At 70.2% G+C, this 53,459-nt stretch carries 59 protein-coding genes, 1 tRNA gene and 1 riboswitch (2 of these 61 running past the window's edge); of the genes, 27 read left to right on the plus strand and 33 right to left on the minus strand.

The genetic code is table 11. The features are described from left to right. A protein-coding gene (locus ACIBU0_RS38660) for a helix-turn-helix domain-containing protein (protein ID WP_398828114.1) crosses the window boundary here: on the minus strand, positions 1-2,113 show its 5' portion. It extends 311 nt beyond the left edge of the window; only the first 2,113 of its 2,424 coding nucleotides appear in the window; the start codon lies at positions 2,111-2,113; the stop codon falls past the left edge of the window. Positions 2,114-2,333: 220 nt separating this feature from the next. Here ACIBU0_RS38660 and ACIBU0_RS38665 point away from each other — a divergent pair, with 220 nt between their 5' ends. The 6 genes from ACIBU0_RS38665 (at position 2,334) to ACIBU0_RS38690 (ending at position 7,099) form a co-directional block, all read left to right on the plus strand. Continuing rightward, entirely contained in the window at positions 2,334-3,416 is a 1,083-nt protein-coding gene (locus ACIBU0_RS38665; protein ID WP_398828116.1) for a BTAD domain-containing putative transcriptional regulator, read from the plus strand. 476 nt (positions 3,417-3,892) lie between these two features. Continuing rightward, on the plus strand, positions 3,893-4,201 hold the full coding sequence (locus tag ACIBU0_RS38670; RefSeq protein WP_398828118.1) for a hypothetical protein: 309 nt from the start codon (positions 3,893-3,895) through the stop codon (positions 4,199-4,201). Then, positions 4,198-4,905, plus strand: a complete 708-nt coding sequence (locus ACIBU0_RS38675; protein WP_398828120.1) for a DUF6585 family protein — start codon at positions 4,198-4,200, stop codon at positions 4,903-4,905. Before ACIBU0_RS38670 ends, ACIBU0_RS38675 begins: the two co-directional genes overlap by 4 nt. A 134-nt stretch (positions 4,906-5,039) precedes the next feature. Then, the gene (locus ACIBU0_RS38680; protein ID WP_398828123.1) at positions 5,040-5,267 is read left to right on the plus strand and encodes a hypothetical protein; all 228 of its coding nucleotides are present in this window, start codon (positions 5,040-5,042) and stop codon (positions 5,265-5,267) included. Between the two features lie 229 nt (positions 5,268-5,496). Continuing rightward, positions 5,497-6,354: an LLM class flavin-dependent oxidoreductase gene (locus ACIBU0_RS38685; protein ID WP_398828125.1), complete on the plus strand. Its 858-nt coding sequence runs from the start codon at positions 5,497-5,499 to the stop codon at positions 6,352-6,354. A 232-nt stretch (positions 6,355-6,586) separates the two neighbouring features. Further along, positions 6,587-7,099, plus strand: coding sequence for a hypothetical protein (locus ACIBU0_RS38690; RefSeq protein ID WP_398828127.1), 513 nt, complete (start codon positions 6,587-6,589; stop codon positions 7,097-7,099). Positions 7,100-7,105: 6 nt separating this feature from the next. Here ACIBU0_RS38690 and ACIBU0_RS38695 read toward each other — a convergent pair whose 3' ends face one another. Together ACIBU0_RS38695 and ACIBU0_RS38700 are read right to left on the minus strand one after the other, a co-directional pair. Further along, positions 7,106-7,591 carry a DUF2267 domain-containing protein gene (locus ACIBU0_RS38695; protein ID WP_398828129.1) on the minus strand — a complete coding sequence of 162 codons (486 nt, stop codon included), beginning with the start codon at positions 7,589-7,591 and terminating at the stop codon, positions 7,106-7,108. Positions 7,592-7,709: 118 nt separating this feature from the next. Further along, the gene (locus ACIBU0_RS38700; RefSeq protein ID WP_398828131.1) at positions 7,710-8,126 is read right to left on the minus strand and encodes an Hsp20/alpha crystallin family protein; all 417 of its coding nucleotides are present in this window, start codon (positions 8,124-8,126) and stop codon (positions 7,710-7,712) included. Between the two features lie 117 nt (positions 8,127-8,243). Between ACIBU0_RS38700 and ACIBU0_RS38705 the strand changes: the two genes are divergently transcribed. Next, on the plus strand, positions 8,244-8,546 hold the full coding sequence (locus ACIBU0_RS38705) for a hypothetical protein (protein ID WP_398828133.1): 303 nt from the start codon (positions 8,244-8,246) through the stop codon (positions 8,544-8,546). A 28-nt stretch (positions 8,547-8,574) separates the two neighbouring features. Here ACIBU0_RS38705 and ACIBU0_RS38710 read toward each other — a convergent pair whose 3' ends face one another. The 3 genes from ACIBU0_RS38710 to ACIBU0_RS38720 all read right to left on the minus strand — a co-directional run bounded on the left by ACIBU0_RS38710 (position 8,575) and on the right by ACIBU0_RS38720 (position 12,074). Further along, the gene (locus tag ACIBU0_RS38710) at positions 8,575-8,934 is read right to left on the minus strand and encodes a VOC family protein (protein ID WP_398828135.1); all 360 of its coding nucleotides are present in this window, start codon (positions 8,932-8,934) and stop codon (positions 8,575-8,577) included. 218 nt (positions 8,935-9,152) lie between these two features. Beyond that, positions 9,153-10,652, minus strand: coding sequence for an MFS transporter (locus tag ACIBU0_RS38715; RefSeq protein ID WP_398828138.1), 1,500 nt, complete (start codon positions 10,650-10,652; stop codon positions 9,153-9,155). 54 nt (positions 10,653-10,706) lie between these two features. Further along, complete coding sequence (locus tag ACIBU0_RS38720) at positions 10,707-12,074, minus strand: DUF445 domain-containing protein (RefSeq protein WP_398828140.1); 1,368 nt, start codon at positions 12,072-12,074, stop codon at positions 10,707-10,709. A 230-nt stretch (positions 12,075-12,304) separates the two neighbouring features. On the opposite strand from ACIBU0_RS38720, the gene ACIBU0_RS38725 reads away from it, so the two are divergent. Beyond that, positions 12,305-13,642 (plus strand): SGNH/GDSL hydrolase family protein, encoded by a 1,338-nt coding sequence (locus tag ACIBU0_RS38725; protein ID WP_398828142.1) that lies wholly within the window; start codon positions 12,305-12,307, stop codon positions 13,640-13,642. A 60-nt stretch (positions 13,643-13,702) separates the two neighbouring features. Here ACIBU0_RS38725 and ACIBU0_RS38730 read toward each other — a convergent pair whose 3' ends face one another. The 4 genes from ACIBU0_RS38730 to ACIBU0_RS38745 form a co-directional block, all read right to left on the minus strand. Further along, positions 13,703-14,395: a DUF1707 domain-containing protein gene (locus tag ACIBU0_RS38730; protein ID WP_398828144.1), complete on the minus strand. Its 693-nt coding sequence runs from the start codon at positions 14,393-14,395 to the stop codon at positions 13,703-13,705. Positions 14,396-14,428: 33 nt separating this feature from the next. Further along, entirely contained in the window at positions 14,429-15,433 is a 1,005-nt protein-coding gene (locus ACIBU0_RS38735; protein WP_398828146.1) for an ATP-binding cassette domain-containing protein, read from the minus strand. Between the two features lie 9 nt (positions 15,434-15,442). Next, on the minus strand, positions 15,443-16,207 hold the full coding sequence (locus ACIBU0_RS38740) for an ABC transporter permease (protein WP_398828362.1): 765 nt from the start codon (positions 16,205-16,207) through the stop codon (positions 15,443-15,445). 67 nt (positions 16,208-16,274) lie between these two features. Then, the gene (locus ACIBU0_RS38745) at positions 16,275-17,075 is read right to left on the minus strand and encodes an ABC transporter permease (RefSeq protein ID WP_398828364.1); all 801 of its coding nucleotides are present in this window, start codon (positions 17,073-17,075) and stop codon (positions 16,275-16,277) included. Between the two features lie 246 nt (positions 17,076-17,321). Between ACIBU0_RS38745 and ACIBU0_RS38750 the strand changes: the two genes are divergently transcribed. Next, positions 17,322-19,724, plus strand: a complete 2,403-nt coding sequence (locus ACIBU0_RS38750; protein WP_398828149.1) for a transglycosylase domain-containing protein — start codon at positions 17,322-17,324, stop codon at positions 19,722-19,724. Positions 19,725-19,737: 13 nt separating this feature from the next. Here the strand turns inward: ACIBU0_RS38750 and ACIBU0_RS38755 are convergent, their stop codons facing one another. From ACIBU0_RS38755 to ACIBU0_RS38765, 3 genes are all read right to left on the minus strand, one after another. Continuing rightward, positions 19,738-20,058, minus strand: coding sequence for a DMT family transporter (locus ACIBU0_RS38755; RefSeq protein WP_398828151.1), 321 nt, complete (start codon positions 20,056-20,058; stop codon positions 19,738-19,740). Positions 20,059-20,091: 33 nt separating this feature from the next. Then, a riboswitch (guanidine-III (ykkC-III) riboswitch) is annotated at positions 20,092-20,167 on the minus strand. A gap of 46 nt (positions 20,168-20,213) precedes the next feature. Beyond that, positions 20,214-20,570, minus strand: coding sequence for a GroES family chaperonin (locus ACIBU0_RS38760; protein WP_383630918.1), 357 nt, complete (start codon positions 20,568-20,570; stop codon positions 20,214-20,216). A gap of 66 nt (positions 20,571-20,636) precedes the next feature. Continuing rightward, positions 20,637-20,966 carry a DUF3618 domain-containing protein gene (locus ACIBU0_RS38765; RefSeq protein ID WP_398828153.1) on the minus strand — a complete coding sequence of 110 codons (330 nt, stop codon included), beginning with the start codon at positions 20,964-20,966 and terminating at the stop codon, positions 20,637-20,639. Between the two features lie 95 nt (positions 20,967-21,061). On the opposite strand from ACIBU0_RS38765, the gene bcp reads away from it, so the two are divergent. Beyond that, positions 21,062-21,529 (plus strand): thioredoxin-dependent thiol peroxidase, encoded by a 468-nt coding sequence (gene bcp, locus ACIBU0_RS38770; protein ID WP_398828155.1) that lies wholly within the window; start codon positions 21,062-21,064, stop codon positions 21,527-21,529. 39 nt (positions 21,530-21,568) lie between these two features. Further along, positions 21,569-21,655, plus strand: a tRNA-Leu gene (locus ACIBU0_RS38775). Position 21,656: 1 nt separating this feature from the next. Here ACIBU0_RS38775 and rdgB read toward each other — a convergent pair. From rdgB to ACIBU0_RS38795, 4 genes are all read right to left on the minus strand, one after another. Further along, positions 21,657-22,259 (minus strand): RdgB/HAM1 family non-canonical purine NTP pyrophosphatase, encoded by a 603-nt coding sequence (gene rdgB / locus ACIBU0_RS38780; protein WP_398828157.1) that lies wholly within the window; start codon positions 22,257-22,259, stop codon positions 21,657-21,659. A gap of 180 nt (positions 22,260-22,439) precedes the next feature. Further along, positions 22,440-22,844, minus strand: a complete 405-nt coding sequence (locus tag ACIBU0_RS38785) for a hypothetical protein (RefSeq protein ID WP_398828160.1) — start codon at positions 22,842-22,844, stop codon at positions 22,440-22,442. Positions 22,845-22,992: 148 nt separating this feature from the next. Further along, positions 22,993-23,748 carry a ribonuclease PH gene (rph, locus tag ACIBU0_RS38790; protein WP_398828162.1) on the minus strand — a complete coding sequence of 252 codons (756 nt, stop codon included), beginning with the start codon at positions 23,746-23,748 and terminating at the stop codon, positions 22,993-22,995. 75 nt (positions 23,749-23,823) lie between these two features. Next, the gene (locus ACIBU0_RS38795; protein ID WP_030610403.1) at positions 23,824-24,057 is read right to left on the minus strand and encodes a glucose PTS transporter subunit EIIB; all 234 of its coding nucleotides are present in this window, start codon (positions 24,055-24,057) and stop codon (positions 23,824-23,826) included. 127 nt (positions 24,058-24,184) lie between these two features. Between ACIBU0_RS38795 and ACIBU0_RS38800 the strand changes: the two genes are divergently transcribed. Both ACIBU0_RS38800 and ACIBU0_RS38805 read left to right on the plus strand, forming a co-directional pair. Next, a complete protein-coding gene (locus ACIBU0_RS38800; RefSeq protein WP_398828164.1) occupies positions 24,185-25,474 on the plus strand; it encodes a PTS transporter subunit EIIC in 1,290 nt (429 codons plus the stop codon). Positions 25,475-25,643: 169 nt separating this feature from the next. Then, positions 25,644-26,909: a PTS transporter subunit EIIC gene (locus ACIBU0_RS38805; RefSeq protein WP_398828166.1), complete on the plus strand. Its 1,266-nt coding sequence runs from the start codon at positions 25,644-25,646 to the stop codon at positions 26,907-26,909. 115 nt (positions 26,910-27,024) lie between these two features. On the opposite strand, the gene ACIBU0_RS38810 is transcribed toward ACIBU0_RS38805, so the two are convergent. After that, complete coding sequence (locus tag ACIBU0_RS38810) at positions 27,025-27,777, minus strand: MBL fold metallo-hydrolase (protein WP_398828169.1); 753 nt, start codon at positions 27,775-27,777, stop codon at positions 27,025-27,027. A gap of 380 nt (positions 27,778-28,157) precedes the next feature. Between ACIBU0_RS38810 and ACIBU0_RS38815 the strand changes: the two genes are divergently transcribed. After that, positions 28,158-28,283 carry a hypothetical protein gene (locus ACIBU0_RS38815; protein ID WP_398828170.1) on the plus strand — a complete coding sequence of 42 codons (126 nt, stop codon included), beginning with the start codon at positions 28,158-28,160 and terminating at the stop codon, positions 28,281-28,283. 37 nt (positions 28,284-28,320) lie between these two features. Beyond that, the gene (locus ACIBU0_RS38820) at positions 28,321-28,785 is read left to right on the plus strand and encodes a type II toxin-antitoxin system PemK/MazF family toxin (RefSeq protein WP_398828173.1); all 465 of its coding nucleotides are present in this window, start codon (positions 28,321-28,323) and stop codon (positions 28,783-28,785) included. A 13-nt stretch (positions 28,786-28,798) separates the two neighbouring features. Here the strand turns inward: ACIBU0_RS38820 and ACIBU0_RS38825 are convergent, their stop codons facing one another. The 7 genes from ACIBU0_RS38825 to clpS form a co-directional block, all read right to left on the minus strand. Continuing rightward, positions 28,799-29,749 (minus strand): PLP-dependent cysteine synthase family protein, encoded by a 951-nt coding sequence (locus ACIBU0_RS38825; RefSeq protein ID WP_398828175.1) that lies wholly within the window; start codon positions 29,747-29,749, stop codon positions 28,799-28,801. A 16-nt stretch (positions 29,750-29,765) separates the two neighbouring features. Then, entirely contained in the window at positions 29,766-30,044 is a 279-nt protein-coding gene (locus tag ACIBU0_RS38830; RefSeq protein ID WP_398828177.1) for a MoaD/ThiS family protein, read from the minus strand. A gap of 115 nt (positions 30,045-30,159) precedes the next feature. Beyond that, complete coding sequence (locus ACIBU0_RS38835) at positions 30,160-30,255, minus strand: putative leader peptide (RefSeq protein WP_316959376.1); 96 nt, start codon at positions 30,253-30,255, stop codon at positions 30,160-30,162. Between the two features lie 122 nt (positions 30,256-30,377). Further along, positions 30,378-30,800, minus strand: coding sequence for a M67 family metallopeptidase (locus tag ACIBU0_RS38840; protein ID WP_328881364.1), 423 nt, complete (start codon positions 30,798-30,800; stop codon positions 30,378-30,380). 161 nt (positions 30,801-30,961) lie between these two features. Further along, entirely contained in the window at positions 30,962-32,383 is a 1,422-nt protein-coding gene (locus ACIBU0_RS38845) for an amino acid permease (protein ID WP_398828182.1), read from the minus strand. A 384-nt stretch (positions 32,384-32,767) separates the two neighbouring features. Then, positions 32,768-33,376: a DUF2017 domain-containing protein gene (locus tag ACIBU0_RS38850; protein ID WP_398828184.1), complete on the minus strand. Its 609-nt coding sequence runs from the start codon at positions 33,374-33,376 to the stop codon at positions 32,768-32,770. Positions 33,377-33,388: 12 nt separating this feature from the next. Then, the gene (clpS, locus tag ACIBU0_RS38855) at positions 33,389-33,706 is read right to left on the minus strand and encodes an ATP-dependent Clp protease adapter ClpS (RefSeq protein WP_053665365.1); all 318 of its coding nucleotides are present in this window, start codon (positions 33,704-33,706) and stop codon (positions 33,389-33,391) included. Between the two features lie 93 nt (positions 33,707-33,799). Between clpS and ACIBU0_RS38860 the strand changes: the two genes are divergently transcribed. Beyond that, entirely contained in the window at positions 33,800-35,158 is a 1,359-nt protein-coding gene (locus tag ACIBU0_RS38860; RefSeq protein WP_398828187.1) for a nicotinate phosphoribosyltransferase, read from the plus strand. A 136-nt stretch (positions 35,159-35,294) separates the two neighbouring features. Next, positions 35,295-35,885 carry an isochorismatase family protein gene (locus ACIBU0_RS38865; RefSeq protein ID WP_398828190.1) on the plus strand — a complete coding sequence of 197 codons (591 nt, stop codon included), beginning with the start codon at positions 35,295-35,297 and terminating at the stop codon, positions 35,883-35,885. 72 nt (positions 35,886-35,957) lie between these two features. On the opposite strand, the gene ACIBU0_RS38870 is transcribed toward ACIBU0_RS38865, so the two are convergent. After that, on the minus strand, positions 35,958-36,302 hold the full coding sequence (locus ACIBU0_RS38870) for a hypothetical protein (RefSeq protein ID WP_398828192.1): 345 nt from the start codon (positions 36,300-36,302) through the stop codon (positions 35,958-35,960). Positions 36,303-36,460: 158 nt separating this feature from the next. Then, positions 36,461-38,812, minus strand: a complete 2,352-nt coding sequence (locus ACIBU0_RS38875; protein WP_398828194.1) for an immune inhibitor A domain-containing protein — start codon at positions 38,810-38,812, stop codon at positions 36,461-36,463. 400 nt (positions 38,813-39,212) lie between these two features. Between ACIBU0_RS38875 and ACIBU0_RS38880 the strand changes: the two genes are divergently transcribed. Continuing rightward, positions 39,213-39,464, plus strand: a complete 252-nt coding sequence (locus ACIBU0_RS38880) for a hypothetical protein (RefSeq protein WP_398828196.1) — start codon at positions 39,213-39,215, stop codon at positions 39,462-39,464. A 57-nt stretch (positions 39,465-39,521) separates the two neighbouring features. Here ACIBU0_RS38880 and ACIBU0_RS38885 read toward each other — a convergent pair whose 3' ends face one another. Together ACIBU0_RS38885 and ACIBU0_RS38890 are read right to left on the minus strand one after the other, a co-directional pair. After that, positions 39,522-40,166 (minus strand): RDD family protein, encoded by a 645-nt coding sequence (locus ACIBU0_RS38885; protein WP_398828199.1) that lies wholly within the window; start codon positions 40,164-40,166, stop codon positions 39,522-39,524. A gap of 89 nt (positions 40,167-40,255) precedes the next feature. Beyond that, the gene (locus ACIBU0_RS38890) at positions 40,256-41,845 is read right to left on the minus strand and encodes an RDD family protein (protein WP_398828202.1); all 1,590 of its coding nucleotides are present in this window, start codon (positions 41,843-41,845) and stop codon (positions 40,256-40,258) included. A 263-nt stretch (positions 41,846-42,108) separates the two neighbouring features. Between ACIBU0_RS38890 and ACIBU0_RS38895 the strand changes: the two genes are divergently transcribed. Continuing rightward, positions 42,109-42,525, plus strand: a complete 417-nt coding sequence (locus tag ACIBU0_RS38895) for an SsgA family sporulation/cell division regulator (RefSeq protein ID WP_398828205.1) — start codon at positions 42,109-42,111, stop codon at positions 42,523-42,525. A gap of 23 nt (positions 42,526-42,548) precedes the next feature. On the opposite strand, the gene ACIBU0_RS38900 is transcribed toward ACIBU0_RS38895, so the two are convergent. Next, positions 42,549-43,955 carry an FAD-binding oxidoreductase gene (locus tag ACIBU0_RS38900; RefSeq protein WP_398828207.1) on the minus strand — a complete coding sequence of 469 codons (1,407 nt, stop codon included), beginning with the start codon at positions 43,953-43,955 and terminating at the stop codon, positions 42,549-42,551. Positions 43,956-44,059: 104 nt separating this feature from the next. Here ACIBU0_RS38900 and ACIBU0_RS38905 point away from each other — a divergent pair, with 104 nt between their 5' ends. After that, positions 44,060-45,499, plus strand: a complete 1,440-nt coding sequence (locus ACIBU0_RS38905) for a tetratricopeptide repeat protein (protein ID WP_398828209.1) — start codon at positions 44,060-44,062, stop codon at positions 45,497-45,499. Positions 45,500-45,514: 15 nt separating this feature from the next. Here the strand turns inward: ACIBU0_RS38905 and ACIBU0_RS38910 are convergent, their stop codons facing one another. Continuing rightward, the gene (locus ACIBU0_RS38910; protein ID WP_398828211.1) at positions 45,515-46,411 is read right to left on the minus strand and encodes a Teichoic acid biosynthesis protein C (Precursor); all 897 of its coding nucleotides are present in this window, start codon (positions 46,409-46,411) and stop codon (positions 45,515-45,517) included. A 109-nt stretch (positions 46,412-46,520) separates the two neighbouring features. After that, complete coding sequence (hppD, locus tag ACIBU0_RS38915) at positions 46,521-47,666, minus strand: 4-hydroxyphenylpyruvate dioxygenase (RefSeq protein ID WP_398828213.1); 1,146 nt, start codon at positions 47,664-47,666, stop codon at positions 46,521-46,523. A 149-nt stretch (positions 47,667-47,815) separates the two neighbouring features. Between hppD and ACIBU0_RS38920 the strand changes: the two genes are divergently transcribed. Genes ACIBU0_RS38920 through ACIBU0_RS38950 form a run of 7 tightly spaced genes read left to right on the plus strand, consistent with a single transcriptional unit; the run spans position 47,816 to position 52,834 of the window. Next, positions 47,816-48,295 (plus strand): Lrp/AsnC family transcriptional regulator, encoded by a 480-nt coding sequence (locus tag ACIBU0_RS38920; protein WP_398828216.1) that lies wholly within the window; start codon positions 47,816-47,818, stop codon positions 48,293-48,295. Positions 48,296-48,320: 25 nt separating this feature from the next. After that, positions 48,321-48,968, plus strand: coding sequence for an ABC transporter permease (locus ACIBU0_RS38925; RefSeq protein WP_398828218.1), 648 nt, complete (start codon positions 48,321-48,323; stop codon positions 48,966-48,968). Beyond that, on the plus strand, positions 48,961-50,202 hold the full coding sequence (locus ACIBU0_RS38930; RefSeq protein WP_398828220.1) for a betaine/proline/choline family ABC transporter ATP-binding protein: 1,242 nt from the start codon (positions 48,961-48,963) through the stop codon (positions 50,200-50,202). The genes ACIBU0_RS38925 and ACIBU0_RS38930 overlap by 8 nt, the downstream gene beginning before the upstream one ends. Beyond that, positions 50,199-51,017: an ABC transporter permease gene (locus tag ACIBU0_RS38935; protein WP_398828222.1), complete on the plus strand. Its 819-nt coding sequence runs from the start codon at positions 50,199-50,201 to the stop codon at positions 51,015-51,017. Before ACIBU0_RS38930 ends, ACIBU0_RS38935 begins: the two co-directional genes overlap by 4 nt. Next, on the plus strand, positions 51,014-52,003 hold the full coding sequence (locus ACIBU0_RS38940) for a glycine betaine ABC transporter substrate-binding protein (protein WP_398828224.1): 990 nt from the start codon (positions 51,014-51,016) through the stop codon (positions 52,001-52,003). Before ACIBU0_RS38935 ends, ACIBU0_RS38940 begins: the two co-directional genes overlap by 4 nt. Positions 52,004-52,059: 56 nt before the next feature. Then, the gene (locus tag ACIBU0_RS38945; RefSeq protein ID WP_398828226.1) at positions 52,060-52,638 is read left to right on the plus strand and encodes an ArsR/SmtB family transcription factor; all 579 of its coding nucleotides are present in this window, start codon (positions 52,060-52,062) and stop codon (positions 52,636-52,638) included. A 13-nt stretch (positions 52,639-52,651) separates the two neighbouring features. Continuing rightward, a complete protein-coding gene (locus tag ACIBU0_RS38950; protein WP_398828228.1) occupies positions 52,652-52,834 on the plus strand; it encodes a hypothetical protein in 183 nt (60 codons plus the stop codon). Between the two features lie 14 nt (positions 52,835-52,848). On the opposite strand, the gene ACIBU0_RS38955 is transcribed toward ACIBU0_RS38950, so the two are convergent. Beyond that, positions 52,849-53,459, minus strand: the 3' portion of a protein-coding gene (locus tag ACIBU0_RS38955) for a PDZ domain-containing protein (protein ID WP_398828230.1). It continues 181 nt past the right edge of the window; only the last 611 of its 792 coding nucleotides appear in the window; its start codon lies off the right edge, out of view; it ends in the stop codon at positions 52,849-52,851.

Genomic DNA, 53,459 nt, shown 5'->3' on the forward strand with positions numbered 1-53,459 from the left:
TGAGCGGGCCGAGCGGGCCGTCCAGGAGCTCGACCACCGCTCCGCTGCCGAATCCGACCACGGCGCCGAAGGTGGGGGCCCAGACGAGGAGTTGAGTGGTGACGGTGGTGCGGTTGGTGTTGAGGAGGGTGCGAGGGCTGACGGCGGATTCCAGGTCGAGGGGGGTTTCGAGGATGCCGAGGAGGCAGAAGGTCAGTCCGGTGCCGGCGCCGAAGACCAGGCCGTAGACGAGCCCGTCGACGAGCCCGATGTGCAGCATGGTCGGGGTGTCCGTCCAGGCGTACGACTTCACGAGGCCGACGAAGAAGCCGTAGGCGAATCCGAACATCGCCCCGCCGAGTGTGCCGATGACCAGGCGGGGCCCGGCCGTCCATACGGTGGCCCTGGGCCGGCCGCGGATCTGCAGCCGTACGGCGGACGGCATGACGTGCTTGCCCTTGGCGGTGTACGTCAGCCAGTGCACCAGCCCGAACATGACGCCGGCGAGGAGCCCGACGAGCGTCCCGTCCACGACGGCACCCGTGAGCCTGCCGTTGAAGGCGGCGCTGACGGCGCCGTCGACGAGGCCGATGGCGAGCCCCGTGACGAGGGCGGTGACAAGGGTGCGGGTGGAGCGGCGTAAGCCGTTGCCGAGTCGCCACCAGGCGAGGTCGGGGGTCTTCTGCCGGCTCAGGTGGTGGGCGAAGTGGCCGAGCCAGCGGCGGGCGCGGTCCGGATCGCAGTCGTGCGGTCCGTTCCGGGGGCGGTGGCGGTAGACGGTGGGGAGGAAGTTGTCGAGGAGGTGGTCCTCCAGCTGCTCGGGGGTGCCGAAGCGTTCGCTGTCGAGGAGGTCGGCCGGTGTGTGGTCGGGGGTGTCGCTGTAGATGGTGCGGGCGAGCGACACCATCAGAGGGGTCGTCAGGACCGTGGCGAGTGGGGGCGCGGGCCGGTCCGACGCCGACTGCTGCTGCAGCAGCAGCTGTCGCAGTGTTCTCAGTACGGGGTCCCAGGCGCCCTCGGCGGGGTTCGCGGGGTTGGGTTTGCGGGTGGTGCGGGGCAGGTAGGCGGCCAGGTCGTCGAGGGTGAGGTCGGTGACCTCGACCGCCGCGGCGGCGGTCAGTACGTCGGTCTCGTCGACGGCGGCGGCGTACTCGCCGGGGCGGCTGGTGAGCAGGAGCGGCAGTGTGGTGGCGTTGAGGGCCTCCAGGGCGGGGCGGCGCAGGCCGTCGGCGATCTCGTCGAAGCCGTCCAGGACCGGGAGCACCCGGCCGGAGTCGACCAGTGCGGCGGCCAGGCTCGCCCGGCCGGGGCTCCGGGCGGCCGTGCCGGGGTGGTCGCGCATCAGCTGTTCGGTCAGCCAGTCGCGCAGGGTCAGGGTGGTGGGGTTCCAGGCACCGATGCTGAAGATCACCGGGACGGGCTCCTCAGGAGCGCGCGTCCTCAGGTGGTCGAGGACGAAGCGCAGGGTCAGGATGGTCTTCCCGGAGCCGGATCTGCCGAGGACCACCAGCCGTCCGGAGGGGATGTCCCGGTAGAGCTTCGCTATGTGCTCCAGCCGCCCGCCGAGGTCCAGGGGGTCGTTCGTGGCTCCCGGTGGGAGGCGGCGGATGTTGGCCCAGTGGTCGATGAGCTCCTCGTCGGCGAGGCGCCAGCGGACGGGGAGGGGGTAGGGGTCCTGGATCTGCCGTTGCTCTTCTTCGCGCTGCCAGCGGGCGGCCACCGCCTTCGCGAGCTGCTCGGCCGCGTCCGTGAGGGGGTCCGGGGACTGGGGTTCAGGCGCCGAGGGGGCGAGGGTCGGCGACGAATGCTGTTCCGGGGCCGGTTCCTCCGTCCTCGGCTCCTCGGTCCTAGGCTCCTCGGTCCTAGGCTCCTCGGTGGTGGGTTCGTCGTCCCGTCGGGTGCCGCCCTGGTTACCGGGGACGGCGGCCCTCGCCAACTCCTCGCGGTCCTCGGGCCGGAGGGCGAGCGCGTCGGCCAGCTTCTGCACCGTGGTCATGCGCGGGTTGGAGTGCTTGCCGGTCTCCATGCGGCGGATGGTGCTCACGCTGACGCCGGAACGCCGCTCCAGCTCTTCCTGGGTCACCCCCTCCCGGACGCGCAGCCGCCGCAGGACCGTCCCGAACTCACTGGCCACAAGTCACGGCCCTTCCCCCTGAGTTGTCCCCTGAATTGCCCCTGAGGTGCCCCTGAGTTGTCGCCTTTCCGCAGGTGAGGGACTTTAGCCCGGTCACCGGTCACATATGACCGGTTCAATGCCCTGTCCACGTTTCCTCCACGTCGGCCAGCTTCGATGACATCGAGGTGATCGACCGGAACGGCTGTTCGCCGACCGGTCCGGAGAACGGGGAACCACCATGCCGACGACGACCGTGCCGCACGGACGCCCGGACGCCATCGCCCTCACCGCTCAGGAGCGCGAGGTGCTCTACGCGCTCGGCTGCGGACTCAAAAACGCCGAGATCGCCGAGGCGCTCGCGCTGCCCGAGCCTGTGGTGGCCGAGCATCTGGGGCGCATCCTCAGGAAACTGGGGCTGCGGGACCGGGCCGCCGCCATCGTGCACGCCTTCGACTGCGGACTGGTCGTGCCGGGCCAGGGACCGCGCAGGCAGGCGGCGCCACCGGGGCCGGGGGGCGCTGTCCGCGGGGGGAGCTGCCCCTCCCCCGACGCACGGCTTCGCGTAAGCGTGCTCGGCCCGCCCAGGGCCTGGCTCGCCGGGCAGCCCGTGGACATCGGCCCGGTCCGGCAGCAGGCCGTGCTGGCGGCGCTGGCGCTCAGCGCGGGCCGGTCGGTCAGCCGGCAGGAACTGCTGGACGGCGTATGGGGGATGGAGTCGCCCGGCGCCAACGTCGTACCGGTCTATGTGTACCGGCTGCGCAAGGGCCTGCGGCTCGGGGACTGCCCGGACTCGGTGATCCGGCGGGACCGGTACGGGTATCGGCTGGTGCCCGGCGTGGTCGAGGTGGACGTGACGTGCATGGAGGAACTCGTCACCGCGGCCGGCGCCGCCGAGCGGGCCGGTGATCTCGCCGAGGCGGTGCGGCGGTGCGGCCGGGCGCTGGATCTGTTCCGGGGTGAGCCGCTCGCCGGACTGCCCGGGCCATTGGCCGAGTTGGAGCGGCTGCGGCTCGTCGAGCGCCGGGTCGCCCTGGCGCAGCGCAAGGCGCAGTGGCAGCTGAGGCTCGGACGGGTCGCCGACGCGATCGCCGGCCTGTCCGCACTGGCCCTGGAACAGCCGCTGAACGAACCCGTCGCCGCGCTCCTGATGCACGCGCTGCACCGCGCCGGCCGACGGGCCGAGGCCCTGGCCGTGTTCGACCGCACCGGCAGGCGCCTCGCCGACGACCTCGGGGTGGCACCGGGCGAACTGCTGCGCCGGGCACGGTGGTCGGTCCTGCGCGGGGACGAGGCGGGGCGCGGGCGGGCGGGGGCGGCGTGAGGGGCGGGGGGCAGGGGGGTGGTGTCGGCGGCGGGGGTCAAAGGGGCGGTGCGAGCGGCGGGGCTCAAAGGGGCGGTGCGAGCGGCGGGGCTCAGAGGGACGGCGTCAGCGACGGGGATCAGAGGGACGGCGCCAGCGACGGGGATCAGAGGGACGGCGCCAGCGGCGAGGCTCCATGGGGTCGCGCGAGCAGCCAGGCTCAACGGGGCAGCACCAGCGACGCGGCCCACACAGACGGCACCAGCGGCAAGGCCCCATGGGGTCGCGCGAGCAGCCAGGCTCAACGGGGCGGTGCGAGCGAGGGGGCTCGGCGGGGCGGTGCGAGCGAAGGGGCTCAGCGAGGCGGCATGAGCGGCAGGCCTCACCGGGGACGGTGTGGGCGACAGGGCTCGGCGGGGCCGCGACGGCGGTCGTGGCCACGAGTTGCTGCCGGTGAGGGGCTGCGCGGGCAGGGGGCGCCGACGAGCAGGTGCCGTATGAGCGACGGACTCCACCAGGACGACGACCACGGCTGGGCCCACGAGTTGCCGACGACGACGGACTGCGCAGGCACCGACCCCCGGACGAACACGTGCCGCACGACCGACGCGCTCCACCGCAGCCACAACCACACCCCGGCCCACGAATTACCGCCGACCACAAACCGCGCAGGCACCGACCCCCGGACGAACACATGCCACACGACCGACGCACTCCACCACGACCACAACCACAGCCACGCCCGCGCACTGCCGCCGACCAGGATCTGCGCAGGCGGCGCCCCCGAACGAGCAGGTGCCGCATGACCGACGGAATCCACCGGGACCGCGACGGCGGTCGTGCCGACGAGTTGTTGCTGGCGAGGGTCTCCGAAGCGGCGGGCCGGGCGCGTCTCGGCAGGCGGCGGGTCACCCATCGGGCGCCGCTCGCCGAACCGGGGGTGTGGCGGGCGGCCGTCGAGGGCGCGCGGCGTCTGGTGCGAGCCGGGGGCGGCAGCGCGGCGAGCGCGGGCGCGCGGCTGGACCTGTACGAGCACGGGCTGACGGCCGCCGTCGACGGGCGGATCCAAGTCGTCCGGTACGACACCACGGTGGTCCACCGGCGCAGGGTGCTGTCCCCGCAGGGCCTCGTCCGTGCCCACGTGCTCGTCGACGTCGACGGTGAGCGCATCGTGCTGCGTCACGGCGACTTCGGCCGGCCGGAGGCGTGGGGGTCCGAGATCCAGCGGGCCGTCACCGACGCCCAGGTACCGCGGGCCCTGGCCGCGCTGGCCGAGGGGGCGCGGCTCGTCTTCGGCCCTGTGTGGATCACCAGGGAAGAGATCGGCTCTCGGGCATCGTCCCTGCGCTGGGACGAGGTTCAGCGGATCGAGATCCTCAACGGTTCCGTCGCCGTACGCACCGCCGAGCGGTGGCAGGTATGGGGAACCGTCGCCGCCGGGATCCCGAACCTGTGCGTCCTCCACGCCCTCGCCGAGCGGCTCGCCGCGGCCGAGCGGGACGAGGACTGACGTACGGCCCGGCTGACGTACGCCCCTTGCTTCACGGCGATTTCACGCGCCGCTCCTAGCGTCCGAACCCGGACGCGCCGATGGCCACAGACAACCCACCCAACCAACCACTCAGCACAGAAGGAGACCCCGGCATGGCCGACAGCTACCGATACCGGTGCGGCGAGTGCGGGCACCACACCGCCTGGGCGAGCGAATCCCAGGGCGAGCAGGCGATGGAGACCCACTACGCCCGACGCCATCCGCACATCGCACCCGGCGGAATGGTCGAGTTCCGCAAGGGGTCCTCCGGAGGCGGCACCGGCTGCTTGATCGCCCTGGGAGTCGTGGTCCTGCTGCTGATCCTCGCTTCCCGGCACTGACGGGCGTCCGCGCTGGTCGCCCCGGCGGGAGAAGAAGACGACGCCGGCGAACAAATGGTTTGCCCGGCGAAATCGGCCCGCCCTACAGTGAACCGACTTCGAAGAGACGCTCCCCCGAAAGACGCCGCAGAGCGGGAGCGTCCCACCTCGCGGAGGCTCCCGAGCCTCGCGGAGGTGCAGGAGGGGCGGCAAGTGTCCTTGTCGACCCCTCTTTTCGGAAGGCTCCCTCATGAACGTCCGTACCGACGTGGGCATCGGCCTGCCCATCGGCGACCCCACCACCCTGCTGACCTGGGCGCGGCGCGCCGACGCCGGCCCCTTCAGCACGCTCGGTCTGCTCGACCGGCTCGTCTACGACAACCCCGAGCCGCTGGTCGCCCTGGCCGTCCTCGCGGGCGCCACCGCGCGCATCCGCGTGCAGACCGAGGTGCTGCTCGCCCCGCTGCGGGACACCGCCCTGCTGGCCAAGCAGGCCGCCACCCTGGACCGGATGACCGGCGGCCGCCTCGTCCTGGGCCTCGGCATCGGCGGCCGGGAGGACGACCACCAGGCGACCGGCACCGACCTGCGCACCCGGGGGCGGCGCCTCGACGAGCAGATGGCGACGATGTGCCGCCTGTGGTGGGGCGAGCCGTACGGCGACGGCGTCGGCCCGATCGGTCCGGCGCCCGCCCGGCCCGGCGGCCCGCAGGTGCTGTTCGGCGGCTTCAAGCCCGCCGCGCTCGAACGCGTCGCCCGCTGGGGCGACGGCTTCCTCGCGGCCGCGGCGCCCTCCTGGGCGGGCGGCCTGTTCGACACCGTCCGCGAGCTGTGGAAGGAGTACGGCCGCGACGGCGAACCCCGCCTCGTGGCCCAGGTGAACGTCGCACTCGGCCCGCAGCACGTGCTCGACGACGCGCGTGCCCGTATGCACGCGTACTACGCCTTCACCGGTATGCCCGACCGCATGGTCGACGGTCTGCTCACCACCCCCGCCGAGATCCGCGCCGCGATCACCGCCTTCGCCGACCTGGGCGCCGACGAGGTCATGCTCTACTGCTACGGCCTCGACCCGGACCAGGTGCACCGGCTGGCCGACGTACTGTGACACCGGCCTTGTGATGTCGGTTCGGTGAGCCGGTCTGGTGAGGCCAGTGTGGTGAGGCCGGTCTGGTGAGGCCGGTCTGGTGAGGCCGGTCTGGTGAGGCCGGTCTGGTGACTCGGACCTTGTGGCTCAGGCCTTGTGACACCACCGTTGCCGGAAGTGTGGGCTCCGCCACAGCCGGGTGCGCCGGGCCCTGTTGGACTCGGCGCACCCGTCCGCCCCGCCTGGAGGCCACGTGTTACTGCCGCTCCTGCTGTTCGTCCTGGTCGCGGCGATCGTCGCCGTCGCTCTGTCAGGCTACGGCGGCCGCACGCTGAACCCCGACCAGGGCCTGCGACGTGCGGGCGCTCCCACCGTGCTGCGCGGGCTCGCCGCCCTCGCGGGCGCTGGCGCGTGCGCCGCCTACGCGTGGGGGCTGCTCGCCGTCTGCGGCGCGGTCATGGCAGCGGAGGACGGCGGCACCGACTCGGCGCCGCCGCAGTCCTGCCGTACGCCGGGCTGGGAGGAGCGCCACCAGCGGGGCATCGAGATCGTCGGCCACCACGTCACCTACCTCCCGCTCGCGTTCGTGTGCGAGACGAGCGACGGCGGGAGGTACGACACCGGTGACGTGCCCGGGTACGTCAACCCGGCCGCGCTGGGCCTCGCCCTGACCGCCGCCGGGTGCGCCGTCGGCGCGGGGTACTCGGCGGAGCTGCGCGCCCGCGCCGAGTGGCGGACGGGCCAGGCGCGGGAACGGAGTTCCTGACGTCGGTCACCCGGTCGTCGGCGCGAGCTCCGCCCGGCCGAACAACAGGGCGTATCCGGGCGGGAGTTGCCGCAGGATGCGGTCCAGCAGGTCGTCGCCGGCGAGCTTCGGCAGGACGCTCAGGACGGAGCTGACGTCCCAGCGGGCCGTGGCCGGCGTGGCCCCCTCGATGCGGGCGGCGACCGAGTCGACGAACTCCGCCGCGGTGAGGGGACGCGTGGCGGGAATCTGGGACGCGATCACTCTGGCCGCCTCCTCGGGCAGGGCACGGGCCAGTTCGACCCGTTCGTCGCCGATCACATGGCCGCCGAGGGCCGACAGGACGATACGGGTGACGCGCTCGGCCTCCGCCGTCGTCGCGTACTGCCCCGCGTCCCGTACCCCGTCGATCAGTTCGGACCATCCGGCCCGGCTCGCCGTCCGGCCGCGGGACGGATTCCGGGACGCCTTCCGGAATGGGGTCGTCGGGGTCGGCACCGTCGTCATGGTCATCGTGCGGGCTCCTCCTCCGTTGTGCGCACAGAGGTGTGCCGCGTCCCGCAGGCCGGCACTCGCCTGCGGGACGCTCTCGTGCGGTTCTCTTGCGGTTCTTGTGCGGTTCTGGCTCAGGTCACTTGCCGAGCTGCTTGCGGTCGCCGCCCGTGATCTGGATGCGGCGCGGCTTGGCCTGCTCGGCCACGGGGATGCGCAGGGTCAGCACGCCGGCCTCGTAGGAGGCGTCGACGCGGTCCGTGTCGAGCGTGTCGCCGAGGAACAGCTGGCGGGTGAAGGTGCCCGTGGGCCGTTCGGAGACGAGCTGCTCCGCGTCCTCGGGAGCGGGGCTGCGGCGCTCGGCGCGGACGTTCAGGACGTTGCGTTCGACGTCGAGCTCGATCGTCTCGGGGTCGATGCCGGGGAGGTCGAAGTGGACGATGAAGTCGTCCCCGGACCGGTAGGCGTCCATCGGCATCACCGCGGGGCGCGTGCTGCCGAAGACCTGCTGCGCGAGTCGGTCGAATTCGCGGAACGGGTCGGTACGCATGAGCATCACAGGTCACTCCTCTCCTCAGGCGCTGCTGGTGCGATGCCCTACGGTTTTTATATAACTCCGGAGAGAAAAATTGACAAGGGTGGACTCAGGTCCGCCGAAGAGGTGGAGGCAGACATGGCGAAGGTCCCCAGCGCGGTGGTCGCGGCGAGCGGGCTCGTGGGCGGGTACGGCGTGGCCCGCTGGACCAGGAAGCGGCAGCTCGGCGGAGCCGTTCTGGCCGTTGCCGGGGCCGCGGCGGCACAGCAGTGGCGGCAGCAGGCCGGCGGGAAGGCCGCGGGGGCGCTGGGCGCCGCGTATGTCGCCGCCTTCGCCGGGTCGCATCCGCTGGCCAAGAAGGTGGGGGCCTGGCCCGCCGTGTTCGGCGTGGCGGGCGCGGTCGCGCTGGCGTCGTGGGCGGTGGCGGACCGGCGCGGCTGACCCACGGCCACCGGTCCGGCCGCCTCGGCTACGGCCGGTGGCTCAGCACGTTCACCACCCGCCCGTTCGGGTCCCGTACGAAGAACCGCCGTACGCCCCACTCCTCGTCCCGAAGCTCCCGTACGACCTCCGCGCCCGACGCCAGCACCTGCGCGTACACGGCGTCGACGTCCTCGACCTCCACGCTCAGGTCGGGGACGACGGGGGCGGTGCGTTCCTCGGTGAAGAAGCTGATCTGGGCGGTGGGGTTGGCGGGGGACGCCATGGTCGTCACCCAGCCCATGTTCATCACTTCCTCGAAGCCGAGCAGGCCGTAGAAGTCCCGGCTCGTCTCCAGCTGCTTCTCGGACTCGACCTGGAAGTCGGGGACGATCCTGCGGATGGTCATCGGATACGGCTCCTCGTGGGCGTCCGGATCTGCCTCGTACGGTTTTCTGCTGTCCCCGCAGTCTGCCCCCGTCTCCTCGCCGTCCCCAGCCGCCGGCACGCGAGGAATGACGCGGTGACACGACAGATCGGCCGCATGAAGGCGGGCGCCGCTCCCCACACGGCCGGGTTCGCCGCCGCCACACCTGACCCCCCGTCGTTCACCACGACCCCGTCCCCCTACGCCCCCGTCGCCCGCGCCGTCCGTACCCCCGTGCGAGGCGGCCCGGTCACCGCTGTGAGCGGTCGGGCGATGTCCTCCAGCGAACGGCGTTCCGCGCGGACCGCGAAGAGGGCCGCCACCAGGCCCGCCGCGCACATCAGGGCCGCGCCGATCTGGAAGGCGAGGACCGTGTCGCCGACCTTGCCCGAGGCGGTGAGGTCGGCGAAGAGCAGGGGGCCGCTGATGCCGCCGGCGGCGGTGCCCAGGGCGTAGAAGAAGGCGATCGACATCGCCCGCGTCTCCATCGGGAACACCTCGGACACCGTGAGGTAGGCGCTGGACGCGCCGGCCGAGGCGAAGAACAGGACCACGCACCAGCAGGCCGTCAAGGTGGTCGCCGTCAGGGCGCCGCGGTCGAAGAGCCAGGCCGTGCCGAACAGGAGCAGCCCCGACAGCAGGTACGTCGACGAGATCATCACCCTGCGGCCCACCGTGTCGAACAGCTTGCCGAGCAGCAGCGGGCCCAGGAAGTTGCCGACCGCGATGACCGCGAAGTAGAAGCCGGTGTCGCCGGTCGGAACGTCGTAGAACGTGGTCAGGATCGCGCCGAAGCCGAAGGTGATGGCGTTGTAGAGGAACGCCTGGCCGATGAAGAGGGCGAAGCCGAGGGTCGCCCGCCTGCGGTACTCGGCGAAGACCGTGCGGCCGATCTCCAGGAACGTCACGCTCCTGCGCTGATGGATGGTGATCTCGCCCTCGGGGCGCGCCAGCGGCTCCCCCCGCTCGGCCTCCACCCGCTGTTCGACGGCGGACACGATCCGTTCCGCCTCGTCGTCACGGCCGTGGATCAGCAGCCAGCGTGGGCTCTCCGGGACGTGCCGCCGGACCAGGAGGATCACCAGGGCGAGGGCGGCGCCGAGCGCGAACGTCAGCCGCCAGCCGACGGACTTGGGCAGGACAGCCGTGTTCAGCGCGACGATCGACAGCAACGAGCCGCCGACCGCACCCAGCCAGAAGCTGCCGTTGATCATCAGGTCGACGCGGCCGCGGTACCGCGCCGGGATCAGCTCGTCGATCGCGGAGTTGATGGCCGCGTACTCGCCGCCGATGCCGAACCCGGTCAGGAAGCGGAACAGGAAGAACCACCAGGTGTCGAAGGAGACCGCGGTCAGGGCCGTCGCCGCCAGGTAGACCGCCAGCGTGACCATGAAGAGCCTCTTGCGGCCCCATAAGTCGGTCAGGCGGCCCCAGAGCAGGGCGCCCACGCAGGCACCGGCCACATAGAGCGCGGCCGCCACACCGGTGACTTGGCCGGAGGTGATGGGCAGTCCGCTGCCGGCCTCGGAGAGGCGCGGGGCGATGTTCCCGACGACCGTGACCTCCAGGCCGTCGAGGATCCATACGGTCCCCAGACCGATCACGATCGTCCAGTGCCAGCGCGACCACGGGAGGCGGTCGAGGCGGGCGGGGATGTCGGTGGTCACGGTGCGGCCGGTCTCGGCCTGTGCGACGGCCATGGGCTCCCTCCTCGTCGAGCGGAACCCGTCCCGAGTGCCCTGACCGGGGCGGTCCTACGCCCCCAGCGCCCGCGACACCGTGTAGATCAGCAACCCGGCCAGCGAGCCCACCACCGTGCCGTTGATCCGGATGAACTGCAGGTCGCGGCCGATGTGCGCCTCGATCTTGCGTGTCGTGTGCCCGGCGTCCCAGCTCGCCACGGTGTCGGTGATCAGGGAGGTGATCTCCTTGCGGTACGTCGTCACGACGTGCACCGCCGCGCCCTCGACCCAGCGGTCCACCTTGCCCTGCATCGAGGGCTCGGCGGCCATGCGGGCGCCCAGCGACAGCAGGGAGGCGCGCACGCGCAGGCGCAGCTCGCTGCGCTCGTCCTCGGCCGCCGACACGATCATGGCGCGGACGGCGGTCCAGGCGGACGCGATCAGATCCTGGACCTCGCCGCGGGCCAGCACCTCGCCTTTCCAGCGCTCCACACGCGTGCGTGTGTCGGTGTCGGACTGCAGGTCGGAGGCGAAGTCGATGAGGAACCGGTCGAGGGCGCCGCGCGCGGGGTGGGAGGGCATGTCGCGCATCTCGGCGCAGAAGCGGACCAGTTCCTTGTAGACCCGCTCGCCGACCTTCCGGTCGACGAACTTCGGCGTCCAGCCGGGTGCGCCGCCCTGAACCGCGCCCATGATCTCGTCGTCGTGCAGGATCAGCCAGTCGTGGGCCTTCGCCACGATCAGGTCCACGGCGCGTTTGTGGCCGCCGTCGGCGACGATCCCCTCCAGCATCTTGCCGATGCCGGGCGCGACCTCGCGGGCGTCGGCCCGGCGGGTGATCGCCTCGCCGACCACCGCCTGGACGTCGGAGTCCCGCAGGACGGTCAGGGCGCCTCTGAGGGCCGTCGCCAGTTCGGCCGTCACCCGGTCGGCGTGCTCCGGTTCCGCCAGCCAGGCGCCCAGCCGGCTGCCGATGCCGACGGCGCGCAGACGCTGGCGTACGACGTCCTCGGAGAGGAAGTTCTCCCCGACGAACTCGCCCAGGGAGACGCCCAGCTGGTCCTTCTTGTTGGGGATGATCGCGGTGTGCGGGATGGGGATGCCCAGCGGATGGCGGAACAGGGCCGTGACCGCGAACCAGTCGGCGAGCGCGCCGACCATGCCGGCCTCGGCGGCCGCGGCGACATATTTCGCCCAGCCGCCGGCGCCCTGGTTCGACGCCAGTTCGGCGAGGACGTACACCAGCGCCACGAACAGCAGCAGTCCGGTCGCGGTGACCTTCATCCGCCGTACGCCGCGCTGCTTCTCCTCGTCGGCGGCGCTGAAGGTCGTCATCGCACGTACGGCCGATGCGGGGACGCCCCGGTTACCGGCGGCCCCCGGCCGGGCATGCTGCTCTACGACACGCGTTCCCGTTTCATCCGGATTCGTGCGTTCCATCCGCTCCACCCGTCCAGGATCCCCGAACACATTGTCCCTGACTGACCGACTCCTGGAACGAATCAAGAGTTCCCGGCGTCTGTCCGGTGGGGGGAGGTCGATGGCGAAGTCCGGATGAACTCCGGCGGCCCAACGGGGGGTCCGTGCAACTCTCCCTTGCCTTATGACGCATCATGAGGTGATCACATCGGAGCCTCGGGCTCCCATCCGCCCGAGGAGACACGCACCGCATGACCAGGCGTAACGGTTATGCCCTGCTTTCCGCGGTCATCGCCCTGATCGTGGCGGTATCCGCGGCCATATACGTCGGGGTTGCCGCCGACGACGGCAGCACCACCGCCAGGACCCACACCACCAGGGAAAACGCCGCGCGCGGCCCCGCCGCCCCCGCCTCCACCGGCACCTGGGTCGGCGCCTGGTCCGCTTCCCCGGTGGGCGGCGAACCCGGCACCGAGATCGAGGGCCTGGCGGGCCGCTCGGTACGCAACGTGGTGCACACGAGCGTCGGCGGTACGAGTACCCGGATCACGCTGTCCAACCTGTACGGCCAGTCGGCGCTGACGATCACGCACGCCTCGATCGCCGTCGCCGCCGGCACGGGGACCGCGGCCGCCGTCGCGGACACCATGCGGCGGCTGACCTTCGGCGGCAACACCACCGTCGTCATCCCGCCCGGGCAGCAGGTGCTGAGCGACGTCGTGCGCCTGGCGATCCGGGCGGGCACCGACGTCCTGGTCACCACCTACTCCCCCACCCCGTCGGGCCCGGTGACCTTCCACCCGCACGCCCGCCAGACCAGCTACGTCGCCGAGGGCGACCTCACCGAGGACGCGACCGGCGTGGCGTACACCGGGCAGGTCGGGTCCTGGCGGTACCTGACCGCGCTGGACGTCCTCAGCAACGAGTCCGACGGCACCGTCGTGGTCTTCGGCGACTCGCTGACCGACGGCATCACGTCCACGGAGAACGCCAACCGCCGCTGGACGGACGTCCTCTCGCGCCGGCTGCGCGAGGCGGTCGCGGCCGGCCAGGACGTGCCGCGCTACAGCGTCGTCAACCAGGGCATCAGCGGCAACCAGATCCTCGCCAGCGGCTCCGGCCGCCCCGCGGACAACCAGGCCGGCGTCGGCCGTTTCCACCGCGACGTGCTCTCCCGTACGAACGTCAAGGTCGTCGTCATCGACCTCGGCGTCAACGACATCCTGCGCAACCCGAAACTCGCCGACCCCGACCGCATCCTCGCCGGGCTGCGCACCCTGGTCCGCCAGGCCCACGCCCGCGGTCTGAAGGTCGTCGGCGCGACCCTGATGCCCTTCCAGGGCCACCGCGGCTACACCGACGCCCGCGAGGGCGTGCGCCAGCAGATCAACGCCGAGATCCGCGCGGGGCACGTCTTCGACGCGGTGGCCGACTTCGACGAGGCCGTCCGCGACCCGTACAACCCCCGCAAGTTCCGCCCGGACTACGACTCGGGCGACCACCTCCACCCGAGCGACAAGGGGTACGAGCGGATGGCGGACACCTTCGACCTGAAGGACCTGAAGGGCGCGGCTCCGGCGGAGCTGTAGGACGGGGCCGCAGCAAGCGCAGCCTGCGGGCAGTCGTGCCGCTGGGGCGGCACGGGCAGCTCAGTCCAGCTCCCGCCGCCCCGCCTTCCGCTCCAGCTTCTCCCGCCGCCGCTCCTCGCGCAGCTCCTGCCGCTGCGCCCGCGTCAGCTTCCGTTCGACGCCGACCCCGCCCCAGAAGGCGAACCCGGTCACGATCACCCGAGGCGCACCGGGCTCCCCCGGCACCCCTTCCTCGCGGTGATCGAAACCCCCCATGATCCCGATCCCCCGCACGACCACCTCGACCCCGGGCGGCACGACCACCTCCACGCCGCCCATGATCGCGACACAGTTGATCTCGATCTCCCGGTCCGCGAAGTTCGCCTCCCGCAGATCGATCTCCCCGCCGCCCCAGAAGGCGAAGCAGTTGAACCGCTTGGGTGCCGTCCACCGCCCCTTGCGCTGGAAGCCGGACATCACGGCGACACCCCACGTCGACGACCCCTCGCCGCCGACGATCCGCCGCTCCCAACTCCCGTCCGGGGCCCCGGCCTTCTTCACCATGTCGACCGTCGGCACGGCCACCGCGCCGACGGGCAGGTCCCGGGTGATCGGCGCCAGCTCCCCGTAGGTCCGCGCCTTGTACGTGGCGTCCAGGCGTTCCTCGAACTCCTCCATGTCGAGACGTCCCTCCGCGAGGGCGTCCCGCAGGACCTCGACGACTCGTTCACGATCGGCGTCGGAGGCGCGGAGCTCCGGCATCTCGTCGGTCATGTACAGCAGCCTATGAGGAACCTTGCGCGGAGGCTACGAGACCGCCTCCTGCGAACGCTCCCCGTACTTCCCCGCCCCCTCCGCGTACATTCTCGCGATCACGGCCTCGATGTCCGGCTCCCGCACCGACAGGTCCACCAGCGGATACTCCGCCGCGATCCGCGCCACCAGCACCGCCGCCGACTCCCCCGCCGGGAACGCCAGCCACTGCCGCGGGCCCTCCACCTTCACCACCCGCGCGGGCGCCGCCTCGATCGGCGGCAGCTCGCGCTCCAGGTCGACCACCAGGGTCCGTTCGCTCTCCCCCACCTCGTGCAGCCCGGCGAGCGGACCGTCGTACATCAGCCGCCCGTGGTCGATGACCATCACCCGTGAGCACAACTGCTCGATGTCCTGCAGATCGTGCGTGGTCAGCAGCACCGTCGTACCGCGTTCGGTGTTCACCTCCCGCAGGAACTCCCGGACCTTCGCCTTGGAGATGACGTCGAGCCCGATCGTCGGCTCGTCCAGGTACAGCACCTCCGGGTCGTGCAGCAGCGCCGCCGCGATGTCGCCGCGCATCCGCTGCCCGAGGGAGAGCTGGCGGACCGGGACGTCCAACAGCGTGCCCAGGCCGAGGAGTTCGACGAGACGGTCGAGGTTCTCCCGGTAACGGTCGTCGGCGATGCGGTACATGCGGTGCATCAGCTTGTACGAGTCGATCAGCGGCAGGTCCCACCACAGCGTCGTACGCTGCCCGAACACCACCCCGATGCGGTGCGCGAGCCGTGTGCGCTCGCGGGACGGGTCGATACCGGCGACGCGCAGCCGCCCGCCGCTCGGCGTGAGGATCCCCGTCAGCATCTTGATCGTCGTCGACTTGCCGGCGCCGTTGGGCCCGATGTAGCCCACCATCTCGCCGCGCGCCACGGTGAAGGAGATCGAGTCGACGGCCCGCACCTGCCGGCGCTCCCGCTTCAGGAAACCCGTCTTCCTGCGTACGTCGAAGACCTTCTCGACGCCGTCGAGTTCGATGAACGCGTCCTGCATGCCCTCCATGGCCTGCCCCTAACTCCCCGTACTCCGATACGACCGCAGACCGGCCCGCCACGCCAATCCGGCCGGCACAGAGATGAGCACCGCCACCAACGGCGGAGCGAAGGCCGCCCACGCGGGCATGCCGACCGGGTACGGCCGGTCCAGCAGATAGGCGGCCGGCACCCAGTTGACGAAGGCGAGCGGCAGGACGAACGTCACCCCGCGCACCAGGTCCTTGCCGAACACGGTCGGCGGGTACTGCAACAGCGTGGTGCCGCCGTACGTGAACGCGTTCTGCACCTCGGCGGCGTCCTGCGCCACGAACTGGAAGGACGCGCCCAGCGTGAAGAGCGCGCAGAAGATCACCATGCCGCTGACCAGCATCAGCGGCACCAGCAGCACCTTCGCCACGGTCCAGTCGACGTCGGCGGCCGCCAGCCCCCAGCCCAGCACCAGCGTCGCCTGGGTGATCCGGCCGAGGCGGCGCAGCGCGAAGTGGTCAGCGGCGACCTGGGCCAGCACCGGGGCGGGCCGCACGAGCAGCGTGTCGAAGGAGCCGTCGCGCATCCGGGTGCCCAGGACGTCCATCGAGCCGAACGTCAGGTCGGCGAGGCCGAACGCGGTCGCCGACAGGCCGTACAGCAGGGCGACTTCGGGCAGCGACCAGCCGCCCAGCGAGTCGACCTGCGAGAACATCAGCAGGATCGCGACGAAGTCGAGCACGGTCAGCAGCAGGTTGCCGATGACCGTGACGACGAACGAGGTGCGGTAGGCCATGGTGGACCGGATCCACATCCCGGCGATCAGCCGGTAGGCCCGCACGCCCTCGCCCACCCTGGACCCGTGGGACACCGGGATGATCTCAGCCACCCTGCACCACCACCCGCCGCGTCGCCGACGACTGCAGCAGCCGCCCGGCCGCCAGCAGGACCACCGCCCACGCCGCCTGGAAGGCGTACGCCCCGAGCGGGTCGGTCTCCCCCATCAGCACATCCGCGGGCATCTGCAGCTGCGCCGCCCAGGGCAGGGCCTGGACGATGTCGCCGAGCGTGCCGGGGAAGGCGTTCAGCGGCAGGGTCATGCCCGAGAAGAAGATGCCCGTGACCATGAGGGCCTGCGAGACGCCCTGGCCGTCCATGAGCCAGAACACGCTCAGGGCGACCAGGTAGCGGATGGCGAAGCTGACGACCATCGCCAGCAGGAGCGCGACCAGGAACGCCGCCCAGGTGGTGACCGCGCCGGGCAGCGCCATCGGGAAGACCAACGCGCCGAACACGAACGGGATCACCCCCCGGCCCAGCATCTGGAACAGCGACCGCCCCAAGTCGCTCGCCAGCCACCACAGTTGGAGGTCGGCCGGCCGGTACAGGTCGATCGCGATCTCACCCGTTCGGATGCGGCCCATCAGGTCCTTCTCGACGCCGCCGCCCTGGATGGCCAGCGTCGAGTACAGGGCCTGCCCCAGCCACACATAGGTGACCGCCTGCGCCTGGTCGTACCCGCCGAGATGCGGCTTCTCGTCCCACAGCGCCAGATACGTGTAGACGAGGATCACGCCGAAGACGGTGTTGGTGAACACCCCGGCCGCCGTTGCCGCCCGATATGTCGCGTACCGTCGGAATCCGCCCGCCGCGACGGCCAGGTACAACCGCCCCGAGCCCACATCCACAGCCCTCCTCGCCCGCGCCCGGCACCGAAGCGCAGGAGCCTAGTGCGCACGAGACTCGAGCTGCCAGCCAATTTCGCGGCCGGCCACACCGGTTGCCCGCAGCGAGAGCCTGCTCACTTTCCGCAGACACGCGCCGGTTTCCGGGAACGGAACGCCCGGTGCGAGAGTCTTCAATGGGGGCGCAGTAGGCGTACGAGGCGTACAGGAACGTACGACGCGAAACAGGAGTCCGTGCACGACATGAGCGACGAGCAGCAGCCGCCACAGCAGCCGACCCGGAAGCCGGGCCGGCCGAAACGGACGGGCTGGCGACGGATCATCCCGACCTGGCGGATGGTGCTGGGCACCTTCGTCATCGGTACGTTGCTGCTCTTCGGGCTGTTCTTCCTCGGCTACTCCCTGGTCAAGATCCCGCCGGCCAACGCCCTCGCCACCAAGCAGGCCAACGTCTACATGTACGCGGACGGCTCGGTGATCGCCCGCGACGGCGAGGTCAACCGGGAGAACGTCACGCTCGCGCAGATCTCCAAGGACGCCCAGCACGCCATCCTGGCGGCCGAGGACCGCGACTTCTACACGGAGTCCGCGATCGACCCCAAGGCGATGCTCCGCGCCGCGTGGAACACGGCCAGCGGCAAGGGCAAGCAGTCCGGCTCCACGATCACCCAGCAGTACGTGAAGAACTACTACCTGCGTCAGGACCAGACCGTCACCCGCAAGGCCAAGGAGTTCTTCATCGCGATCAAGCTGGACCGCGAGAAGAGCAAGGACGAGATCCTCGAGGGCTACCTCAACACCAGCTTCTTCGGCCGCAACGCCTACGGCATCCAGGCCGCCGCCCAGGCCTACTACGGCGTGGACGCGGGTGACCTCGACCCGGCCCGCGCCGCCTATCTGGCCGCGCTGGTCAACGCGCCCAGCGAGTACGACGTCATCGCCCACCCGGAGAACAAGGCCGCGGCCGTGGCCCGTTGGAACTACGTCCTGGACGGCATGGTGACCAAGGGCTGGCTCCCCGAGAGCAAGCGGGCGGGCATGAAGTTCCCGATGCCGAAGGAGGCCACGGTCTCCACCAACCTGTCGGGGCAGCGCGGTTACATCGTGCGGATCGTGCAGGACTATCTGATCAAGAACAAGATCGCCAGCGAGGACGACCTCAAGGCCGGCGGCTACCGCATCACCACCACCCTGCAGAAGGACAAGCAGGACGCCTTCGTCGACGCCGTCGACGACCAGCTGATGTCCAAGCTGGACCCGAAGAACAACAAGGCCGACAGATACGTCCGCGCGGGCGGCGCCTCCGTCGACCCGAAGACCGGCAAGATCGTCGCGATGTACAACGGCATCGACTACGTGAAGCAGTACACGCCGAACGCCACCCGCCGCGACTTCCAGGTCGGCTCCACGTTCAAGCCGTTCGTGTTCACCTCGGCCGTGGAGAACGACTCCACCACGCAGGACGGCCGCCCGATCACCCCGAACACGATCTACGACGGCACCAACAAGCGTCCCGTGCAGGGCTGGACCGGCGGGAACTACGCCCCCGAGAACGAGGACCAGTACTCCTACGGCGACATCACCGTCCGCACGGCCACCGACAAGTCCGTGAACGCGGTGTACGCGCAGATGGCCGTGGACGTGGGCCCCGAGAAGGTGAAGGACACCTCCGTCGAGCTGGGCCTGCCCACGGACACCCCCGAACTCCAGGGGGTCCCGTCGATCGCGCTCGGCGTCGCCCACGCCAGCGTCCTCGACATGGCGGAGGCCTACGCGACGCTCGCCAACCACGGCAAGCACGGCACGTACACCATGATCGAGAAAATCACCAAGGACGGCGCCGACGTCATCGAGATGCCGGAGCGCAAGACGTCCCAGGTGATCAGCCGCGAGGCCGCCGACACCACCACCTCGGTCCTGAAGAGCGTCGTCGAGAACGGCACCGGCACACCCGCCCAGGCCGCCGGACGGCCGGCGGCGGGCAAGACCGGCACGGCCGAGGAGGACCAGGCCGCCTGGTTCGCCGGGTACACCCCGGACCTCGCCACCGTCGTCGCCGTCATGGGCCAGGACCCGGTCACGGCCCACCACAAGTCCCTGTACGGCGTGCTGGGCGAGAACCGTATGAACGGCAGCGGCCCGCCCACCGCGATCTGGGCCCAGTTCACCAAGGCGGCCCTGAAGGGCAAGCCGGTCTCGGACTTCGACCTGGAGCTGCAGGAGGGCGCGGACGTACCCCAGTACCCGACGGCCGACCCGACCCGGGGCGGCAACGGCACCGGCGGGCAGGACGACGGCGGCGCCACCGGGAAACCCAGCACCACCCCCGGCCAGGACACCGAGGGCCAGACCGGCGGCGAGACGCCGGGCCAGACGGACGGCGGCGCCACGGACGGCACCGACACCGGCGGCACCACCGACGGCGGCACGACCACGGACGGCGGCACCACGGGCGGCACCGACACCGGCGGCACCACCGACGGCGGCACGACCACGGACGGCGGCACGACCGGCGGCACCGACACCGGCGGCACCACCGACGGCGGCGATACGGGCGGCGACAGCTCGACCGGCGGAACGGACACCGCGGGCGGGGGGACGACGCGCACCGGGGGCGAACAGCAGAGCCTGGTCCTCAACGAGTGAGCGCCGGGCCGGATCAGTGCCCGCCGGTCGCCTTCAGCCCCAGCACGGCGACCAGCAGCAGACAGACGAAGAAGATCCGCGCGGCGGTGACGGGCTCCCCCAGCACCGCCATGCCGACCACCGCCGCGCCGGCCGCGCCGATGCCCACCCACACGCCGTAGGCGGTACCGATGGGCAGGGACTTCGCGGCGTACGACAACAGCAGCATGCTGGCGACGATGCCGGCGCCGGTGAGCAGGCTGGGGACGGGGCGGGTGAAGCCGTGCGTGTACTTCATTCCGATGGACCAGCCGACTTCCAGCAGACCGGCGACGACGAGCAGGACCCAGGCCATGACGAGCACCTTTCGCAAAGACGGAAACCTTGCGGTGCGTCGTCTTTGCCTTTGGGTCGCCCGGTACGGCGCGTCTCGTCGGGCTCCTTGCAAAGGTAGCAAAGAACGCCGAAAGGGCTGGTGACGAGGGTCACCAGCCCTTTCGAACCGTCGATTCAGAGGTACAGGCCGGTCGAGTCCTCCGACCCCTCGAAACGGTCGGCGGCCACGGCGTGCAGATCACGCTCACGCATGAGCACATACGCGACCCCGCGCACCTCGACCTCGGCACGGTCCTCCGGGTCGTACAGCACCCGGTCGCCGGGCTCCACGGTCCGTACGTTCTGCCCCACCGCGACGACCTCCGCCCAGGCCAGCCGACGGCCGACGGCCGCCGTGGCGGGGATGAGGATGCCGCCACCGGAACGCCGCTCACCCTCGCTCGTGTCCTGCCGCACGAGGACTCGGTCGTGCAGCATCCGGATGGGCAGCTTGTCGTGATGGGTGCTGTGCTCGTTTCTGTTGGCGCTCACGCCTTTGAACCTACCTGCCTTTACCGCGTTCGTACGCTGCCGGGTCCGCCGTCACCAGGACAGGCGCTAGCCCTTGCGGCGCCGGGTGCCGAGCGCCAGCAGGCCCACGAGACCGACGGCGACGAGCGCCACGGGCACGATCCGCTCGATGCGGGGCGCGCCCTCCTCGTCGGTGAACTTGGCCTTGACATCGCTCACGGCCCGGTTGACCCCGACGTAGGCCCGTCCGAGCGTGTGGTCGATGTTCGAGACGACCTTGGCCTTGGCGTCGCCGACGATCGTCTTCGGGTGCACCCGCACCCCGATCTCGTCGAGCGTCTCGGCCAGACTTGCGCGACGGCGCTTGATGTCCGCCTCGATCTGCGCCGGTGTTCTGGTGTCCGACGTGTCCGCCACCGTACGGCCTCCGAAGTGAAGCTGATGCTGTTTGCGGACAGTCTGTCAGTTCCACGCCGGACCGCACCGTCAGGCTCCCCGGTTACGCTGGTCCGATGAGCGAGCGACTCCAGCCGGGGGACGTGGCCCCCGCCTTCACCCTGCCCGACGCCGACGGCAACGAGGTGTCCCTGTCGGACCGCAAGGGCCGCAAGGTCATCGTCTACTTCTACCCGGCCGCCCTGACGCCCGGCTGCACCAAGCAGGCCTGCGACTTCACGGACAACCTGGAGCTGCTGGCCGGCGCCGGCTACGACGTGATCGGCATCTCCCCCGACCAGCCGGAGAAGCTCGCCAAGTTCCGGGAGAAGGAGTCCCTGAAGGTCACGCTGCTCGCCGACCCGGACAAGACGGTCACCGAGTCCTACGGCGCCTTCGGCGAGAAGAAGAACTACGGCAAGACGTACCTGGGCGTCATCCGCTCCACGGTGATCGTGGACGAGGAGGGCAAGGTCGAGCGAGCCCTGTACAACGTGCGGGCGACCGGACACGTGGCCAAGATCATCAAGGACCTGGGCATCTGAGCTCCCCGCCCGGCCAGTAGCATGGCCGGGCAAGGTCAGGCGGCCGTGGTGGAATTGGCAGTCACGCTGGGTTTAGGTCCCAGTGGGGTAACACCCGTGAGGGTTCGAGTCCCTCCGGCCGCACCAGCTACTTCAGCAACTCCCGCACGACCGGCACCAACGCCCGGAACGCCTTGCCGCGGTGGCTGATCGCGTTCTTCTCCTCGGGACTCAGCTCGGCGCACGTCCGCGCCTCGCCCTCGGGCTGGAGGATCGGGTCGTACCCGAAGCCGTTCGTGCCCACGGGCGCGTGCCGCAGGGTGCCCCGCAGCTGCCCCTCGACCACCCGCTCCGTCCCGTCCGGCAGGGCGAGCGCCGCCGCGCAGGCGAAGTGGGCGCCCCGGTGGGCGTCGTCGATGTCGGACAACTGCGCCAGCAGCAGCTCCAGGTTGGCCTTGTCGTCACCGTGCCGGCCGGCCCAGCGGGCCGAGAAGATGCCGGGGGCGCCGTTCAGGACGTCGACACACAGCCCCGAGTCGTCGGCGACGGCGGGCAGACCGGTCGCCCGGGCCAGGGCATGAGCCTTCAGCAGCGCGTTCTCGGCGAAGCTGACCCCGGTCTCCTTGACGTCCGGGACGTCCGGGTAGGCGTCCGCACCGACGAGGTCATGATGCAGCCCTGCGTCGGCGAGGATCGCCCGGAGCTCGGTGATCTTTCCGGCGTTACGGGTGGCGAGGATGAGGCGGGTCATGGCGACACAGTAGCCATGAGGTCGAGCAGCTTCTCAGAAAGGGGCGCGGTGACGTCCCTCAGGGGCGCGGGGCTGTATCGATATGCGGCTCCGCCGCGTGGGCGCGACCAGCCACAACGAACCCGCAGCCCGCCTCCGGCAGAACCCGGCACACGAGGAGCCCCCGCCCAGCCGGCGCAGCTACGACGTGCAGACCTTGGTCAGTTCGCCGGCCGCATCCGTCACCGGACTGATGTCCGGCGTCTCGTCCCCGCTCTTGATCGCGTCACGGACGTTCGTGACGGCCTGCTGAAGGTCGTCGACCGCCTTGTTGACGTCGGCGTTGTCCGTCTTGTCGCCGATCTTGTCGAGGTTGTTGTCGATGGAGGTCAGGGACTCCTCGAGCTGGGTCGGGTCGTTCGACGCGTTCTCCACGGCCTGCTGGAGTTCCGTGACGCTGTCGGCGATGGCGTCGGCGGTCTGGACGCAGTCCAGCGCCTTGTTGACGGCATCGCAGCCGGTGGTCAGCCCAGCCGTCAGCCCCACTGCCGCGATGGCTGCGGCGGCTATGGCGATACGGCTCCGGCGGCGTCGGCTCGTGGCCATGGTTGACGTTCCCTCCCTGCTCAGGCCTCGCAGGCCCCCCGTTGTGCACTGGCCGGGCGTACAGCGGTGTGCCGTACGCCCGTACCCCTAGTGACGCGGGGAAGCGCGGCGAGGTTGCGCGCGACTGCGGCTCTTCTTGGTGCGCCCTTTACTTTTCGAGGACGGTATCAAGTGCCTTGCGCTGCAGTTCGGCCAGCTCCCCGCAGCCGGAAACGGCAAGGTCCAGCAGGGAGTTGAGCTCCTCGCGGGCGAAGGGCTCGGCCTCGGCGGTGCCCTGGACCTCGACGAAGCGGCCGTCCCCGGTGCAGACGACGTTCATGTCGGTGTCGGCCTTCACGTCCTCCTCGTAGCAGAGGTCGAGAAGGGGTACGCCGCCGACGATGCCGACCGAGACGGCGCTGACCGTGCCGGTGAGCGGTTTGCGGCCGGGCTTGATCAGCTTCTTGCCCTGGGCCCAGGAGACGGCGTCGGCGAGGGCGACGTAGGCGCCGGTGATGGCCGCGGTGCGAGTCCCGCCGTCGGCCTGGAGGACGTCGCAGTCGAGGACGACGGTGTTCTCGCCGAGCGCCTTGTAGTCGATGACGGCGCGCAGGGAACGGCCGATGAGGCGGCTGATCTCGTGGGTACGGCCGCCGATCCTGCCCTTGACGGACTCGCGGTCGCCGCGGGTGTTGGTGGCGCGGGGCAGCATGGCGTACTCCGCGGTGACCCAGCCTTCGCCGCTGCCCTTGCGCCAGCGGGGGACTCCTTCGGTGAAGGATGCGGTGCACAGGACCTTCGTGTCGCCGAAGGAGACGAGGACGGAGCCCTCGGCGTGCTTGCTCCAGGCGCGTTCGATGGTGACCGGGCGGAGCTGTTCGGGGGTGCGGCCGTCGAAGCGGGGAAGTGAGGACGTAGCTGCCATGGCGTGAGCCTAGCCGCAGATACGGAAGGGGCCGCTCCCACGGTGGGAAGCGGCCCCTTCGGTGAGCTCGGTGGCTCACATCATGTCTTCGATCTCCGCCGCGATCGGGTCGGCGTCGGTGCCGATGACGACCTGGATGGCGGTGCCCATCTTCACGACGCCGTGGGCGCCGGCGGCCTTCAGGGCGGCCTCGTCGACCAGCGAGGCGTCGCTGACCTCGGTGCGGAGCCGGGTGATGCAGCCCTCGATCTCCTCGATGTTGTCGATGCCGCCGAGCCCGGCGACGATCTTCTCAGCCTTGCTGGCCATTTCGGTCTCCTCACGCACTGTTGGCCCAACTTCACGAGCGGTTGCGTGGTGCGTACCGAAGGATGACGTCACAGCAACCCAATCGTCGGTAACTGGTCTACACCACCTGACAGGCGGTCGCCAACCCATGGATGCCGAGGCCGAGATCTCCCCCGCCCGCCGGCGGTGGCAGGCGGCGTTTCAGGGCCTTCAGAAGATGGGCCGCAGTCTCCAGCTTCCCATCGCCGTCCTGCCCGCCGCGGGCATCCTCAACCGGCTGGGGCAGCCGGACGTGTTCGGGGACGACGGTCTCGGCTGGGACAACGTCTCGAAGGTGATGGACGGTGCGGGCGGTGCGCTGCTCGACGGTTCGCTCGGGCTGCCGTTGCTGTTCTGCGTCGGCGTGGCCATCGGCATGGCGAAGAAGGCGGACGGTTCGACGGCGCTGGCGGCGGTGGTGGGGTTCCTCGTCTACTACAACGTGCTGCGCGAGTTCCCGGAGGACTGCCCGGCGGGGACGAAGGAGATCCCCGACATCGGCTGCGCCGCGGCCGAAGGGGCCGTGAGCGCGTACACGTACCAGAATCCCGGCGTCTTCGGCGGCATCGTGATCGGTCTGCTCGCGGCCTTCTTCTGGCAGCGCTACCACCGCACGAGGCTGGTGGACTGGCTCGGCTTCTTCAACGGGCGGCGTCTCGTCCCGATCATCATGGCGTTCGTGTCGATCGCGTTCGCGGTGCTGTGCCTGTGGGTGTGGCCGCCGATCGGTGACGCGCTGGAGAACTTCAGCGACTGGATGGACGGCCTGGACGCCTGGGGCGCGGGCGTGTTCGGCGTCGCCAACCGCGCGCTGCTGGTCGTAGGGCTCCACCAGTTCCTCAACGTGCCCATCTGGTTCCAGTTCGGCAGCTACACCACGCCGGACGGCGAGGTGGTGCACGGCGACATCAACATGTTCCTCGCGGGCGATCCGGACGCCGGCCAGTTCACCTCGGGCTTCTTCCCGATCATGATGTTCGCCCTGCCGGCCGCGGCCCTCGCGATCACGCACTGCGCGCGGCCGGCCCGCCGCAAGGAGGTCGGCGGTCTGATGCTGTCGGTGGCGCTGACGTCCTTCATCACCGGCATCACCGAACCGATCGAGTACTCGTTCCTCTTCGTCGCCCCGCTGCTGTACGTGGTGCACGCGCTGCTGACGGGCGTGTCGATGGCGGTGACCTGGGGGCTGGGCGTGCACGACGGCTTCAGCTTTTCGGCCGGACTGATCGACTACATCATCAACTGGAACCTGGCCACGAAACCCTGGGCGATCATCCCGATCGGCCTGGGCTTCGCCGTGGTCTATTACGCGATCTTCCGTTTCGCGATCACCACGTTCGACCTCAAGACGCCGGGCAGGGAGCCGGAGGAAGAGGTCGAGGACGTCACAAAGCTCTGAAAAGAGCCGAGAACCCTCTGAAACCGGTCCGGAAAATCCCCGGGAATCGCGGGTTCCTTATCTCGCCTTCATCGTGCTACAACAGGTCTACACCACTGAGTGGTGTAGACCAGAGACGCTGCCGTCCCCTCCCCACTGCCGGGCGGCGCCTTGCCCCATGGAGGAAGTTGTGACCACGGCCAGCGCCGCTCCCGCGGCCGACAAGAAAAAGGGCGCCGGTGCGATGGCTGTTCTGCAGCGTATCGGCCGCAGCCTGATGCTGCCGGTGGCGGTCCTGCCCGCCGCCGCGCTCCTGGTGCGCTTCGGCAACACCGACATGCTGGGAGACCCGTCCTACCCCGGGATCCTCACCAAGATCGCGGGCTTCATGGCGGCCGGCGGCAACGCGATCCTCGACAACATGGCGCTGCTGTTCGCCGTGGGCATCGCGATCGGCTTCGCCAAGAAGTCGGACGGCTCGACGGCCCTGGCGGCCGTGGTCGGCTACCTGGTCTTCAAGAACGTGCTGGCCACGTTCACCGACAAGAACCTGCCGCAGGTGGCGAAGGCCGTCGACGGCAAGGTCGTGATGGTCGACGCCCCGGTGGACGCCAAGGTCCTCGGCGGCGTGGTGATGGGCATCGTCGTCGCCCTGCTCTACCAGCGCTTCTACCGCACCAAGCTGCCGGACTGGGCGGGCTTCTTCGGCGGCCGGCGACTGGTCCCGATCCTGTCGGCCTTCGCCGGCCTGGTCATCGGCATCGTCTTCGGCTACATCTGGCCGGTCCTCGGCACGGCTCTGCACAACTTCGGTGAGTGGCTGGTCGGCTCCGGGGCCGTCGGCGCCGGCATCTTCGGTGTCGCCAACCGTGCACTGATCCCGATCGGCATGCACCACCTGCTGAACTCCTTCCCCTGGTTCCAGGCCGGTGAGTACGAGGGCAAGAGCGGCGACATAGGCCGGTTCCTGGCCGGTGACCCGACGGCCGGCCAGTTCATGACCGGCTTCTTCCCGATCATGATGTTCGCGCTGCCCGCCGCCTGCCTCGCCATCGTCCACTGCGCCCGTCCCGAGCGCCGCAAGGTCGTCGGCGGCATGATGTTCTCCCTCGCGCTGACCTCGTTCGTCACGGGCGTCACCGAGCCGATCGAGTTCACCTTCATGTTCATCGCACCCGTCCTGTACGCCATCCACGCCGTGCTCACCGGCGTCTCGATGGCGCTGACCTGGGCCCTGGGGATGAGGGACGGCTTCGGCTTCTCGGCCGGCGCGGTCGACTTCGGCCTGAACCTGGGCATCGCGACCAACCCGTGGGGCCTGGCCCTGGTGGGCCTGTGCTTCGCCGGGGTCTACTACGTGATCTTCCGGTTCGCGATCACCAAGTTCAACCTGCCGACGCCGGGCCGCGAGTCCGACGAGGAACTCGCCGAACTCCAGAAGGCGGAGGCGAAGTAGGCCGGCGGACCGGCCGCAGACCGACGAAGGCCCCGGAACCGGGAAGGTTCCGGGGCCTTGTCGTTGTCGCGCATACGGGCCTGAACCCCGTACGGACTGTTCCGCGACCGACCGGCTAGATCTCGTACGTCTGCCTCGGCGCCGCGAGGTCCACCGGACCGTCGTAGACCTCGCGCGCGTCGGCCAGGTTGACCTGGGGATCGGTCCACGGCGGGATGTGCGTCAGCACCAGGCGCCTCGCTCCCGCGCGGGCGGCCGTCTGGCCTGCCTCGCGGCCGTTGAGGTGCAGGTCGGGGATGTTCTCCTTGCCGTGCGTGAAGGCGGCCTCGCACAGGAACAGGTCGGCGTCGCGGGCCAGTTCGTCCAGGGCGGTGCTGATGCCCGTGTCGCCGGAGTAGGTCAGGGTCTTCCCGCCGTGCTCGATCCGGATGCCGTACGCCTCCACCGGGTGGGCCACGCGTTCCGTGTGCACGAGGAACGGGCCGATCTCGAAGGTGGACGGCTTGACCGTGTGGAAGTCGAAGACCTCGCTCATGGACGAGGCGGTGGGGGTGTCGGCGTAGGCGGTGGTCAGGCGCTGTTCCGTGCCCTCGGGTCCGTAGACCGGGATCGGGTCGCAGCGGCCGCCGTCGTGCCGGTAGTAGCGCGCCACGAAGTACGCGCACATGTCGATGCAGTGGTCGGCGTGCAGATGGCTGAGGAAGATCGCGTCGAGGTCGTAGAGACCGCAGTGGCGCTGCAGCTCGCCCAGGGCGCCGTTGCCCATGTCGAGGAGCAGCCGGAAGCCGTCGGCCTCGACGAGGTAGCTCGAGCAGGCCGATTCCGCGGACGGGAACGACCCCGAGCAGCCGACGACGGTGAGCTTCATGAAACAGAAACCTCCGCTGGCTGGAAATCCAGAGAATCCAGAAGATCGGGAATGGGGCGTCGGGGGTCGTGCGGTTTGTCGAGCGTAAGGCGCAAAACCTCCGGTCGCTCCTCCGCCAAGGGCTGTTGTGGGCGAACTCACCTGTGCTGTCAGCCGTTCGGCTGCCGACGCTGTCCAGGTGTTCGGTGTGCGGCCATCTCCGCTCGCTACCCCACAGAAGTGGACATACCGTCGGAAAACAGTTGTCGCCTTCTGTGAATCGAGGGATCCGGACATGGCCGGGACCGGGCGATCCCGGACCGCACGAGTCCCCCCCGCCGGGTTGGTCGCCCACTTCGCGGCGCCGCGCGAGGGGGGGGGGAGGGTGGCAGGTCATCGATGTGTGGGAGTCGGAGGAGGACTTCCGGCGCTTCCTGGCGGGGTCGGTCGTCCCGGCCGCGAAGGGGCTCGGAGCGCCGCCGTTCGAGAGCCACGTGACCGAGCTGTACAACTCCCTGGTCCCTTGAAGCGCCGGGAGGATCACCGGGCCGGTACCGTCATCCCATGGACACGTCATGGTGGCTGGCGCTCGCGGCGGTGGTACTGCTCGCGCTCGTCGCCACGCTCGTGGACGGGTGGGGGCGCGGGCGGCGTCCCGAGGGGCGGCGGACTCGGCCGCCGGGGCGGCCCGGGGGGCGTGCGCGCGGGCCCGCTTCGGCCCGTCCGGAGCCTGCGGAGATCTGGTGGGCGCGGGTGCCGTACGAGGACGGGCCGGGCGCCAAGGACCGGCCGTGTCTGGTGCTCGCGGTGCGGGGGCAGCGGGTCACCGTCGCGAAGATCACCAGCAAGTACCGCGACGAGCGCCGCGGGGTGATTCCGTTGCCGCCGGGCTCGGTCGGGGACACCCGGGGGCGGGCGAGCTTCCTGGAGACGGGTGAGCTGCGGGACGTACCGGTGTGGGAGTTTCGGCGGCGGGTCGGGGTGATGGACCCGGTCGTGTGGGACCAGGTCCGTCACCTGTCGAACTGACGCCGCCCGGCGGTCACGCCCAGAGCTGGCCCTGCAGCGTCTCGATCGCTTCCTCCGTCGTGGCGGCCGTGTAGACGCCGGTCGAGAGGTACTTCCAGCCGCCGTCGGCCACGACGAACACGATGTCGGCGGACTCCCCCGCCTTGAGCGCCTTCTTACCGACGCCGATCGCGGCGTGCAGCGCGGCGCCGGTGGAGACGCCCGCGAAGATGCCCTCCTGCTGGAGGAGTTCACGGGTGCGGGTGACCGCGTCGGCCGAGCCGACGGAGAAGCGGGTGGTCAGGACGGAGGCGTCGTACAGCTCGGGTACGAAGCCCTCGTCGAGGTTGCGCAGGCCGTAGACGAGATCGTCGTAGCGCGGTTCCGCCGCGACGATCTTGACGTCCGGCTTGTGCTCGCGCAGGTAGCGGCCGACGCCCATCAGCGTGCCCGTGGTCCCGAGGCCGGCCACGAAGTGGGTGACGGAGGGCAGGTCGGCGAGGATCTCGGGGCCGGTGGTCGCGTAGTGGGCGCCGGCGTTGTCCGGGTTGCCGTACTGGTAGAGCATCACCCAGTCGGGGTGCTCGGCCGCGAGTTCCTTGGCGACGCGTACGGCGGTGTTGGAACCGCCCGCCGCCGGGCTGGAGATGATCTCCGCGCCCCACATGCCGAGCAGGTCGCGGCGCTCCTGCGAGGTGTTCTCGGGCATCACGCACACCATGCGGTAGCCCTTGAGCTTCGCCGCCATCGCCAGGGAGATGCCGGTGTTGCCGCTGGTCGGCTCCAGGATCGTGCAGCCCGGCGTCAGGCGGCCGTCCTTCTCCGCCTGCTCGATCATGTGCAGGGCGGGGCGGTCCTTGACCGAGCCGGTGGGGTTGCGGTCCTCCAGCTTGGCCCAGATGCGGACGTCGTCGGACGGCGACAGCCGCGGCAGGCGCACCAGGGGGGTGTTGCCGACCGCGGCCAACGGGGAGTCGTAACGCATCGGTGGTCAGCGGGCCTTAGACCATGCCGCCGGCCACGGCCGGCAGGATCGTGACGCTGTCGCCGTCGGCGAGCTTGGTGTTGATGCCGTCGAGGAAGCGGACGTCCTCGTCGTTCAGGTAGACGTTGACGAAGCGGCGCAGCTGCTCGCCCTCGACGATGCGGGCCTGGATGCCCGCGTGCCGCGTCTCGAGGTCGGCGAACAGCTCGGCGAGGGTGTCACCGCTGCCCTCCACCGCCTTCTGACCGTCGGTGTACGTGCGGAGGATGGTCGGGATGCGGACCTCGATGGCCATGGCTCAGGGCTCCTGTCGGGAGTAGTCAGTCGGGGGCGCGCGGCAGCGCAAGTACAGCGGGGTGGTGCGTAGTGCAGCGCCGCGGCTCACGGCCGTACGGCGGCAGGGTGTCGCGTCAACAGATGGCGCTGGCGAGCCTGCACAGGTCGACGTGCAGCCGCGCAACGAGCAGCATGCCCGGCGTCTTTTCGCTCACGTCGTGGAAAACCATGGGGTCATCGTATCGATTCCCGGTCCGGCTTTTGGAATGTGATCCCACATCGCGGACGGTTGAGGGCCGGGGAGTGAGACCGCGCTGTTCAGGCCGACGCCCGACGCCATGGCCCACGAGGATCAGTACGCCTCGACGACCTTGACCTCCTCCTCCGTCACCTCGCCGTCCACGATCCGGAAGGAGCGGAACTGGAACTCTCCGAGGCCGTCGGTGTCGGCGGTGGAGACCAGGACGTAGTGGGCGCCGGGCTCGTTGGCGTAGGAGATGTCGGTGCGGGAGGGGTAGGCCTCGGTCGCCGTGTGGGAGTGGTAGATCACCACCGGCTCCTCGTCGCGGTCGTCCATCTCGCGGTAGAGCTTGAGCAGGTCGCCCGAGTCGAACTCGTAGAACGTGGGCGACATGGCCGCGTTCAGCATCGGGATGAAGCGCTCGGGGCGGTCCGAGCCCGCCGGGCCCGCCACGACGCCGCACGCCTCGTCGGGGTGGTCCTTGCGCGCGTGGGCGACGATCTGGTCGACGAGGGCCTGGGTGATGGTCAGCATGCTCGTCAGGATAAGCAGAAGGGCCGCCCCGTACCGAAGGGTGGTACGGGGCGGCCCATATACCGGACGCCGGGGATGACGCCGGGTGCTCGGACGCCCTGAGCGGCAGCCGGAGGGGGCGCCACGAGTGCCCCCTCCGGCTGGACGTCCGGCCGTGGAGGTCAGCCCACCTTCTCCAGCTCCGGCTCGCCGCCGCGCTCCGCGACCTGCGGGTTGCGGCTCTTGAGGACCGCCCAGCCGATGCCGAGGGCGGCGGCCCAGCCGGCCATGACGTACAGGCAGACGCGGGAGTCGGCGTCGTACGCGATCAGGCCGGTCACGAAGAGCAGGAACACGATGGCGATCCAGCTGCACACCGAGCCGCCCGGCGCCGGGAAGGACGAGGCGGGCAGGCGGCCCGCGACGACCGCGCGGCGGTAGAGGACGTGGCTGACCAGGATCATCAGCCAGGTCCAGATGCCGGCCGCGGTGGCGATGGAGGTGACGTAGCCGAACGCCTTCTCCGGGACGATGTAGTTGAGGACCACGCCGATGCCCATGAAGGCGACGGAGACCGCGATGCCGAGGGCCGGGGTCTTGGTCGACGACAGCTTGCTGAAGACCTTGGGGGCCTCGCCGCTGTCGGCCAGGTTCCGCAGCATGCGGCCCGTGGAGTACATGCCGGAGTTGCAGGAGGACAGGGCCGCGGTCAGCACGACGAAGTTGACGATGCCCGCGCCCGCCGGGATGCCGATCACCGCGAACGCCTTCACGAAGGGGCTCACGCCGTCCGCGAACTCGGTCCACTTGACCACGCAGAGGATGACGGTGAGCGCGCCGACGTAGAAGAGCGCGATCCGCCACGGGAGCGTGTTGATGGCCTTGGGGAGGGTCTTCTCCGGGTTCTCCGACTCACCGGCCGTGACGCCGACCAGCTCGACCGCGAGGTAGGCGAACATGACGCCCTGCAGGGTCATCAGGGACGAGCCGATGCCCTTGGGGAAGAAGCCGTCGAAGGCCCACAGGTTGGAGACGGCCGCGGTGTCACCGGCGTTGCTGAAGCCGAAGGTGAGCACGCCGAGGCCGATGACGATCATGCCGATGAGGGCGGTGACCTTGACCATCGAGAACCAGAACTCCAGCTCGCCGAAGAGCTTCACGGAGATCAGGTTGACCCCGAAGAGGACCACCAGGAAGACCAGGGCGGTGACCCACTGCGGGATGTCCGGGAACCAGTAGTGGACGTAGATCGCGGCGGCCGTGAGCTCGGCCATGCCGGTGACGACCCACATCAGCCAGTACGTCCAGCCGGTGAAGTAGCCGAAGAACGGGCCGAGGAACTCCCGGGAGTACTCGGCGAACGAACCCGAGACCGGGCGGTAGAGCAGGAGCTCGCCGAGCGCCCGCATGATGAAGAAGACGATGGCGCCCGCCAGGGCGTACATCAGGATGAGACTGGGACCGGCCTTGGCGATGTTCGCACCGGCGCCGAGGAACAGTCCGACGCCGATGGCGCCGCCGATCGCGATCATCTGGACCTGACGGCTGCCGAGGCCGCGCTCGTAACCCTCTTCAGGGGTGGCGGTGACCTTCTCTGAGGTCATGTGTGGTGCGCCCTTTCTCCATGCCGACCCGGGCCTTTCGTCGGCCTCGGATCGGGTCTCGATCCCCCCGGATTGCTGGAGCTGAGCGGGCTCGGGGCCCGCTCGTGCCGGACCGGCGATCTGCCGGCCACGTGGCGCACCCGGCCGAACATTCGGGTGGTGTCCGCCGGGCGTCGTGAAGATTTATCACGGCCGTAACAGTGATCGGATACGGAACATGTGGCGCATCACACAGGAAGAACCGGACAAACGGACCGCCGCCCCCCAGAGCGGGCGACGGCGGTGACAGGATCGTTATCCGGATTTGAGCGTCCGCTGAGCGAACACAAAACCGTCACATGACGGCACAAGAAGGTCGCGAACCACGGCGCGAGGCGTCGTGATCTACGGCATGAGGGTCGCGACCAGCGTCTCCTGGAGCCCGCCCAGCCACAGATAGGCCATCACCATCGGCTTGCGCGGGTCCTCGTCCGGGAGCCGGTAGAGCAGATCGGTGTCGTCCTCGTCGGTGATCTCCAGGCGGGAGCCGATGGCCAGGCGCAGGTCGTTGAGGGCGCCGAGCCACCGCTGGGACTCTTCGGTGGACAGCTTGAGGACCGCGCCGCCCTCCCCGGCGGAGGCGGAGCTGAGCTCGTCCAGGGAGCGGATCACCGCGAGCGCGTTGTCGCGCTTGCCGGCGCGCAGGTCGTTCTCGGTGTAGCGGCGGAACTCCGAGGAGTACGCCCGCTGCTCCTCGGCCTCCTCGGCCTGCGGGGTGCCCTCGGGGTCGCTGTAGGCGTCCGGGAACAGACGCCGGAGGACCGGGTCGGCCGGGGGTTCGCTCGGGCCCTCGGCGAAGAGCTCGGCGAGCGGGTCGTCGGGGGCGTCCTCGGCGGGGCCGGGGCCGATGAGCTCCAGGAGCTGGACGGCCAGCGACCGGATGATGGAGATCTCGACGTCGTCGAGGGCGACGGCCGCGCCGCCGCCGGGGAGCGGTTCGAAGGTTCCTGGCATGGAGGAGATTCGCTACTTCCGGTCCTGCTGGAGGGTGGCCCACAGACCGTAGCCGTGCATGGCCTGCACATCGCGTTCCATCTCCTCGCGACTGCCGCTGGAGACGACCGCCCGGCCCTTGTGGTGGACATCGAGCATGAGCTTGGTGGCCTTGTCCTTGGTGTACCCGAAGTACGACTGGAAGACGTAGGTCACATAGCTCATGAGGTTGACCGGGTCGTTGTGGACGATCGTGACCCAGGGGACGTCCGGCTCGGGTACGGCGAAGACTTCCTCCGCCGATTCGGTTCGTTCGATCTCTACGGGAGCGGGTGACGTCACAGTGCCCATGCTGCCACCGGTGGGGGGTGGTCGCACAAATCCTCGGTGATCCGAGGAAGACCAAATCGTCAGACTGACGAAATGGGGGTACCATCCTTGGTCATGGACACAGCGCACCTTGGGCTGCCGGTGGACGTTCCCTCGACGGCGCTCTTCACGGACCAGTACGAGTTCACGATGCTGCAGGCCGCCCTGAAGGCGGGCACCGCCGAGCGGCGGAGCGTGTTCGAGGTCTTCACCCGGCGGCTGCCGAACGGCCGGCGCTACGGCGTCGTCGCGGGCACCGGCCGGGTGCTGGACGCCGTCGAGAACTTCCGCTTCGACGAGGGCGTCCTCGGCTTCCTGCGCGAGCGGAGGATCGTCGACGAGGAGACCCTGCACTGGCTCGCGGACTACCGCTTCTCCGGCGACATCTGGGGCTACCCCGAGGGCGAGGTCTACTTCCCGGGCTCGCCGATCATGCGGGTGGAGGGCAGCTTCGCCGAGTGCGTGCTGCTGGAGACGGTGATCCTGTCCATCCTCAACCACGACTCCGCGATAGCCGCGGCCGCCTCCCGCATGTCCTCGGCCGCCGGCGAGCGCCCGATCATCGAGATGGGCGCCCGACGCACCCATGAGCTGGCCGCGGTCGCCGCGTCGCGCGCCGCGTACGTCGGCGGCTTCACCTCCACCTCCGACCTGGCCGCCGGCTTCCGCTACGGCATCCCCACCGTCGGCACCAGCGCCCACGCCTTCACCCTCCTGCACGACCGCGAGCGGGACGCCTTCCAGGCCCAGGTGGACTCCATGGGCCGCGGCACCACGCTGCTGGTGGACACCTACGACGTCGCCGAGGCGGTCCGTACGGCCGTGGAGGTCGCCGGGCCCGAGCTGGGCGCCGTCCGCATCGACTCGGGCGATCTGCTGCTGGTCGCGCACCGGGTGCGGCAGCAGCTGGACGAGCTGGGCGCCACCGGCACGAAGATCATCGTGACCTCCGACCTGGACGAGTACGCCATCGCCTCGCTGGCGGCGGCGCCCGTGGACGCGTACGGCGTCGGCACCCAGCTGGTGACCGGATCCGGGCATCCGACCTGCTCGATGGTCTACAAGCTGGTCGCCCGCGCCGACTCCGCCGACCCGAAGGCGCCGCTGGTGCCGGTGGCGAAGAAGTCCAGCGGCGGCAAGACCTCCATCGGCGGCCGCAAGTGGGCCGCGCGCCGCCTCGACGAGTACGGCGTCGCGGAGGCCGAGGTCGTGGGCACCGGGCCGGTCCCGGCGGAGCTCGCCGAACGGCAGCTGGCGGTCGAGCTGATCAAGGGCGGTGACGTGCTGGCGCGCGAGCCGCTGGACGTCGTACGGGACCGGCACGCCGCGGCCCGCGCGAATCTGCCGCTGTCCGCGACGCAGCTCTCGCGCGGTGAGCCCGTCATCCCGACGGAGTATGTCAACGGGCGCTCGGGTAGCCAGACAGGGGCGTGAAGCGAGTGCGCCCTGCGTGCTCACTCCGTGCCCCCTCCCGCGCCGGACCCGAAGTCTCTAGGCTCGGAAGTTCACGGTCGGGCCCGCACGCTTTCACCGTCCCGACCTCAACGTCCATAACCGAAGGACACCGACCATGCGCCGCGCCTTGATCGTCGTAGATGTGCAGAACGACTTCTGCGAGGGGGGCAGCCTCGCGGTGGCCGGCGGTGCCGATGTGGCCGCCGCCGTCACCGAGCTGATCGGGCAGGCTGCCGGGTCCGGCTACCAGCACGTCGTGGCCACCCGCGACCACCACATCGCACCCGGAGGGCACTTCTCCACCAACCCCGACTTCGCCCACTCCTGGCCCGCGCACTGCGTCGCGGGCACCGAGGGCGTCGGCTTCCACCCGAACTTCGCCCCCGCGGTCGCCTCCGGCGCGATCGACGCCGTGTTCGACAAGGGGGCGTACGCGGCGGCCTACAGCGGCTTCGAGGGGGCCGACGAGAACGGCGTGAAGCTGGCCGACTGGCTGCGGGCCAGGGAGGTCGGGGAGGTGGACGTGGTGGGCATCGCGACGGACCACTGTGTGCGGGCCACCGCGCTGGATGCGGTGCGGGAGGGGTTCCGTACGCAGGTGCTGCTGGATCTGACGGCCGGGGTGGCTTCCGAGACCACGGAACGGGCGCTGGAGGAGATGCGGGACGCGGGGGTCGAGCTGTCCGGGAAGCCAGTGGTCGCCTAGCGGGGTGCCGCGATCGGCCGTCGGGCGGGTGCGGGTCCATTGTGGCTGGTCGCGCAGTTCCCCGCGCCCCTTTTAGGGCGTTGCAGCTGGGCGTCTCAAGAGTGCCCTGATCGGGTGCCACAGCTCTTGCACCAGCTCCGGGCCCGCCACGACACCGTTGTCAGGTGCCGTGCGCCATATCAGGCCGTCGGGGTGGTGCAGGACGGCGGTGATCTCGTCCGGGGTGGGCGGGGCGGCGTTGCCCCGCAGGTAGACGGCGCGCATGCCCAGGTTGCGGAGCCTGGTCAGGGCTCGGGCGCGGTTCTGGGCGTGGACGAGGACACGGACGCAGCCCGTGCCGTCGGTGGTGGGTCTGGGCAGGTTCAGGGCCACCACCACGCTGCCGGTCGGCAGCTTGCAGAAACCTCCTGCGGCCATGCGGTCACACCCCCGTGCGAGTCGGTGTCAAGGTCGGGTCGAGCGTCGGCGTCGGTGCCGGTGTCAATAAGGGAAGCACAGGGTGCACCTAAACACGACCGGCGGCAACCCCGCCAGGGGGTTGCCGCCGATAATGCTCTGACCTGCGGAGATGCGAATTACTTCACCGCGGAGCCGACCTCGACCGTGATCGTGGAGCCGTCCTTGGCCTCCTTGATGATCTTGATCTTGGTGTTGGTGTCAGTGATCTTGACACCCGCCAGCGGGGTCTCCGCGTCGTAGTACGTGTTGATGTGGTCGTTGAAGACCGGCACCCCCGCACGCGACGGGATCTTCATCGCGACGTCCGCGTTGTGCAGCGTCATGCCGTCCGTGCGGAACCGGCTGAACGGCGAGTCGTAGGACTGGATGCGGTTGCGCATCAGCGTGCCGTCCGCCCACTTCAGCGGGGCCGGGTGGGAGTCGATCGGGAGGACCAGGCCGACACCGGGGTGCTGGCTGGTGTTGTTGTCCTGCTGGGAGGTGTCCCACTTCCAGATCAACAGGCCGTTCTGGTACGCGTAGTGCTCCACCCAGTCCGGACGGGTCGTCGAGAAGCCGAAGTTGTACGGGCCGGACTTCAGGGTCTTGTCGTACGACACGTACTGGCGGTTCTCGGCGATGTAGTACTGCGCGTACTCGCCGGTGATGGACGAGCCGATACGGGAGAAGCCCTTCGTCTTCCACGCCGCGTCCGCGGTCTCCGCGTTGTCGGAGAACACCGTCGCACCGTCGGCGGTCAGGGTGATCTCGTCGGCCGCGAAGCCCTTCTGGGCCACGCCGCCGTCGGTCTGGTAGCGGAAGCGCAGGTCGAACTTCTTGCCGGCGTAGGCGTCGAGCGGGAAGACCAGCTTCTTGTAGGCGCCCGACGTACCGGTCAGGGCCGGCTTGCCGCTGGCGTCCTTCGGGAGGGCCGCGCCGTCGACGGTGCCGTCGATCGCCGTCCAGTTGGCGCCGCCGTCGGTCGAGACCTCGGCGTAGAGGAAGTCGAACTCGGCCTCGATGTCGTACCAGCCGTCGAGCGTCAGGGAGGCGGCGGACTTGCCCGTGAGGTCGACGGAACGGGTCAGCGTGTTGGCGAGATTGTCGCCCTTGCCGCTCCACCACTGGGTCGCGCCCTGGGCCGGTGCCACGATCTCCGTGGTGACCTTCTTCTTGGGCAGGTCGACCACGAGGGCCTGCTTGTGCCGGGTGTTGTACTCGGCGACGCCCAGCTTGTGCTCGGACTCCGTCGCGGCCTTCGCCTTGTCGTAGTTCAGCCAGCCCAGCTGCAGCTTGTCCCAGGCGGTCATGTCGCCGGGGAGGTCACCGATGGTGTCCTTGCCCGTGCCGAGCCAGGAACCGGACGACATCAGCGTCCAGAAGCCAGTGGAGTTCTCGCCGCCGGAGGTGTCGTAGTGGTCCGGCAGACCGAGGTCGTGGCCGTACTCGTGGGCGAAGACGCCGAGGCCGCCGTTCTCCGGCTGGATGGTGTAGTCGCCGACCCAGATGCCGGTGGAGCCGATCTGCGCGCCGCCCAGCTTGTTGTCCGCGGGGCCGGTGGCACCGGCGTCGGTGCCGAACGCGTACCAGCGGTGGGCCCAGATCGCGTCCTTGCCCTGGGCGCCGCCGCCCGCGGACTCGTCCTCACCGGCGTGCACGATCTGGAAGTGGTCGATGTAGCCGTCGGGCTCGTTGAAGTCGCCGTCGCCGTCGAAGTCGTAGCGGTCCCACTGGTCGAACTGCTTGACGTCCGCCTGGATCTGCGCGTCGGTCCGCCCCGCTGCCTTCTGCTGGGCGACCCATGCGTTCAGACCGTCGCTGACGACGTTCCAGACGCTGGAGCAGTTGGTCTGGCCGCAGGCGTTGTTGCCGTAGCGGGCCTCGTTGTAGGGGACCTTGACCCAGTCGGCCACCTCGCCCTCGACCGAGTAGCGGCCCGAGGACTGCTTCTCGTAGTACTTCTTCATCGACTCGGTCTTGCCGCCGGTGCCGAAGTAGAGGTTCTGGAAGTGCTTCTGGTCGTAGTCCGCCTGCCAGGCCGTCGAGTTGTCCTTGGCTCGGTCGGGCTTGGCTATCTGGTTGTGCAGCGGGCCGGGCGTGCCGCCGAACTTGGGGTCGACCTGGTCGCCGAACTCGACCAGGATCGTGAAGATCTTGTCGGTCTTCTCGCGGCCCAGCTCAACGTACTTGCCGTCGCCCTTCTTGCTCTTGAGCTCGACGACCTGCGAGCCCTCGCGCTCCTTCACCTTGGCCTTGCCGGATATGACCTGCTTCAGGGCTTCTTCGCGCTGGGCCTCCTGGGTCTTGCTCAGGGGGCCTTCCAGGTCGTGGTCGGCGGGAGTGTGGTCCGCCGGGTCGTGCCGCTCCACGGACGCCGCCGACGTTCCTTCGTCGGCCTGAGCCACCGCGAAGGTCGAGAACGTCGCCGCGGCCGTCGCGAGCGCGACGGTGGTGGCCGCCGCTCTGAACGTCCAGGGTCTACTGGTCACTTGCTTCCTCCCCCGCGTCCGGGCGCGCGGTATGAAGGGGGGTCCTGGTCATGGAGGTCCGCGCGCGCCTGATCAACGCGTGTAGTCAAGTGACGACATTTGACTAGAGGTTAACCAGAAAAGACAGACCTTGACTTGGACCCGTCAAGTGCACTATGCGGAGTCGATGTTCGTTTTACGGACAACGAGGCCTGGGCCAACCGGCGCGTGCCGCCGTCCACTTGGTGGACGCTTTGACTCCGTGCGCCCCCTGTGCACCGGCACTGTTGGTTAGGTCACGCTTACGGTTTGTTCCCCTCGGGCATGCACGCGGTTAGAGTCGGATGGCGGAACGCCCGGACGTCGGCGGAAAGCCAGGCCGAGACCCCCGTGCACCCCTGATTCCGAGGACACGATGATCATGCCTCGTCCGACTGCCGCACAGCTCGCCTACGGCTCGTGCACCGTGATCTTCTCGACGCTCGCCATGCTGCTGCTGTCACAGACGAGTTCGGGTGTGGGGATCGCGGTCATCGCCGTCGCGGCGCTCCTGCTCGGGCTGTTGGTCGCCCTGACGGTGCCCATGCCGAAGCGGGCCCGTGTGGTGGCGATGCGCAAGCCCGTCGGCGCCGACCGGGAACAGACCGAGGAAGCCGTACTCACCCAGTCCTGAGTCACCCTCCTGTCGTTCGTACGTCGCTGTCGTTCGTACGTCGCTGTCGTTCGTACGTCAGGTGTTGGTGCTGACCACCACCGTCTTCGCCGCCTTGTCGTGCAGGCCCTGTTTGTACGGCCGGTCGAAGAAGCTCCAGCCGCCGGAGATCGCGGTCCAGATACAGGCGCAGCAGAACGCGAACGGGATCCACAGCACCGCCGCCCGGATCAGCGAGTTCTGCACGGAGGGCGTGGCGCCGTCGTCGAGGTTGGCCACCCGCATGTTGAGCAGCTTCTTGCCGAGCGTCTGCCCCGTCCTGACGGTCATGAAGGTGTCGTAGGCGATGTAGAGCACGGCGGCGACCACCGACTGCGCCACGGACTTGCCGTACTCCACCTTGTCGGCGTCCACGTCGTACTCGCTGACCCCGAAGCCCCACGTGAGCAGCCAGACGACGACACCCACCAGGATCATGTCGATGATGCGCGCCAGCGTGCGCTTGCCGCTGTCGGCGAGGGGCGGCATCCCGGCGAGCGGGTCGGTAGGGTACCCGCCCCCGCCGTACGGGTCACCGCCGCCGTAGGGAGGCGGGGGCTGGCTGCCGTACGGCGGCTGATCGCCGTACGGCGAACCCGAGCCCCCGGGCGGCGGGGGCTGCTTCCTGAACGGGTCGTCTTCCGGGGGCGGCTGACCGGAGCCGGGAGGCGGTTCGCTGCTCATGGCCCGAGTCGACCGCGAACCCTTCGCCTTCGCATCCGGCGCGGGGCCGTCCGGAGTACGGAATCCTGTGGGCCGTTTGCCGTATCCGGTCAGCCTGCGACGAACGTACGCGCCGCCTTGTCGTGCCAGCACTGGTGCCAGGGCCGGTCGAACAGGCACCACAGCACGCCGACCACGCCGATGACGAGCAGGCCGGGGATGCTGTAGACGAGCCAGCGACGCAGGGCCGCGCCGAACTCAGGGGGCTCATGGGCCTCGATGTCCCGCACCTCCAGGCCGAGCAGCTTCTTGCCCAGAGTGCGGCCCCACTTGGCGGTGGGCAGGGCCTCGTAGACCACGCCGAACAGCAGCAGCACGGCCAGGATGATGCCCAGATACACCGAGGTGGTGCCGTCCAGCAGCCACACGGTGACCGTTTCGCCGGAGAGCTTGGCGGCGTCGATCTTCTCGTTGACGTGGTCGATCGCCTTGGTGCCGAGCGGCACGGCGGCCACCGCGGTGACGGCGGCCAGCACGACGGTGTCCAGCAGCCGTGCGGCCAGCCGCTTGCCGAGGTTCGCGGGGCGGGCGGAGGCCTGGCGCAGGGCGGCCGCCGCGAACGGGTCCTCCCGCACGGGCTTCCACGGCGCCACCGGCTGGTCGTCGCCGCCGGGGCCCGCGAGCCGGTGCACCTGCTGGGCCCAGGAGGACTGGCCGCCGCCGGGACCGGACGTCATGGGAGCCGAGGACGCGGCGGGGGGCGTGGACTGGGGGGCGCCGGCCTGCTGGGGGACGCTCGGGGCGGCCTGCTGCGGGCCGGAGGCGGCCGTGGGGGCGGCGGGGGCGGCCTGGGCGGCGGGGGCGGCCTGAGCGCCCGCCTGAGCCTGCCCCTGGACCTGTCCTTGAGCCTGCCCCTGGGCCCCAGCGGCGCGCTCGGCCGCGGCCTTCCCGGCGCCGAAGCCGGGGCCCTGCGGAGCGTCGGCCGCCGAGGGGCGGCCCGCGTCCGGACGTGCGGCGCCCGGGCCGGCGGACGCGCCCGTGCTCCCGGCCTGCGCCCCGGCCGCCCCGCCCTGCTGTCCCGTGCGCGGGGACAGCGCGCGGATGGCCATGGTGCCGGGGTCGGCAGCGGGGCCCCCGGGGCTCGGGATGTGCGGGGTGGCCTGCCCGGAAGCGCCGGAGGACGGCGCTCCGCGGGATCCCGTCGTGGGCCGGCGCATCATGAACGTGTTGCCGGAGGCGAGGTCCCCGGCGGCGGAGTCCGGCTCGGCGGGCGGGATGTTCGCGGTGCCGTCGGTGCGGGCGGCCCGGCCGTCCGGCTGGGCGCCCCAGGAGACGCGGTGGTCCTGGTCGCCGCCGAAACCGGCCTGGCGCGAGGGGTCGGCACCCCACGCGGACGCCGGTTCCGGGCGGCTGCCGTGCCGGTCGTCGCCCTGGGCCGGCTCGGCGGCCGGTTCCTCGTCGAAGAAGTGCGGGCCCGTCTCCTCGACCGAGGCGGCCGGGGCGGCGGTCCCGGCCGTGGGCCGGTCCGGGCTCGCGCCCGGCGGCGGGCTGAGCGTTTCGCCGTCGGTCGGGGCCGGACGGCTGGTGCCCGGCACCCAGGAGGCGCCGTTCCAGTACCGGACATATCCAGGAATGGACGGGTCCGGGTAATACCCTTCGCGGGGCCTGTCGTCACCGGGGGCCGGGGTTGGGGCGCTCATGTCCGTCGTCCGGTATCTGCTCGAGGGTCTATTGGGGGCCTCCACATCTATCAGACCGGCGCAACAACCACCGCCAGTCCCGTAGGACCCACTCCTTTCCGGGCAACCTCGTACACGTACTTCACAACGATCGGAAGCCCGTGGAAGCAGGCGCGGAAAAAAGTTCTGCGAACCCGCGTAATGATCCACCCCTCCGCCCCCTCTCCACTCGTACGGGCCCGCCCACAGGACCCGCACCCGACACGGGAGAGGACATCCACGCCATGCACCACAGCACCGTCATCGAGCGCGAACTGGAGCTCAGGCTGATCCTGTCGCCGGAGCGCAGCGTCGTCGTCCCGGCCCGGCTGAGTTACCGCAGTGAGGATCCGTACGCCGTTCACATCACCTTCCACATCGACTCCGACCACCCCGTGTACTGGACCTTCTCCCGGGATCTGCTCGTCGAGGGGGTGTTCCGGCCGTGCGGGCACGGGGACGTGCGGGTGTGGCCGACGAAGGTCGAGGGGCGCAGTGTGGTGCTGATGGCGCTCAGTTCGCCGGACGGGGACGCCCTGCTGGAGGCGCCGGCGGCTCAGGTGTCGGCCTGGCTGGAGCGGACGTTGCGGGTGGTGCCCCCGGGATCTGAGGGCGAGCAGCTGGGGATCGACGACGCGCTCGACCAGTTGCTCGCCCAGTGAGCCGCGGGGGAAGGAAGGCTGCGTCAGAACAGCTTGCCCGGGTTCAGGATGCCCAGCGGGTCGAAGACCTGCTTGATCCCCCGCTGCATCTCCACCCCCACCGGGCCGATCTCGCGTGCCAGCCACTCCTTCTTCAGTACGCCCACCCCGTGCTCGCCCGTGATCGTGCCGCCGAGTTCCAGGCCGAGGGCCATGATCTCGTCGAAGGACTCGCGGGCGCGCCGGGACTCGTCGGCGTCGGCCGCGTCGAAGCACACGGTCGGGTGAGTGTTGCCGTCGCCGGCGTGCGCGACGACGCCGATGGTCAGCTGGTGCTTGTCGGCGATGCGCTCCACGCCCTCGATGAGGTCGGCGAGCCTGGACCGGGGCACGCACACGTCGTCGATCATCGTCACACCGCGCACCGCCTCCAGCGCGGTGAGGGACAACCGCCGGGCCTGGAGGAGCAGTTCGGACTCGGCTGCGTCGTCCGCGGGGACCACCTGGGTGGCGCCGGCCGCCTCGCACAGCGCGCCGACCGCGGCGAGGTCGGGGGCGGGGTCCGGGGTGTCGAAGGCGGCCAGCAGGAGGGCCTCCGTCGCCTCCGGCAGGCCCATGTGCGCCAGGTCGTTGACGGCCTTGACCGTCGTACGGTCCATGAGTTCCAGCAGTGACGGGACGTGCCCGCCGGCCATGATCCGGCACACCGCGTCGCAGGCGGCGGCCGCGGACGCGAACTCGGCGGCGAGGACCAGTTGCTGCGGTGGCTGCGGCTTCAGCGCCAGGACGGCCCGTACGACGATGCCGAGCGAGCCCTCGGAGCCGACGAAGAGGCGGGTCATGTCGTATCCGGCGACGCCCTTGGCCGTACGGCGGCCCGTGGACATCAGGCGCCCGTCGGCGAGGACGACGTCCAGGCCGAGGACGTACTCCGCCGTCACCCCGTACTTCACACAGCACAGGCCGCCCGAGGCGGTGCCGATGTTGCCGCCGATCGTGCACATCTCCCAGCTGGAGGGGTCCGGCGGGTAGTACAGGCCGTGTTCGCCCACCGCGCGGGAGAGGGCCGCGTTGATCACGCCGGGCTCGACGACGGCGATGCGGTCGACCGGGTTGATCTCCAGGATGCGGTCCATCTTGGTCAGGGACAGCACGATGCAGCCGTCGGAGGCGTTGGCCCCGCCCGACAGGCCCGTGCGGGCGCCCTGCGGGACGACCGGGACGCGCAGCTCCGTGGCGGTGCGCATGACGTGCTGGACCTCTTCGACGGTCCGCGGCAGGACGACCACGGCGGGGGCGCCGGCCGGGCAGAAGCTGGCCATGTCGTTGGCGTAGGAGGCCGTGACGTCGGGGTCGGTCAGGACGGCCTCGGCGGGCAGACCCGCGAGCAGCCGCTCGGTGAGGTGACCCTCGGCCTGATCGGGTGCGGCTTCGATACGGCTCATGATCACAGCGTGACACCCGGGGCCATCGGTGTGAACCCCGCGTACGGCAGCTGCCGTAAGGCGGGTGTGGTCGTCGTATGGAACGCACGGTTTGCCGCACAGTGTGCGCCATGGAGAAGGAAGCCTCGCAGGAAGCCACCGAGGAAGCCCCGGAGAACGAGCAGGGCACGCCGGACCGCCGCCCGCGCATTCCGCGGCGCGTGCTGCTCGCCTCGGTGGCCGGGTGTGCCGTGCTCGGCGGGGTGCTGGCGCTGCTGCCGTGGGGGCCGGGCGGGACGTCTGCGCCGGCGCCGGCTCCGGGGGCGCAGGCGCTCGCCGCCGTCACCGCCGGGGTGCCGGCCGCGCTGCCCGATCTGGCGGTGCTGATCGAGGAGCACCGGAGCCGGCTGAAGGCGCATCCCGAGGACGCGGCGTCGTGGGCGGTGCTGGGGGCGGCGTATGTGGAGCAGGGGCGGCGGACCGCGCAGCCGGTGTACTACCCGAAGGCCGAGAAGGCGCTGCGTACGTCGCTGAAGGTACGGGCGACGAACGCGGGGGCGCTGGAGGGGATGGCGGCGCTGGCGAACGCGCGACGGGACTTCCAGGCGGCGCGGACCTGGGGCGAGACGGCGCTGAAGGAGGACCGGAAGCGGTGGACGACGTATCCGCAGCTGATCGACGCGTACACCGGGCTGGGTGACTACAAGGCGGCCAAGCGGACCCTGGACCGGCTGCTGAAGCTGCACTCGGGGCCGGCGGTGCAGGCGCGGGCGGCGGCCCTCTACCGGGACCGGGGCCGGCGGGAGGACGCGGCCGCGGCCCTGTCCGACGCGGCGGCGGGCGCCGAGACCCCGGCCGAGCGGGCGGCGTACCTCGAAGGCGCCGGGCAGCTCGCCTGGGAACGCGGCGACCTGGATGTGGCCCTGCGCTACTTCCAGGAGGCGGTACGGCTCGACCCGGACCAGCGGGCCGCGCTCGCCGGGCAGGGGCGGACCATGGCGGCACTGGGCCGCACGACGGAGGCGCTGAACGCCTACCGGATGGCACTCGCCAAACAGCCGCTGCCCGAATACGCCCTGGAACTGGGCGAGTTGTACGAGTCGCTGGGGCTGGGGCACGCGGCACGCGTGCAGTACGACCTGCTCCGGGAGCGGGCGGCGCGGGGAGCGGCGGGCGGGGTGGACGAGGAACTGGTGCTGGGCCGCTTCGAGGCCGACCACGGCGACGCGGAGTACGCCGTGCGGCGGCTGCGGACCGAGTGGCGCCGCCAGCCGGGGATCGCGGTGGCCGACGCGCTGGGCTGGGCGCTGCACCGGGACGGCAAGGACAAGGAGGCCCTGAAGTTCGCCAGGGTGGCGACCGACAGGGCGAAGGGGGGCGCGGTGCGCAGTGCGCTGTACGTGTATCACCGGGGGATGATCGAGCGGGAGCTGGAGATGGCCGGGCCCGCGCGCCGGCATCTGCAGGAGGCGTTGCGGATCAATCCCCACTTCTCGCCCACGCGCGTGCCGCTGGCCGAGGCGGCGCTGCGGGAGTTGGGAGAGCCGTCGCCGGCGGACGTCCCCGACTAGCGATCACACAGCTGCCTATGACTCGTCCTTGGCCTTGCCCTTGTCCGTGTCCTTGCCCTTGACGTAGATCGAGAAGCGTCGGGCTCCCGGCTCTCCGGACGCGAACCCCAGGTACACCCGTGGCTCGGATCCGCCGCGCACGGCCACGCCCTCCGGCTCGCGGTGCGTGAGCGAGTACCCGGCCTCGGTGCGCTCGCGCTGGAGGAGCTTGCCGGTGTGAATGTCTAGGCAGGAGACGTAGGTGTTGCCCCGTTTGGCGGCCGGGTTGGTCTTCGGATGGTAGGCCGTGCCCGCCAGCTGGTAGACGCAGTCGCGGTGCAGGGCGTAGCCCTGGAAGGGGATCTTCGGGTCGGGGTGGGCGCCGGTCTGGGCGAAGTCCGCCAGGGGGTCGCTGTAGTCGCGGGCGGCGAAGGCGTCGAGGTCCCAGACGCGGTAGCGGGGCTGATCGGCCGCGTTGCGGTAGCGGACGGCGATGCGCCCCGACGCCATGCAGACCGACGGCTGGTTGTTGGTGGAGTCCGCGATGGGGCGGCGGATCTTGACGTCGGCGCCGGTGCGGACGGCCCCGTTCTTGAAGTGGAAGCGGGTGACGCCCCGGCCGTATCCCTTCCTGGCGTCGGCCTCCGTCCAGATCCAGGTGCTGCCGTCCGACGCGTCGCGCTGCACCCCCATGCTGACTCCGTGGCCGAAGCCCTTGAGGTACATGTGGCCCAGCCGGTTGCCCTGGTGGTCGAGCTTGTTCAGGCACAGGTCGCCGGCCGTGTGTCCGTGCGCGGCGACCTGGAGGACGTACAGGTGCTGGTTCGCCTCGTCGAAGGCGAACGACTGCAGGACCGTCGGCTCCTTGAGCGTGTTCTTCTGCCCCAGCCAACGGGCCGACCGCACGGCGAGGTCGATACTGCTCGTGGTCACTCTGTCCCCCGAGTCCTGTGGGTGCCCCCGTGGCACCCACAGGACATGAGAGCGTCAACCACCCCCCGTTGGTTGCACGTTGTACGAGTTCACAGGTGTCGCAGCAGCCTCAGAGGTTGCCGCGCTTGGCCTGCTCCCGCTCGATCGCCTCGAACAGCGCCTTGAAGTTGCCCTTGCCGAAGCCCATCGAGCCGTGCCGCTCGATGATCTCGAAGAAGACCGTCGGACGGTCCTGGACCGGCTTGGTGAAGATCTGCAGCAGGTAGCCGTCCTCGTCGCGGTCCGCGAGGATCTTCAGCTCGCGCAGGGTCTCCACGGGGACGCGGGTGTCGCCGACCCACTCGCCGAGGGTGTCGTAGTACGAGTCGGGGGTGTCGAGGAACTGGACGCCGGCCGCGCGCATGGTGCGGACCGTGGCGACGATGTCGTTGGTGTTCAGCGCGATGTGCTGGACGCCCGCGCCGCCGTAGAACTCCAGGTACTCGTCGATCTGGGACTTCTTCTTGGCGATGGCGGGCTCGTTGATCGGGAACTTGACCTTGAGCGTGCCGTCGGCCACGACCTTCGACATCAGCGCGCTGTACTCGGTCGCGATGTCGTCGCCCACGAACTCCTTCATGTTCGTGAAGCCCATGACCTTGTTGTAGAAGCCGACCCATTCGTTCATGCGGCCGAGTTCGACGTTGCCGACGCAGTGGTCGATGGCCTGGAAGGTGCGCTGGGCGGGCGGCTCGACCATCGGCGCGGCGGCGACGTAGCCGGGGAGGTAGGGGCCCTCGTAGCCGGTGCGCTCGACGAGGGTGTGGCGGGTCTCGCCGTAGGTCGCGATCGCCGCCAGGACGACGGTGCCGTGCTCGTCCTTCAGCTCGTACGGCTCCGTCACCGAGCGGGCGCCGTGTTCGAGGGCGTAGGCGTACGCGCGGCGCGCATCCGGGACCTCGATGGCGAGGTCGATGACGCCGTCGCCGTGCTCGGCCACGTGCTGGGCGAGGAAGTGACCCCAGGCGGTGGCGGGCTTGATGACCGAGGTGAGGACGAACCGGGCGGAGCCGTTCTCCAGCACATAGCTCGCGGTCTCGCGGCTGCCGTTCTCCGGTCCGGAGTAGGCGACCAGCCGCATGCCGAAGGCGGTGGAGTAGTAGTGCGCCGCCTGCTTGGCGTTGCCCACGGCGAAGACGACCGCGTCCATTCCCTTGACCGGGAAGGGGTCGGCCTGCCGGGCGGTGTCGGGAGTGTGGTGTGTGGTCTGCGTCATAGGCGCAGGCTCCCTCCGACGGGGCAAGGTGCGCAATAGTTCGCATCATCACTGGGCAAGGTGACCAGTGCAGTGGTCGTTTCTGCGAGCTTTCTGTACAGGATGACCACTCCGGACGATGAGACACCGATGAGACGAGGCGGGCTGCTGTGGCGATCGATCATCTGGACGGGCGGATCATCGTGCTGCTGGCGCGGGAGCCGCGGATCGGGGTGCTGGAGATGTCCCGGCGGCTCGGGGTGGCCCGCGGGACCGTGCAGGCGCGGCTCGACCGCCTTCAGTCGAACGGAGTCATCCGCGGATTCGGTCCGGAAGTGGATCCGGCCGCGCTCGGGTACCCGGTCACCGCCTTCGCCACGCTGCAGATCCGGCAGGGGCAAGGGGCCGACGTACGGGCCCACTTGGCGACCGTGCCGGAGGTGCTGGAGCTGCACACGACCACCGGGACCGGGGACATGCTGTGCCGTCTCGTGGCGCGCTCCAACGCCGATCTCCAGCGTGTGATCGACCGGGTTGTCGGTTTCGATGGGATCGTCCGGGCCTCCACCGCGATCGTGATGGAGAACCCCGTTCCACTGCGGACCATTCCGCTGGTGGAGCAGGCGGCCCAGGACCGGGAGAGCGGCTAGCCACTACTTGGCGGGGTGAGCGCGTGTGAGCTTCTGGGAGTACCTGGGCAACCGCCACCAGCAGCTGCTCACCGACGCCTACCAGCACGCCAGCGCCGTCTTCCAGTGCATGGTCGTGGCGACCGTGCTCGGGGTGCTGATCGGCGTGGTCACCTATCGGAGCGGCTGGGCCGGCAACCTCGCCACCACGACCACCTCGACCATTCTGACCATTCCGGCGCTCGCCATGATCGGTCTGCTCATTCCGGTCGTGGGGCTGGGCGTGCCGCCCACGGTGATCGCACTGACGCTGTACGGGCTGCTGCCGATCGTGCGCAACGCGATCGTCGGCCTGCGCGGGGTCGATCCGTCGCTGGTGGACGCCGCCCGGGGCATCGGGATGTCCCGGCCCGCCCGGCTGCTGAGGGTGGAGCTGCCGCTGGCCTGGCCGCCGATCCTGACCGGGATCCGGGTCTCGACGCAGATGCTGATGGGCATCGCGGCGATCGCGGCGTACGCCTCCGGCCCCGGGCTCGGCAATGTGATCTTCCGCGGTCTCGCCTCGCTGGGCAGCGCGAACGCGCTCAACCAGGTGCTCGCGGGCACCCTCGGGATCATCGTCCTGGCGCTGCTGTTCGACGCCGCGTACGTCCTGATCGGGCGGCTGACCATTCCCAGGGGGATCCGTGTCTGACCCGAACGGCACCACGGGCGCCACGATCGAGCTGGAGAACCTCAGCAAGCGGTACCCGGGCAACCCCAGCCCGGCCGTCGACAACGTCACCATGGAGATCAAGGCGGGCGAGACGGTCATCTTCGTCGGCCCGTCCGGATGCGGGAAGTCGACGACGCTCAAGATGATCAACCGGTTGATCGAGCCGACCGGCGGTCGCATCCGCATCAACGGCGAGGACGTCACCGACATCGACCCGGTCAAGCTGCGCCGCAAGGTCGGTTACGCCATCCAGTCCGCGGGCCTGTTCCCGCACATGACGGTCGCACAGAACATCGCCCTCGTACCGAAGATGATCGGCTGGTCGAAGGGCCGGATCGGCAAGCGCGTCGAGGAGTTGCTCGACCTGGTCGGCCTCGACCCCGGCGAGTTCCACGGCCGCTATCCGCGCCAGCTCTCCGGCGGCCAGCAGCAACGCGTCGGCGTGGCACGGGCGTTGGCGGCCGACCCGCCCGTCCTGCTGATGGACGAGCCGTTCGGCGCGGTCGACCCGATCACCCGTGATCATCTCCAGGACGAGCTGATCAGGCTGCAGCACGAGCTGCACAAGACGATCGTCTTCGTCACGCACGACTTCGACGAGGCGATCAAGCTCGGTGACCGTATCGCCGTGTTGCGCGAACGGTCCCACATCGCTCAGTTCGACACCCCGGAGGCGATCCTCACCAATCCGGCCGACGACTTCGTCTCGGGGTTCGTGGGAGCCGGCGCGGCGCTGAAGCGGCTGAACCTGACCCGCGTACGGGACGTGGAGATCACCGACTATCCGACGGCGACCGTCGACGACCCGCTCCAGGAGATCTTCAACCGGCTGCGGGCGAGCGGCACGAACGAGGTGCTGCTGCTGGACAAGCGCGGGCGGCCGTACAAGTGGCTGCGGCGCGGCGACATGATGCGGGCCAAGGGATCGCTGGCGCGGGCGGGCACGCTCGTGCACGACACGGTGACCCGGGACGCGACCCTGCGGGACGCGCTGGAGGCGGTGCTGACGGACAACGCGGGCCGGGTGGCCGTGACCGGGCGGCGCGGCGAGTACACGGGTGTCGTCGACATGGAGACGCTGATGAACTCCGTGCACGAGCTGCTGGAGGCCGACCGGCTGGAGGCCCTGGAGGCCCAGCACGACCTGGAGGCGGCCCGCGCCGCGCAGACGCAGGCCGAGCAGGAGGGCAACGGAGGGGAGAAGAAGGCGTGACCACTCCGGAGCTGGAGGAACGGGAACAGCAGGAACGGGACCGGGAAGAGGCGGCGGCGCCGAGGCCGCCGGCTCCCCCGCGCCGGAGGATCAGCTGGCAGAAGCTGACCATCCTGCCCGGCTTCCTCGTCGCCGTGCTCCTCGCGACCTGGCTGTGGTTCCAGCAGGCCGACCTCGACGCGGTCTCCGAGAACGCGCTGTCGAACGGGCAGGTCTCCCAGGCCCTGTGGGAGCACATCGAACTCACGGTGATCTCCACCTTCTTCGTGCTGATCATCGCGATCCCGCTGGGGATCCTGCTCACCCGGCGGGCGTTCCGCAAAGCGACCCCGGTGGCCATGACGATCGCCAACATGGGCCAGGCGACCCCCGCGATCGGCCTCCTCGCCCTGCTGGTGATCTGGCTGGGCATCGGCCGGAAGGCGGCCCTGATCGGCATGATCGCCTACGCCGTCCTGCCCGTGCTGTCCAACACGATCGCCGGCCTCAAGGCGAACGACCCGACGCTGCTGGAGGCGGCGCGCGGCATCGGCATGGCCCCGACCGGAGTGCTGTCGCGGGTGGAGCTGCCGCTGGCGGTCCCCCTCATTCTCGCGGGCGTCCGCACGGCCCTGGTCCTGAACGTCGGTACGGCGACCCTGGCGGTCTTCGGCGGAGGCGGCGGGCTGGGCGTGCTGATCACGGCCGGTATCACCAATCAGCGGATGCCCGTACTGGTGCTGGGCTCGATCCTCACGGTCGCCCTCGCCCTGCTGGTGGACTGGCTGGCGTCGCTGGCCGAACTGCTGCTGCGGCCACGGGGGCTGGAGGCATGAGGCGGCGTACGGTCTGGCGGCGTACGGTCCTGCCGGCGGCCGCGCTGCTGATGACGGGTCCGCTGATGGCGTCCTCGGGCTGCGGCCTGACGAGCGGCTCCCCCATGGTCGACGAGGTGCGGGCCCGTCTGATCGGGCGGGGCGAGCCGCTGGAGGGCGCCGAACTGACGGTGACGTCGAAGTCGTTCACCGAGCAGCTCATCCTCGGCGCGATCATGGGCATCGCCTTCCAGGCGGCCGGCGCGGAGGTGCTCGACCGCACCGGCATCCAGGGGTCCATCGGAAGCCGCGAGGCGGTCAGGAAGGGCGACGCGGATGCCGGGTACGAGTACACGGGCACGGCCTGGATCACGTACCTGGGCCGCAGCGAGCCCATCCCCGACCCGCGCGAGCAGTGGGAGGCGGTGCGGGCGGCCGACGCGAAGAACGGGGTGACCTGGCTGGCGCCCTCCGCGCTGAACAACACCTACGCCCTGGCCATGAACCAGGACAACCACAAGAAGTACCGCACGAACACGCTGTCCGACGTCGCCGCGCTGTCGAAGTCCGACCCCGACGCCGTGACGCTGTGCGTGGAGGTCGAGTTCGCCAACCGGGCGGACGGGCTGCGGGGCATGCAGCAGGAGTACGGGATGAGCGTGCCGACGGAGAACATCACGCAGATGGACACCGGGATCATCTACACCCAGGCCGCGAAGGGGAATTGCACCTACGGCGAGGTCTTCACGACCGACGGCCGCATCAAGTCCATGAACCTCGCGGTCATGGACGACGACAGGAAGTTCTTCCCCAACTACAACGCCGCCCCAATGATCAACTCCAAGACCCTGGAGAAGTGGCCGGCGATCGCGGAGGTCCTCGCCCCGATCACCAAGAAGCTGAACAACTCCGTGGCGCAGGACCTGAACGCGAAGGTGGATGTGGAGGGTGAGGATCCGCATCAGGTGGCGTTGGACTGGATGAAGGAGGAGGGGTTCGTGGAGTAGGGGGAGTTCCAAAGAACCTGTTGCAAAGGAACCTTTGCATAGCTACCTTTGTACGCATGCCCGAGGAACCGAAGCTCCATGAGCTCGACGCCCGCACACTGCGCGGCCTCGCCCACCCCCTACGGATGCAGCTGCTGACCGCACTGCGCCGCGGCGGACCCGCCACCGCCTCCCAACTCGCCGAGAAACTGGGCGAGTCGAGCGGCGCCACCAGCTATCACCTGCGCCAGCTCGCCGCGTACGGCTTCGTCGAGGACGCACCGGAGCACGGCAAGGGGCGGGAGCGATGGTGGCGGGCGGTCCACCAGGGAGTGCGGTTCGACGAGTCACTGCTCCGGGACACGGATCCGGCGGTGCGGGGCGCGGCTTCCGTGTTCATGCACGAGGTCGCGACCTATCACTCCCAGGAGCTCTCGACGTTCATCGGCACCCGGCACGAGTGGCCCGAGGACTGGGTCAGCGCCTCGGACGTGAGTGACTTCACGCTCCGCCTGACACCCGAGCTCGCGAGCGAACTCAACGAGAAGATCCACGAACTCATCAACAGCTACCGCGCCCACACCGCCCCCGAAGGCACCCCGGGGGCCGAACAGGTCCGCCTCCATACGCACGTCTTCCCGATCACCTCGGACTGAAAGGCCCCGCCCGATGCACCCCGAGACCCACCTGGCCCTGCACCACGCCCGCGCCGCCGAACTCCGTGCCGAGGCCGACGGGCATCGGCTCGCCGCCGAGGCCAAGCAGCCGTACGACCTCCGCACCCGCCTCGGCTGGACCCTCATAGAAGTCGGTCTGCGCCTCGCCACCCCGAGGCCGGCGTTAAACCCGTAGCAGCCGGGAAACCCCTAGCAGCTCGGAACCGAGCCCTTCCCCGACTCCAGCGCCTCCAGCGCGCTCACCGCACCCGTCAGCGTGGTCACCGGGATCAGGCGCAGACCCTTCGGGAGTTCCGCCTCCGCGTCGGAGCACTCCTCCTTCGGCACCAGGAAGACCGTCGCCCCGTCCCGCTTGGCCGCCTGCGTCTTCAGGGACACGCCTCCGACCGCGCCGACCTTGCCGGCCGGGTCGATCGTGCCCGTGCCGGCGATGGTGCGGCCGCCGGTGAGGTCGCCGCCCGCGCCGTTGCCGTCGAGCTTGTCGATGATGCCGAGGGAGAACAGCAGCCCGGCGCTGGGGCCGCCCACGTCCGCGAGCTTCAGGGTGACCTTGATGTTCTTGTCGGTGAGGTCCAGGTGGTTCAGCGCGGCCTCGGTCGCGGCGTCCTGGGACTCCTTCATCTGCTCCGTGTTGTACTGCTCGATCTCCCGGGAGCTCTTGCCGCTCGGATAGACCGAGTCGCGTGGCATGACCGCCTTGTCCGTGCGGAACCACGCGTCGATCACATCGCCGAGCGTCACGTCCGTGTCCGGGGAGGTCGCCTCGATGGTCGTCATGCGCAGCTCACCGCTGGTGTCGC

The sequence above is a fragment of the Streptomyces sp. NPDC049627 genome (assembly GCF_044465645.1).
In the GTDB taxonomy this organism is placed as follows: Bacteria; Actinomycetota; Actinomycetes; order Streptomycetales; family Streptomycetaceae; genus Streptomyces.

Bases quoted from the DNA above. Each gene is read 5' to 3' on its own strand.
- ACIBU0_RS38830 (WP_398828177.1), bottom strand. From the start codon at position 30,044: ATGGCCATCGAGGTCCGCATCCCGACCATCCTCCGCACGTACACCGAC.
- ACIBU0_RS38750 (WP_398828149.1), top strand. From the start codon at position 17,322: ATGAGCGACGAGCAGCAGCCGCCACAGCAGCCGACCCGGAAGCCGGGC.
- ACIBU0_RS38685 (WP_398828125.1), top strand. From the start codon at position 5,497: ATGAACGTCCGTACCGACGTGGGCATCGGCCTGCCCATCGGCGACCCC.
- ACIBU0_RS38945 (WP_398828226.1), top strand. From the start codon at position 52,060: ATGCCCGAGGAACCGAAGCTCCATGAGCTCGACGCCCGCACACTGCGC.
- rph (WP_398828162.1), bottom strand. From the start codon at position 23,748: ATGGCAGCTACGTCCTCACTTCCCCGCTTCGACGGCCGCACCCCCGAA.
- ACIBU0_RS38715 (WP_398828138.1), bottom strand. From the start codon at position 10,652: ATGGCCGTCGCACAGGCCGAGACCGGCCGCACCGTGACCACCGACATC.
- ACIBU0_RS38800 (WP_398828164.1), top strand. From the start codon at position 24,185: ATGGATGCCGAGGCCGAGATCTCCCCCGCCCGCCGGCGGTGGCAGGCG.
- ACIBU0_RS38890 (WP_398828202.1), bottom strand. From the start codon at position 41,845: ATGAGCGCCCCAACCCCGGCCCCCGGTGACGACAGGCCCCGCGAAGGG.
- ACIBU0_RS38735 (WP_398828146.1), bottom strand. From the start codon at position 15,433: ATGGAGGGCATGCAGGACGCGTTCATCGAACTCGACGGCGTCGAGAAG.
- ACIBU0_RS38865 (WP_398828190.1), top strand. From the start codon at position 35,295: ATGCGCCGCGCCTTGATCGTCGTAGATGTGCAGAACGACTTCTGCGAG.
- ACIBU0_RS38730 (WP_398828144.1), bottom strand. From the start codon at position 14,395: ATGACCGACGAGATGCCGGAGCTCCGCGCCTCCGACGCCGATCGTGAA.
- ACIBU0_RS38885 (WP_398828199.1), bottom strand. From the start codon at position 40,166: ATGAGCAGCGAACCGCCTCCCGGCTCCGGTCAGCCGCCCCCGGAAGAC.
- ACIBU0_RS38695 (WP_398828129.1), bottom strand. From the start codon at position 7,591: ATGACCATGACGACGGTGCCGACCCCGACGACCCCATTCCGGAAGGCG.
- ACIBU0_RS38785 (WP_398828160.1), bottom strand. From the start codon at position 22,844: ATGGCCACGAGCCGACGCCGCCGGAGCCGTATCGCCATAGCCGCCGCA.
- ACIBU0_RS38725 (WP_398828142.1), top strand. From the start codon at position 12,305: ATGACCAGGCGTAACGGTTATGCCCTGCTTTCCGCGGTCATCGCCCTG.
- ACIBU0_RS38700 (WP_398828131.1), bottom strand. From the start codon at position 8,126: ATGCTCATGCGTACCGACCCGTTCCGCGAATTCGACCGACTCGCGCAG.
- ACIBU0_RS38795 (WP_030610403.1), bottom strand. From the start codon at position 24,057: ATGGCCAGCAAGGCTGAGAAGATCGTCGCCGGGCTCGGCGGCATCGAC.
- ACIBU0_RS38720 (WP_398828140.1), bottom strand. From the start codon at position 12,074: ATGGAACGCACGAATCCGGATGAAACGGGAACGCGTGTCGTAGAGCAG.
- ACIBU0_RS38850 (WP_398828184.1), bottom strand. From the start codon at position 33,376: ATGCCAGGAACCTTCGAACCGCTCCCCGGCGGCGGCGCGGCCGTCGCC.
- ACIBU0_RS38950 (WP_398828228.1), top strand. From the start codon at position 52,652: ATGCACCCCGAGACCCACCTGGCCCTGCACCACGCCCGCGCCGCCGAA.
- bcp (WP_398828155.1), top strand. From the start codon at position 21,062: ATGAGCGAGCGACTCCAGCCGGGGGACGTGGCCCCCGCCTTCACCCTG.
- ACIBU0_RS38840 (WP_328881364.1), bottom strand. From the start codon at position 30,800: ATGCTGACCATCACCCAGGCCCTCGTCGACCAGATCGTCGCCCACGCG.
- rdgB (WP_398828157.1), bottom strand. From the start codon at position 22,259: ATGACCCGCCTCATCCTCGCCACCCGTAACGCCGGAAAGATCACCGAG.
- ACIBU0_RS38825 (WP_398828175.1), bottom strand. From the start codon at position 29,749: ATGCGTTACGACTCCCCGTTGGCCGCGGTCGGCAACACCCCCCTGGTG.
- ACIBU0_RS38665 (WP_398828116.1), top strand. From the start codon at position 2,334: ATGCCGACGACGACCGTGCCGCACGGACGCCCGGACGCCATCGCCCTC.
- ACIBU0_RS38940 (WP_398828224.1), top strand. From the start codon at position 51,014: ATGAGGCGGCGTACGGTCTGGCGGCGTACGGTCCTGCCGGCGGCCGCG.
- ACIBU0_RS38710 (WP_398828135.1), bottom strand. From the start codon at position 8,934: ATGACCATCCGCAGGATCGTCCCCGACTTCCAGGTCGAGTCCGAGAAG.
- ACIBU0_RS38835 (WP_316959376.1), bottom strand. From the start codon at position 30,255: ATGGTTTTCCACGACGTGAGCGAAAAGACGCCGGGCATGCTGCTCGTT.
- ACIBU0_RS38880 (WP_398828196.1), top strand. From the start codon at position 39,213: ATGCCTCGTCCGACTGCCGCACAGCTCGCCTACGGCTCGTGCACCGTG.
- ACIBU0_RS38895 (WP_398828205.1), top strand. From the start codon at position 42,109: ATGCACCACAGCACCGTCATCGAGCGCGAACTGGAGCTCAGGCTGATC.
- ACIBU0_RS38675 (WP_398828120.1), top strand. From the start codon at position 4,198: ATGACCGACGGAATCCACCGGGACCGCGACGGCGGTCGTGCCGACGAG.
- clpS (WP_053665365.1), bottom strand. From the start codon at position 33,706: ATGGGCACTGTGACGTCACCCGCTCCCGTAGAGATCGAACGAACCGAA.
- ACIBU0_RS38755 (WP_398828151.1), bottom strand. From the start codon at position 20,058: ATGGCCTGGGTCCTGCTCGTCGTCGCCGGTCTGCTGGAAGTCGGCTGG.
- ACIBU0_RS38845 (WP_398828182.1), bottom strand. From the start codon at position 32,383: ATGACCTCAGAGAAGGTCACCGCCACCCCTGAAGAGGGTTACGAGCGC.
- ACIBU0_RS38670 (WP_398828118.1), top strand. From the start codon at position 3,893: ATGAGCGACGGACTCCACCAGGACGACGACCACGGCTGGGCCCACGAG.
- ACIBU0_RS38860 (WP_398828187.1), top strand. From the start codon at position 33,800: ATGGACACAGCGCACCTTGGGCTGCCGGTGGACGTTCCCTCGACGGCG.
- ACIBU0_RS38705 (WP_398828133.1), top strand. From the start codon at position 8,244: ATGGCGAAGGTCCCCAGCGCGGTGGTCGCGGCGAGCGGGCTCGTGGGC.
- ACIBU0_RS38680 (WP_398828123.1), top strand. From the start codon at position 5,040: ATGGCCGACAGCTACCGATACCGGTGCGGCGAGTGCGGGCACCACACC.
- ACIBU0_RS38820 (WP_398828173.1), top strand. From the start codon at position 28,321: ATGGACACGTCATGGTGGCTGGCGCTCGCGGCGGTGGTACTGCTCGCG.
- ACIBU0_RS38740 (WP_398828362.1), bottom strand. From the start codon at position 16,207: ATGTGGATCCGGTCCACCATGGCCTACCGCACCTCGTTCGTCGTCACG.
- ACIBU0_RS38810 (WP_398828169.1), bottom strand. From the start codon at position 27,777: ATGAAGCTCACCGTCGTCGGCTGCTCGGGGTCGTTCCCGTCCGCGGAA.
- hppD (WP_398828213.1), bottom strand. From the start codon at position 47,666: ATGACGCAGACCACACACCACACTCCCGACACCGCCCGGCAGGCCGAC.
- ACIBU0_RS38870 (WP_398828192.1), bottom strand. From the start codon at position 36,302: ATGGCCGCAGGAGGTTTCTGCAAGCTGCCGACCGGCAGCGTGGTGGTG.
- ACIBU0_RS38905 (WP_398828209.1), top strand. From the start codon at position 44,060: ATGGAGAAGGAAGCCTCGCAGGAAGCCACCGAGGAAGCCCCGGAGAAC.